We start from the raw sequence: 55888 nt of genomic DNA on the forward strand, positions 1-55888 counted from the left end.
CGCCTCAGGCGTGAGGATCTCCTCGTAGCGGTCGCGGATGGGGCCGGTGACCTCGATCGCCGGACCCTGCTGGGTCGTCTGGATCGGTGCCGTGGTGGTCGTGGGAGTGGTCATGATGAGTCCTTGTACGTCGGTGTCCTCATCCGCCGAGACCCACGGTGGTCGCCGAGACCCAACGCTGCAGACGATCGCGGCGGTGGGTCTCGACGGCGGGGATGGGTGTCGGCGAGACGGGAACGAAGTGGGGATCAGTGGAACTGCGCGGCTTCGGTGGAGCCGGCGAGGGCGAGGGTTGCGCTGTCGGGGTTGAGCGCGGTGGAGATGACGTCGAAGTAGCCGGTGCCCGCCTCGCGCTGGTGCTTGGTGGCGGTGTAGCCGTCCGCCTCTGCGGCGAACTCGGCCTCCTGCAGCTCGACGTAGGCGCTCATGGCGCGATCCGCGTAGCCGCGGGCGAGGTCGAACATCGAGTAGTTCAGGGCGTGGAATCCGGCCAGCGTGATGAACTGGAACTTGTAGCCCAGGTCAGCCAGCTCCTGCTGGAACGTCGCGATCTCGGCGTCCGACAGGTGCTTCTTCCAGTTGAAGCTCGGCGAGCAGTTGTAAGCCAGGAGCTTGCCGGGGAACTGTGCATGGATCGCCGCGGCGAACGAGCGGGCGAGCTCGATGTCGGGCTCTCCCGTCTCGACCCACAACAGGTCGGCGTAGGGGGCGAAGGCGAGGCCGCGGCTGATGACAGACTCCAGACCGGGGCGGATCCGGTAGAACCCCTCGGTGGTGCGCTCGCCGGTGGTGAACTGCTGGTCGCGCTCGTCGACGTCGCTGGTGAGCAGGTCGGCGGCGAGGGCATCGGTGCGGGCGATGATGACGGTCGGGACGCCGGCGACGTCAGCGGCGAGACGGGCCGCGTTCAGGGTGCGGATGTGCTGCTGGGTGGGCACGAGCACCTTGCCACCGAGGTGGCCGCATTTCTTCTCGCTCGCCAGCTGATCCTCCCAGTGGATGCCGGCGGCACCGGACTGGATGAGCGACTGCGCGAGTTCGTAAGCGTTCAGCGGTCCGCCGAAGCCGGCCTCGGCGTCGGCGACGATCGGCGCCAGCCAATCCTGCGTGGTCTCACCCTCGGCGTGCTCCAGCTGATCCTGGCGGATGAGCGCGTTGTTGATGCGACGCACGACCGCCGGCACCGAGTTCGCGGGGTACAGCGACTGGTCGGGGTAGGTCTGACCGGCGAGGTTGCCGTCGGCGGCGACCTGCCAGCCGGAGAGGTAGATGGCCTTGAGACCGGCCCGCACCTGCTGCACGGCCTGGCCTCCGGTGTAGGCGCCGAGCGCCCGGACGTAGTCCTCGGTGTGCAAGAGGTTCCAGAGGTTGTCGGCCCCGCGGTGAGCGAGCGTGGCCTCTTCGCGAACCGATCCACGGATGCGGATCACATCCTCGGCCGTGTAGGTGCGCTCGACACCGTCCCACCGGGGATCGGTATCCCAGATCTCCTGGAGCTCGGCTGCCGTCTGAACCTGGTCGCCGGCTCGCAGACCGGCGGGGCGGGGCGTCGGGGTGTTGGCGGTGTTCGTCATGGTGTCTCCTCGGTGGATCCGGCTGCGGTGCCGGAGTGGCGTGGTTCCACTGTGAGTGAAGTTCCGCACCCCAGCTGACCGATTTCAAAGAGAAGATCGGTCGAAATTCTGTTTCTGTGACAGAATCGCCCGCATGAGCACCATCGACGCTGCAGAAGAGACCGACGCCCTCACGATCGGCCGCCGCATCCGCCAGCTCCGTACGGCGAAGGGGATGACCCTCGACGACCTCGCCTCCGCCGTCGATCGGGCGCCGAGCCAGATGTCGATGATCGAGACCGGCAGGCGCGAACCCAAGCTCACGCAGCTGCAGGCGATCGCCCGGGCTCTCGGGGTCACGATCGACGCGCTGCTGGAAGGCGAGCCGCTCGACGAACGCAGCGCGGTCGAGATCGCCCTGGAGCGGGCGATGAAGGGCCAGACGTTCCAGGCCCTGGGCATCGAGCCGTTCCGCATCGCGAAGAGCCTGCCGACGGATGCGCTGAAGGCGCTGCTCGCTCTGCACGGCGAGATCGACAGGCTCAAGGACGAGCGGGCCGCGACGCCCGAAGAAGCTCGCCGGGCGAACGTCGAGCTGCGGCACCTGATGCGGCGGCAGGACAACCACTTCGCCGACCTCGAGACGAAGGCCGCCGAGATCCTCGCCGCGGTCAGTCACCCCGGCGGCCCGCTGACGCAGCGCACCGCATCCGAGATCGCCGCCTACCTGGGCTTCACCCTGCACTACGCCCCCGACCTGCCGCAGACCACTCGCAGCGTCGCCGACCTCGCCAACGGCAGGCTCTACCTCTCCAGCAGTGTGCCGGCGAAGGGCGATGCCCGCACCGCGGTGCTGCAGGCGCTGTCGAGTCGCATCCTCGGGCACTCCGAACCACGCAGCTACGCCGAGTTCCTGCGTCAGCGCGTCGAGACGAACTACCTCACCGGCGCCCTGCTCATCCCGGAGGCGCACGTCGTCCCCGCCTTGAAGGACGCCAAGCAGCGGAGGGCGATCTCGATAGAAGACCTGCGCGACGGATACTCGGTGTCGTACGAGACGGCGGCGCACCGCTTCACGAACCTCGCGACCCGGCACCTCGACATCCCGGTGCACTTCCTCAAGGTGCACGAGTCGGGCACCATCACCAAGGCGTACGAGAACGACGACGTGAACTTCCCGACCGACCGTCTCGGGGCCATCGAGGGACAGATGTGCTGCCGCCGGTGGACCTCGCGCGTGGTGTTCGACGAGGACGACCGCTTCAACCCCTACTACCAGTACACCGATACCGGCAACGGCACTTACTGGTGCACCGCGCGGGTGGAGTCGTCGAGCGAAGGGCTGCACTCGGTGAGCGTGGGCGTGCGCTTCGACGACACGAAGTGGTTCGTGGGTCGCGACACCTCGCACCGCGGCGTGTCGAAGCACTCGGTCGAGGTGTGCTGTCGTCGGGCTCCCGCGGACCTGGAGGACCGCTGGCGCGAGAACTCCTGGCCCAACGTGAAGACCCCGCGCACGCTGTTGGCGACCCTGCCCACCGGAGCCTTCCCCGGCGTCGACACCACCGACGTGTACGAGTTCCTGGAGGCCCACGCACCGCGGTGAGACCCCGGTCGATACGCTCAGTCGATGAGCAGCGACGTCTTCCCCGGTCCGTTCGGCCCGATGCCCGAGGTAGGGTCCGCCGCGATCATGTGGATGCCGTCGCCGTCGGATGCGCGGAGATCGGTGCGGTTCGTCGACGGCTTCGAGCTGTTCGCCGGGTTCGCCCGGAGTCAGGGCGCGGACCCGAATCTCCTGGCCGACGACCTCGCGGCGACGTGGGATTTCGTGGCCGCGCATCATGCGATCCTCGACAGCGCCGACCTGGCCGCTGCGGCGGCGCGTTTCGTGGGCAACGTCATCGCCATGGTGCATCCGGCAGCGACATGGCGGATGGCGGCCGAGCCCGAGATAGGGACGAACACCCTCTCCATCCCGGTCGAGGCGCTCGTGCAGGGGATGGTGCGGCAGCCCGACCAGCGCGAAGCCTTCCTGCGGATGATCGAGTCGTGGGATCAGGACGACCTCGACGACCAGGAGGTGAGGGCGCTGTCCGCCGAGGCGCCCGAGCGCACCGCCGTGCTCCCTGCGAGCGCCTACGTCCGTCCCGCTCTCCCGCTCCTGCTCTTCCGCGACGACAGGGGCGAGGTCATCCGCTACGGACGCCGCTGGTCCGAGGGTGCCCCGCCGGAGGAGGCCTACTCCCGGGAATCGCACCCGGAGCGCTTCGAACCGTTGCTTCTCGTGGTCGAAGCCCTCGTCGAACACCTTCGTGCCGGGTACGAAGTCGAGGTGCGGCGTGAGCGCGATGAGGGAGGTGCCGAATGCATCGTGCTCGACCCCGCGGTCGGAGCGGCGATCAGCATCGCTCCGATGCCTCCCGTCGTCCGCGTCGAAGCCGGGGCACTCTTCCATGCGATCGTCCCGTTGTGCGTGTGCGACGCCTGCGACGAGACTGCCGAAAGCGCGGCGGACGAGATGGAGCGGATCGTGCTGTCCGTCGCCTCAGGCGGGTTCCGGGAGAAGTACCCCGTCGGGCGACGCGCCTGGCTGTACACGGAGGTGCGGTCCCCCGACGGGGAGCGTCGGGAGACCGCCGCGGGTCCGGCCCCGGAGCTGACCGCGGGCGAGCGGGAGCGCGTGACGTCGCTGTTGAGCGGACTCGATGGCGGCTGGTGGCCGGCCTGGCCCCTCCGCTCGACCTCGGTCTGACCTCCGGTCTCCGCTGTCCTCATGGGCGGAGGCATGGTGCGCCCGTCATGCCGTTCGTCAAAACTTAGTTTGATCTTGCTTAGTCAAGATTGACTATGTTACTTTCATCGAGCCATCAACGACGAACGGCCGAGAAGGGACCCTCATGGCTACTTCCCCTGCGGAAACCCGATTCCGCATCACTGCCACCCTGACGTGCGTTCTCGCCGCCACGCTGACGCTCGGAGCATGCTCCGCGCAGACGCCAGGCGGCGATACCGCCCCCACGAGTGCGAACGACAGCGACGCCTGCAAGCGGAATCAGGATGCCGGCACCATCACCTACATCTCCGGTTACGGCTACTCCGCCAGCGCCGGTCAGCTCGATGTGTTCCTCGCCGAGGAGCTGGGCTACTTCGACGATCTGTGCCTCGATGTCGAGATCAACGCCTCAGGGGCGAACGGGCAGCAGCTCGTGGCTTCGGGGCAGGCGCAGTTCACCGCGCTCGGCTCCGCGTCCGATGTGATGCTGGCGGCCGCCAACAGCAAGAACCTCACGGCGGTCGCCACCTACGGCACCACCCCGCCGTTCTCCATCTTCGGCAACGAGAAGCTCGAGAGCCTCAAGGACCTCGAGGGCGGATCGCTCGGGTACTTCATCAACCTGACACCGATCGCCTCGGCCATGCTCGACGAAGCCGGGGTCGACGTCTCGAAGGTCGAGATGGTGAAGATGACCAACTACGACCCGACCGTCGTGGTGCGCGAGCAGGTCGACGCGATCGTCGGCTACGCCTCGAACCAGCCCCAGTCGCTCAAGGCACAGGGACTGCCGTTCAGCGAGTTCCTCCCCTCCGACCTCGGCGTCGAGGGCACGTACAACGTGATGGAGGTCAACTCCCGGTTCCTCGATGAGCACCGCGAGGTCGCCGCCGACTTCATGCGCGCGAGCCTCAAGGCGCTCCAGTACTGCCTCGACGAATCCGATGCGTGCATCGACAAGCTGGCGAAGCTGGCCGAGGACAACGGGCAGGGAGCCGCGTTCCCGCGCGAGCAGCTCGCCCGCACGTGGGAGGTGGAGTCCGCCTGGGTGCGCGAGAGTGCCGGCGGCAACCCTGGCGTGCAGAACGAGTCCATGTGGGAGCCCGAGTACGCCCTCGTGAAGAAGTACGGCGACGTCAAGGAGCTGCCCGCGATCGCCGACATGATGGACGCCGACCTGGTCGCCGACCTCTACGACGGTGACACCCTGATCTGGAAGGCGAAGTGATGACGGTCGCACACGGCGCCGGCGTCGAGGTCAGGAACGTCTCGAAGTCCTTCGGCGTCGACGGCGCGAAGGTCACCGTGCTCGATGACGTGAGTCTCACGATCGGGATGGGCGAGTTCGTCTCGGTGATCGGGCCCAGCGGTTGCGGGAAGTCCACGCTGCTCAAGGTGGTCGCCGGACTCCTCGACGCCGACTCCGGCACCGTCACGATCGACGGCGAGAGCGTCAGGGCGGCCTCGCGTGACAAGAAGATCGGACTCGTGCCGCAGTCTCCGGCGCTGCTGCCGTGGAAGACGGTGCGCGAGAACGTCGAGCTCCCCGTGCGGATCAACCGCGGGGCCAACGGCGACCGTGCGCTCCGCGACCCGGCCGAGCTGCTGTCGACCTTCGGCCTCGGCCATGCGCTGAAGAAGTACCCGGGGCAGCTCTCCGGGGGTATGCAGCAGCGCGCCGCGATCGCCAGGGCGTTCGTGTTCGACCCGGCGATCATGCTGATGGACGAGCCGTTCTCCGCCCTCGACGAGATGAACCGGGACCTGCAGCGGATCGCTCTGCTGGACTTCTGGCAGTCGAACCGCAAGGCCGTGATGTTCGTCACGCACTCCGTGCCGGAGGCGATCATGCTCTCCGACCGCATCGTGGTCATGGCCGCGCACCCGGGACGCATCGCCCAGGTGATCGACGTGAACCTGCCGCGACCGCGTACCGAGGAGGCCTACGCGACGGACGAGTTCCGCGAACTGGAAGCAGTCGTGCGCGGTGCGCTGCGCGCGCAGACGGAGAAGGCCCATGTCTGAGCTGACGATGAGAGACACCACCGCGACGATCGCGACCGCCCGTCTGAAGGGCCAGCCCCGCCGCGGCGCTCCCTCCTGGCTGCGGTGGGGATCGTGGGGCCCCACTCTGATCACCTTCGTGATCGCCGCGCTGCTGTGGCAGCTGGTGGCCTGGACCAATCCGTATGTTCTCCCGACGCTGGAGGCGATCGGTACCAGCCTCGTCGACGACGCCGGCATGTACTGGTCGAACTTCCTCGTCACGCTGCTCGAGGTCGTGGTCGGTGCCTCCGCCGGCATCCTCGCTGGGTTCCTCCTGGCTGTGGTGATGGCGGAGTTCCAGATCATCGAGCGGGCGGTCATGCCGCTCGTGATCATCGTGATGGTGACCCCCATCGTCGCGATCGCCCCGGCGCTGGTCGTGGCGTTCGGCTTCGGCATGGTGCCGAAGTTCATCGTGACCGGCCTCGTGGTGTTCTTCCCGATGCTCGTGAACTCCCTCGCAGGGCTCCGCGACGTCGACCAGAAGGCCATGGACGTGTTCAAGACGCTGCATGCGTCGCGGTGGGAGATCTTCCGCGAACTGCGCTTCCCCGGCAGCATGCCGTACGTGTTCGCCGGCCTCCGCATCGCCCTGCCGCTCGCCGTGGTCGGCGCCGCGGTCGCCGAGTTCGTCGCGGCGGGGCAGCAGGCCGGCCTCGGCTCGCTCGTCACCACCTCGGCCGCCCAGGCGAACCTCCCCGTCACCTGGGCCAGCATCGCCCTGCTGTGCCTGCTCGGCGTGCTCCTCATCATCGTCCTCGCCCTGGTGCGCAAGCGCGTGCTCTGGTGGAGCGACGGCGAGGTCACGGCCAAGGGCTGACGCGGCGCCCGCCTCCCGGGACGGGATCCCCCACCCGTCCCGGGGTTCCTCCGGCGTGCCCGGAGAACAGCCCAGATCCACCCGAACCACCCACAAGGAAGGCACCCGCACATGACCGATCAGAACACCGTCAAACCGCTGCGTCTCGGCCTCTTCGAGAACGCGCAGGCGAACGACTCCGGTACCGCGACCTGGCGGCACCCCGACAACGGGCGCTACCTGTTCGACAAGCTCGAGTACTGGCGCGACACCGCGCGCATGGTCGAGGACGCCGGGTTCGACTTCCTTTTCCTCGCGGATGCCTGGGGATGGGCCGACGTCGCGGGTGAACGCCCCGACATCTGCTCCGTCGAAGGCCTCGATCTGCCCCGGCTCGACCCGGCGATCATCCTTGCCGCACTCATCCCCGAGACCACGCGACTGGGGCTCGTCGCCACCGGATCCACGCTGCTCGAGCCGCCCTACTCCTTCGCCCGCCGCATGGCGACGCTCGACATCCTCTCGGGCGGACGCATCGGCTGGAACGTGGTCACCACCGGTACCGCCGACACCGCGGTGCAGGGCTTCGGCGTGCCGATGGTCGGTCACGACGAGCGCTACCTCATGGCCGACGACTTCATGCAGGTCGTCTACAAGCTGTGGGAGCAGGCCTGGGAGGAAGGCGCCCTGGAGCGCGACAAGGCCGGTCGCTTCGCCGACCCGTCCAAGGTGCACCGCATCGCGCACGACGGTCCCTATTTCCGCTCGCACGGCTACGGCAACACCTCGCGCTCGCCGCAGGGGACGCCGGTGCTGTTCCAGGCCGGGGCATCGCCCGCCGGTCGCGAGTTCGGCGGCAAGCACGGCGAGGCGATCTTCGTCGGCAGCGGTTCGGTCGAACAGCTCAGTGCGCACTCGAGTGCGATCCGCGAGGAGGCCGTCAAGAACGGTCGCGGGGCCGACGAGGTCAAGATCATGTCGGCGTTCGCCGCGGTCGTCGGCAGCACCGAGGAGGAGGCCCGGCGCAAGTACGCCGAGGTCGCCGACGCGCAGAACCCCGATGTCACGGTCGCCTCCTACGCATGGTTCACCGGCCTCGACCTCTCGGCGTACGCGCCGAACACGCCGATGTCGGAGCTCAGCACCGAACTCTCGCAGACGCAGGTCGCGCGCTTCGCGGACAAGACCGTCGGCGATGTGCTGGGGGATTGGCACGCGCACGGCGTCGGAGCCCGCCCCATCGTCGGCACCCCGGAGCAGGTCGCTAACCGGATGATCGAGCTCGCCGACGGCGCCGACCTCGACGGGTTCCTGTTCGCCCCCGTCATCCCGCCGGCCTCGACCGTCGACTTCATCGAGCACGTGCTGCCGATCCTCAAGGAGCGCGGCGCGATCGCGGAGCCCTCGTCCGAGCCGCAGTCGCTGCGCGAGCGCCTGATCGGCACGCCCACGCCGGCGCTCGCCGAGTCGCACACGGGCTCGCAGTACCGGCGGACGATGTCGCGTGTCTGACACCCTCGCCGGCGTCGCCGTGGTGGGGAGCGCGAACCTCGATCTCGTGGTCGAGGTCTCGCGCCCTCCGCTCGTCGGTGAGACGCTCCTTGGCCGTGCCGGTGGTCGCTTCTCGGGCGGCAAGGGCCTGAACCAGGCCGTCGCCTCCGCCCGCAGCGGGGCGTCCACGCGGTTCTGCGGGGTCGTTGGAACGGACGAGGCCGGCGACGTGCTGCAGCGGACGCTGGCGGATGCCGGAGTAGAGGCGGCCCTGCGCCGAAGCGCCGTCGCCCCGACCGGTGTCGCCCATGTGCTGGCCTTCGACGACGGGGACAACAGCATCATCGTGGCGGCCGGCGCGAACGGGGAGCTCGGCGCCGATGACGCGGTCGCCGGGGTCGAGGGCGCCGCGGTCGTCCTCGCTCAGCTAGAGATTCCTCTCGCGAGCGTGGCGGCGGCGCTGCGGGCCGGCCGCGCAGCGGGAGCGCTCACGATCCTGAACGCCGCGCCCGCACACGCGGCGACGATCGGGATGCTCGCCGACGTCGATGTGCTGGTCGTGAACGAGACCGAGTGCGCCGAGCTCGGCGGCATCGACCGGCTGTACGCCGCCGGTGCCGGGCTGGTGGTCCTCACCCGAGGTGCCGGGGGAGTGACGCTGCACCGGGCCGGAGACGACCCGCTGCACGTCGATGCCTTCCGGATCGATCCGGTGGACACGACCGGCGCCGGTGACGCGTTCTGCGGGGCACTGGCAGCTGCGCTCGCTCAGGGGGCTGCCATCGAAGCGGCGCTGATCCGCGCCTGCGCTGCCGGCGCTGTCGTCGCCCAGCACCGCGGCGCGACGACGACTGCTCTCTCGCCCACCTCGATCGCGGCGCTCGTGGCGTCGCGCTGAGGTCAGTCCGAGGCGGCAGCGTCAGCCGTCGCCGCGCTCTCGGCCGTCTCGCCGGCGAAGGTGTACTCGCCGGCGCGCAGACGATCCAGCAGGTCGAGCAGCCACTGCTTCTCCGCAGTGAGACGCGCGGTGGAGAGGTCGAAGATCTCCCGCACGTACTTCGGGGTGGTCTCGGAGCGCAGGGTGTCCTGCACATCGAAGCCGTTCTGCGTGATGATCGCGTCGCTCTTGATGAGGCGGTGCTCGAGGCCGGCGATCACCTCCTGCCGACTCAGCACGAACATGAACGAGGCCACGGTCATGATGGCCTGGGTGTCGAACGCCGCGACGTTCCAGAGGTTCTCGCGCAGCATCCGCTGCAGCTCCACCTCGCCGGCCGGAGTGATGCGGTACGTCGTGCGGGCGGGGCGCTTGCCCTCGGCCTCGGTGCCGCTCTCGGCAATGTACCCGTCGACCTCGAGGGCACGCAGGGCGTTGTAGATCGATCCGGGCTGGATGTGCGCCCATTCGTCGACATGCCACGTCATGAGCTCGCGGCGGAGGAAGTATCCGTGCACGGGCTGGAACTGCTTCACGGCGCCGAGGACGACGAGGCGGGTGGTCGACATGACCCTCATGCTAACGGCTGGCCTCGCAGATTCCTGTTGTTTGCATGATCAAAGTTGCCTATTATCAATACTAGTCAAAGTTGACTAACGAAAGGAAGCCGAAATGACGACTGCCGTGACCGACGCCCTGCCGCGCGACCTCGCCCTCCGCCGGGCCTTCTCGGTGTATCCGACCGGTGTCGTGGCCCTCGCCGCGCACATCGACGATCGAGCCGTCGGGATGGCGGTCAACTCCTTCACCTCGATCTCGCTCGAACCTGCACTCGTCGCGATCAGCGCAGCCCGCACGTCGAAGACCTGGCCGGTGCTGCGCACGGTGCCCGAGCTCGGCATGAGCGTGCTCGCCGCGCACCATGAGCCACTCAGCCGCTCGCTCTCGGCGCGTGAGGGCGACCGGTTCGGCGGACACGAGTGGCAGCGCACCGACGGGGGAGCCGTGCTGATCGCGGATGCGGCGCTCTGGCTCACCTGCCGCCTGCACAGCACGTTCGACGGCGGGGATCACGAGATCGCCCTGTACGAGATCGCCGACGTCACGCTCTTCGACGATGTCGAGCCCCTGGTCTTCCACCAGAGCCGCTACCGGTCCATCGCCGCGCCCGAGAGCGCGTGAGCGCTCCGCCGCTCGGGGCGATCGTCGGAATGGTCGTCCCGGGTGACGGTCGGGGGCGTGAGCTCGGCTTCCCGACGGCGAACCTGGAAATGGACGAGGGAGACCTCCCTGAGGACGGGATCTACGCGGCCTGGGCGCGGATCGACGACGATCAGCCGCTCTGGGCGGCGAGCGTGAGCGTCGGTGCGAATCCGACGTTCGACGGCGACCGTGCGCGACGTGTCGAGGTGCACCTCCACGATGCGGATCTCGACCTGTACGGCCGGCGCTTGTTCGTGACCCTCGTTGCACTCGTGCGCCCGACCCTGCGCTTCGACGGCGTCGACGCGCTGATCGCGCAGACCGCCGAAGACGTCATCCGCTGCCGAGCGCTGCTGGCTGATCGCGCTCGGGTCCGCTCCTGACCCCCTGCTCCGGTCGCAGTTGCTGCCGTTCAGAAGCCGCGCGGGCGGTACGAAGCGCGACCGGAGGCGTCGGAGCCGGGGAGGCTAGACCGCGTTCCAGCGCAGGCGCGGATCCGCGAGGAACTCCGTGAGGGGGATGGTCGCATCGGCGACCGGGAACATCGTGACCAGCAGCGGGGTGGTGCCTGCGGTCGGCGCGACCGCGTAGGCGAGAGCGGTCGGGCCCTGCACTGCACCGAGGGCCAGCCTGGCCTCGCGGGCGTCGATCACCTGGGTCGCGCCGGCAGCGGGGGTGGCGAGGAGTGCGGATGCGGCGGCGGTCGCTCGCGCGAGCAGCGTCGGCCCCTCGCCCCAGGGGCGGAACGCGTCCGGAGGCAGGTGGCATGCCCGAGCCAGCGCGCCCTCGGTCCAGCGTTCGCGCTTGAGGCCGTAGGGCGTGGGCTCCAGCGACAGCAGGTAGCCGTAGCAGTGCAGCACTCCCGCGTTGCCGAGCGGCCAGTCTGCGGCGATGTCCGCGTGCCCGTGCAGTTCCTCGAACAGCGCGCGGGGGATGACCGCCGCACCCGTGTTCTCGTCGATCACCGACGACCGCCCCCACACGGCGAAGCGGCCGGCCGCGCGGTCGTCGCGGATCGCGGATGCCAGCCAGGGGAGCGCATGGAGGGCGGAGCGTGCACCGGCGTCGGATCCGTCGGCGGCGAGGTGCGCCGCATGCGTGAGCTGTTCGAGTTCGGACACGGCGCTCACCATACGCGAGTGGAGTGGACGGATTGTTCACACGGCGTTCACACGTTCGGGACTTTCTGTCCACAATCGTTCCTCATCATGGACGGAGCGTCCCCACAGAAAGAACTCCGTGAACTCCATCCTCCTCTTCGATTTCGACGGCACGATCGCCCTCGGCGACGGTCCGGTCCTCGCCTACGCCCAGCAGGTCGCTGCCGGCCTCGGTGACGATGACACCTTCCTCGACGACGTCCGCGCGGTCCTCGCCGCAGCCGACGGGGATGCGCTCGACGGCTACGACGCGGTGCGCCGGGTCGCCGAAGCCAGGGGAGCGGATGCCCGTCTCCTGAGCAACGCCTATCTCGCCAGTCGTGCGCAGCTCGGCACTGCCGATGCCCCGATCACCGCACCGGACGGGCTCGCCGAGTTCCTCTCCTCGGTCGACGCCGAGCGGATCCTCGTCACGAACGCTCCGGCCATCCGCATCGTCGACGCGCTGGAGACCCTCGGGCTTCGCGGACTGTTCGACCGGATCGTCACCGGTGCCGGCAAGCCCCGGGGGCTCGAGGCCGTGCTCGCCGAGCTCCCCGCGGACGCCCGGGTGCTGAGCATCGGCGACATCTGGCACAACGACCTCGCCCCCGCGCACGCCCGCGGCCATGCGACCGCGCTGATCGGCGGATTCTCCGACCCTGACGCCACCCCGACCTTCCGCGCCGCCGAGTTCTCGACGCTGGTTCCCCAGCTCGAGGCCTGGCTGCGCGGCTGAGACCTCTCCCTCCCCGCTCATACCCCTCCCTCACACACCCACCCCCATCGAAGGATGAACATGCGTACCTCTCTCCTCCGCTCCTCCGCAGCGGGCGTCGTCGCGGTCGGCGCCCTGCTGACCGTGGTGCTCGCCGGCTGCTCCAGCAGCACCGCCGCGCCCGAGGATTCCGCAGCCCCCGCTGCCGACCCCGACTCGATCGTGCTCGCCCTCGTGCCCTCGCAGGACCAGGACGGACTCGTCGACACCGCCGCGCCCCTCACCGACTACCTCACCGAGGAGCTCGGCATCGAGGTCACAGGCGTCGTGTCGAAGGACTACCAGGCCGCCGTCGAGGCGATGGGCGCAGGCCAGGCGCAGATCGGCTTCCTGCCGTCGCTGCAGCTGTGGCAGGCGAACGACATGTACGACGCGAAGGTCGTGCTGCAGACCGAGCGCAACGGCAACATCACCTACCCCGCGCAGTTCATGACGAACAACCCCGACAAGTACTGCGACGACGAGCCGGTCGAGCGTGACGGGATGCTGTTCTGCAACGGCGCCGACGCCATGAAGGGCCCGGCCGGCCTCGACAGCATCGACAAGGTGAAGGGCGCGAAGGTCGCCGTGCTCGGCCCCGGTTCGCCCGCCGGCTACATCTACCCGATCGTCGCGCTGCAGGAGGCAGGTCTCGACACGGACACCGACATCCAGCAGATCCCGGTCACCGCGAACGACGCCTCGGTGCTCGCGGTCTACAACGGCGACGCCGAGGTGGGATTCAGCTTCTGGGACGCCCGCACGATCGTCGCGAAGGACACCCCCGACGTCGGCCAGAAGGTCGTTGTGTTCGCGATGACCGAGGAGATCCCGAACGACGGCGTCGCCCTCTCGTCCGACCTGTCACCCGAGCTGCAGGATCGCATCACGAAGGCGCTCGAGGACTTCTCGAACACTCCGGAGGGTTCCGAGATCCTCACCAGCATCTACTCGATCACCAAGCTCGCGCCGGCCGACCCCGACTCGCTCGACGTCGTGGCCCGTGCCGCACAGGCTCTGGGGCTCCAGTAAATTGTCCGATCAGATCCAGCACGTGGACGGCGCAGCTTCGGTTGCGGCGTCCACGCCGTGGTCCATCCGCCTCGACGAGGTCACGGTGCGCTATCCCAACGGGACGGTCGGTCTGAACCGGGTGTCGCTCGACATCGAGGCCGGCGAGATGGTCGCCGTCGTCGGGCTCTCCGGCTCGGGCAAGTCCACCCTCATCCGCACGATCAACGGCCTCGTGCCGGTGACGAGCGGCGCCCTCGACGTGGGGGAGCACCGGGTGAGCGGCGCCTCGTCGCGCACCCTCCGCCGCCTCCGCGGCGACATCGGCATGGTCTTCCAGGGCTTCAACCTCGCGGGCCGCGCGAGCGTGCTGCAGAACGTGCTCGTCGGGCGCCTCGCCCACACGCCGCTCTGGCGCACGCTCCTGGGCGTCTACCGCGAGGCGGACAAGCAGCTTGCGTATCACGCGCTCGATCGTGTCGGCATCCTGCCAAAGCTGCACTCCCGCGCTTCCGAGCTCTCGGGCGGCCAGCAGCAGCGGGTCGCGATCGCCCGTGCCCTCGCCCAGGAGCCGCGCATCGTCCTCGCCGACGAGCCGGTCGCGAGCCTCGATCCGCCCACCGCGCACGGGGTGATGAACGACCTGCGCCGCATCAACCGGGATCTCGGGATCACGGTGCTCGTCAACCTGCACCTCCTCGACCTCGCCCGCGAGTACGGGGCGCGGATGATCGGCATGCGCGCCGGGGAGATCGTCTACGACGGGCCCGCCACCAGTGCGACGGACGCCGATTTCGAGAGCATCTACGGCCGCTCGCTCACGCCCGACGACCGGCTGGACGCATGAGCGGCGCCCAGAACGCGACCGTCCTCGACATTCCCGCCCGCCCGCGAGGAGCGTGGAAGGGGCCTGTGATCCTGGCCGCCGTCGTGACCGTCACAGTGGTGATGTGCCTGCCGGTGATCGGCATCGGCGTCGACTTCTCGGCCATCGCGCGCAACTGGCAGAACGGCGCCGACAAGATCGTGAAGCTGCTCCTGCCCGACTGGAGCTTCTTCCCCCGCACCGTCGCGCCCCTCATCGAGACCCTGCAGATGGCGGTGATCGCGACCGCCATCGGAGCCGCCGTGTCGCTGCCGCTCAGCTTCTGGGCCGCGCGTGCCACCAACCCGAACACCACGGCGCGCGTCATCGTGCGCGGCATCCTCAACGTCATCCGCAGCGTGCCCGACCTGCTGTATGCGGCGATCCTGGTCGCGATGGTCGGGGTCGGTGCGCTCCCCGGAATCCTGGCGCTGCTGCTGTTCAACGTCGGCATCATCGTCAAACTCGTCTCGGAGGCCATCGACACCAACGACCGCGGTCCCCTCGAGGCCGGACGCGCGGTGGGGGCGACGCAGGCGAAGATCAACCGCACGCTCGCGCTGCCCGACGCCTGGCCCGCCTTCGCGAATCAGACCCTGTACGTGTTCGAGCTGAACGTGCGCGCCTCGACCGTGCTCGGTCTCGTCGGCGCCGGAGGCATGGGGCTGCTGATCGACGCGGTGCGCACGTTCTACCGCTACGACCAGCTCTCGCTCATCATCCTGGAGATCCTCATCGTCGTCATCGTGATCGACCTCGTCTCGGACGCCATCCGACGGAGGCTCGTATGAGTGCGGCGCTCACCGTCATCCCCGCCAAGCCTCGCCGGCCCTGGCTGATCGCCGGATGGGCGCTCGTCACCGGCATCGTGGTCCTGGCGTTCTGGTCGATCGACATCGACTGGTCCCGCCTCTCCGATCTGCCGTCCGAGATCATCCGGTACACGTTCCTGATGTTCGCCGATCCGAACTGGGAGAAGCTGCCGGAGGCGCTGTGGCAGACGTGGCGGAGCATCGAGATGGCCTGGGTCGGCACGATCCTCGGCATCCTGCTCGCCACCCCGCTGAGCCTGGTCGCCGCGCGCGGATTCGGGCCCGCGTGGCTGCGGGCGCTCCTGCGCGGACTCTTCTCGCTGATCAGGGCGGTCCCGGAGATCATCATCGCGATCGTGATCCTCTCGGTCACCGGCCTCACCCCGTTCACCGGCGCGCTCGCCCTCGCCATCAACGGCGTCGGCACGCTCGGCAAATGGGGGTATGAGGCGGTCGAGGCCGTGCCCCGAGGTCCGATCGAGGCGGCGCGCGCGGCCGGTGGCGGCATGCTGCAGGTGCTGCGCTGGGGTGTGTGGCCGCAGGCCGAACCGGCGTTCTGGTCGTTCTGGCTGTACCGCTTCGAGATCAACGTGCGCTCCTCCGCGGTGCTGGGGCTCATCGGCGTCGGCGGAATCGGCGACATGCTCACCTCCTACACCCAGTACCGTGAGTGGTCGACGGTGGGTGTCCTGCTCATCGTGGTGGTCGTGGTGACGATGCTGATCGATGCGGCGTCCGGTGCGATCCGTCGCCGCATCATGGAGGGAGCCCGAGCCCGTGTTCTCGCCTAGCGCCCCGCCCACCGCACGCATCGCGGCCGTGCTCAACACCCTGCAGCCGGCCGAGCGCCGCGTCGCCGAGCTGATCGTCGAATCGGCCGACGAGGTCGTGGAGTGGACGGCGCAGGAGCTCGCCGATCGGGCCGGCGTCGGCCGCGCCACCGTGGTCCGCACCTGCCAGGGCATCGGCTATCGCGGTTATCCGCAGCTGCGGGTCGCGCTCGCCGCCGAACTCGGCAGCACGCCCGGGGAGGCGGCCGTCGACCACGGTCCCGGCGTGCTCGGACGCATGCGGGGGGAGATCGATCGTCTGGCGGGCTCCCTGCCGGCGCTCGCCAGCCTGCTCGACCCGGATGCTGTCGCCGAGGCCGTGCGCCTCTCGGCATCCGCCCGTCGTCTGCTCGTGCTCGCCAACGGACTGTCGTCGCCGATCGCCAACGACCTCGCCATGCGGCTGACTGCCGCCGGGCGGTCGGCGGAATTCATCGCCGACGCCATCGCCCAGCAGATCGCGGCCCGCCACCTCACGGCCGAAGACGTCTGCCTCGTGGTGAGCGGTTCCGGTGCGAACGAGGCGAGTCTGCGCGTCGCGACGGCGGCCGCGCGGGGCGGTGCGACCGTGATCGCCCTGACGTCGTTCGCCTCGTCGGCCTTGACCGAGGCGGCGTCGCTGTCGCTCGTGATCGCGCCGACCGGGGTGAGCTTCCGCGACGAGCTCGAGCACACCTCCCGCGTGGCCTACCTCGTGTTCGCCGAGGTGTTCGCCGCCGCGGTCGCGACCGAGCGTGGCGTGGATGCGGTCCAGGCGCGCGCCCACGCCCTCGAGGTCGTCTCCGCGAACCTCGGCGAGGGATCCACCGACTGACCAGGCATCAATCCCGAGCGGTCTGCAGGATCGTCCAGAGCTCGGCGCGAGCCGGGAAGGTCGACAGGTCGACGTCGAGCAGCGCGCCGGCTTGGGCGATGCGGGAGCGCAGGGTGTGCCGATGCACCCCGAGCGCGATCGCGGCGGATTCCGCCTTCGCGTCGTGCTCCAGCCACGTGCGCAGCGAGCGTTCGAGATCGGCTCCGGTGCGGGCGTCGTGCTCGCGCACCGGTGCGAGGCGCGACTCGGCGACCAGGCGGGCCTCGTCCGTCGCGAGAGCGGTGAGGATGCTCGACCCCACGGTGTCGGCGTAGCGGGCGACCCCGTGCGTGCCCTGCTGGCGCAGCGCGGTGAGTGCCTGCGCATGGGCACGGGCGAACGAATCGTAGCCCTCCGAATCGGAGACGCCGATGCGGATGCCGAACCGCGCGGCGACCTCATCGAGCAGCCCTTCGTCGGCGACCGACACGCACATCGTGACGCCGTCCTCGGACTCGGCCAGGAAGAAGGAGGTGCCGTGTTCGGACCGGTGTCGCTCCCACCAGTCGGCCAGGGGTCCCGCAGGGGCGTCGGCCGCGACCGCGACCAGCACGGGCGCGGGTGGCAGGCTTCCCAGCACCCGTCTGGCGAGAGAGGGGTCGTCGGCGAGGAGCGAGCCGAGGAGCTGGGTGTGCAGGCGGCGTCGGCTGCGCGCCAGCTGCTCGCTCTGCTCCATCGCGAGTCCCGCCATGGCGATGACCGATGTCACGACCGAACGTGCTTCGGGGTCGAGCGTCTCGATGGCCAGGGCGATGACGCCGCGCAGGTGTCCGCCGCGGCCCACCGTGAACAGCATGAACGAGTGACCCTCGATGCTGAGCGACTGCCCGGCCTCGAGCCCCCGCGTGAGGATCTCGACCACGCGGGAGCCGAGTTCGTGGAGCACACGCGCCTCGATGGCGTCACGCGGGTGAGCGAACGTGAGGGCTCCGGCGGCGTCGAACATGCCAGACCAGACGTCGAGCCGACGCCCGAGCTCCGCGATCGTCGCGTCGAGGCCGTGCGGACGGAGGGCGGCGAGGGCCAGAGCGCGCTGCGTGTCGAGTGCCCATGACCGTCGTGCATAGGCCTGAGCCGCGATGGCCTCGGAGTGTGCACGTGCGACGGCGATGAACGGGGTGCGGTACGGTACGGCGAACAGGGGCATCCCGTGCACAGCGCAGGCCTCGACGAGCTCGTCGGGGATCCCTGAGCGATGCACCTCGGTACCGAACCCCAGGCCGATCACGCCGCGGTCTGCGAGTCGCCCGACATACGTGTCGATGCTCACGGCCTCGTCGAACTGCGTCCCCGTGGTCAGCAGTGCCAGGTCTTCCGAGAGGAACGGGGTCGGGTCGGCGAGGTCGGAGCTGTGCACCCAGCGCAGGGGGCGGTCGAGAGCGCCTTCCGGGATGTCGGCTTCGCGAGGCACCAGCGAGAGCCCGAGGTCACGACGCTGCAGCAGCGCACGCAGGGTCGGCTGAGCGGTGACGGCCATGACATCCTCCGGAACTTATACACGCAGGCGAACTGACGCTACAGATTGTACAGACCGGTGAATGCAGCAGTCTCGGTCACCGCCGTACGCTCGCGAACATGGCACTCCTCGACACCGCAGCCCCCGCAGTCCCTCTCGGTGGACCCGACCTCCCGCAGGAGCGTCGCCTGGTCACGGACCTCCCCGGCCCCCGTTCGGCCGAGATCCTCGCGCGCAAGGCGGACGCCGTCGCCGCGGGTGTCGGACACACGGTTCCGATCGCGGCCGTCGCCGCGGGCGGCGGAGTGGTCGTCGACGCCGACGGCAACTCGCTCATCGACCTCGGTTCCGGCATCGCCGTGACCACGGTGGGCAACGCGCACCCCAAGGTCGCTGCGGCCGTCGCCGCTCAGGCCGCGCAGTTCACGCACACCTGCTTCATGATCTCGCCGTACGAGTCCTACGTGGGCGTGGCCGAAGCACTCAACCGCGTCACCCCCGGCGACTTCGCCAAGAAGAGCGCCCTGTTCAACTCGGGCGCCGAAGCGGTCGAGAACGCGATCAAGATCGCCCGCAAGCACACCGGTCGCCAGGCCGTCGTCGCATTCGACCACGGCTACCACGGCCGCACGAACCTGACCATGGCGCTCACCGCCAAGTCGATGCCCTACAAGAGCGGCTTCGGCCCGTTCGCCCCCGAGGTGTACCGCGCGCCGATGTCGTACCCCTTCCGCGACGGACTCGACGGGCGCGAGGCCGCGGCCCGCGTGATCCTCCAGCTCGAGAAGCAGATCGGTGCCGACAACCTGGCCGCGGTCATCATCGAGCCCATTCAGGGCGAGGGTGGCTTCATCGTCCCGGCCGACGGCTTCCTCCCCGCGATCGTCGACTGGTGCCGCGCGAACGGCGTCGTCTTCATCGCCGACGAGGTGCAGACCGGCTTCGCCCGTACCGGTCATATGTTCGCGAGCGAGATCTTCGGCATCGAGCCCGACCTGATCACCACGGCCAAGGGCATCGCCGGCGGCCTCCCGCTCGCCGCCGTCACCGGTCGTTCCGAGATCATGGACGCCTCGCACTCCGGCGGTCTCGGCGGCACCTACGGCGGCAATCCGATCGCCTGTGCCGCGGCCCTCGCCTCGATCGACGTGTTCGAGAACGACGGCGTCATCGAGCGGGCACGCGAGATCGGCACCATCCTCATCGACCGTCTCACCGCGATCCAGCAGAACGACCCGCGCGTCGGAGACATCCGCGGCCACGGAGCCATGATCGCCGCCGAGTTCGTGGATCCCGAGACCAAGGCACCGAACGCCGCTCTCACGGCGGCCGTCGCGAAGGCGTGCATCGCGCAGGGCGTCATCGTCCTCACCTGCGGCACCTACGGCAACGTCATCCGCTTCCTTCCTCCGCTCTCGATCGGCGACGACCTGCTGAACGAAGGACTCGACATCGTGGCCGCAGCCCTGGCTGCAGCCGCCGAATAACATGCAGGCCGCGCTCCCGCGCGGCCTGACCCCCTGTCCGGTCGCGGCCCCAATCGGGGGATTTCGGGTCGCGACCGGCACTACTTCCCCCAACGAAGGAGTTGCAGATGTCTGAGATCACCCGCGACGTACTCATCATCGGTGCCGGAGCCGCAGGGCTCACGGCCGCGAACGACCTGCGCAAGGCCGGCCTGTCGGTCGCCGTGCTGGAGGCCCGCGACCGGGTGGGCGGCCGCCTGTGGACCGACGTCATCGACGGTGCCATGCTCGAGATCGGCGGCCAGTGGGTCTCGCCCGACCAGGACGCGCTCAAGGACACGATCGAGGAGCTGGGCCTCGAGACCTACAGCCGTTACCGCGAGGGTGACAGCGTCTACGTCGGACCCGACGGGAAGACCCACCGCTTCACGGGGGAGATGTTCCCCGTCTCGCCGGAGACCGAGGCCGTGATCGCCCGCATCACCGGCATCCTCGACGCGCTGGTCGCGGAGATCGACCCCGATCAGCCGTGGGCGCACCCCAAGGCCGAGGAGTGGGACTCCATCACCTGGGATGCCTGGCTGCGTTCGCAGACCGACGACGACGAGGCCGTGCGCAACCTCGCCTTCGCCACGGGCTCCGCGATGCTCACCAAACCCACGCACTCGTTCTCGCTCCTGCAGTCGCTCCTGATGGCCGCGTCCGCCGGTTCCTACTCGAACCTGGTCGACGCCGACTTCATCCTCGACAAGCGCGTCGTGGGCGGTCTCCAGCAGGTGCCGCTGCGCCTCGCCGAGCGTCTGGGCGACGACGTGCTGTTGAACCAGCCCGTCCGCCGCCTCGAGTGGTCGGATGCCGGTGTGGTCGCCGTCACCGACGAGCTCACCGTGCGCGCCCGCCACGCGATCCTCGCGCACGCACCGGTTCTCTACAGCCGCATCTCGTTCGACCCGCCGCTTCCGCGCCGCCAGCACCAGCTGCACCAGCACCTCTCGATGGGCTTCGTCATCAAGGTGCACGCCGTGTACGACCGGCCGTTCTGGCGCGAGCAGGGTCTCAGCGGCACCGCGTTCAGCCCGTACGAACTGTCGCACGAGGCCTACGACAACACCAACCACGGCGATGAGCGTGGCACCCTGGTCGGCTTCGTCTCCGACGCCAACGCCGACGGTGTCTTCGAGCTCTCGGCCGAGGAGCGCAAGGAGCGCATCCTCGAGTCGCTGTCGCACTACTACGGCCCCGAGGCCAAGAACCCGGTCGTCTACTACGAGAGCGACTGGGGCAGCGAGGAGTGGACGCGCGGCGCCTATGCCGCCAGCTTCGACATGGGCGGCCTGCACCGCTACGGCGCCGACCTGCGCAGCGCGGTCGGACCGATCCACTTCGCGTGCAGCGACATGGCAGGCGCCGGGTATCAGCACGTGGACGGTGCGATCCGGATGGGACACCTGGTCGCCTCCAACATCGTCGATGCGAGTCGTGAGGCCGGCGCTGTCGAGAGCAGCAGCTGATGACCGGGTCGGTCGTCGTCGGATACACGGCGACGGACGCGGGAGCGGATGCCGCAGCGCTGGGTGCGCGCATCGCCCGCAGCCTGGGAGCGACCCTGCACCTGGTGATCGTGCTGCCCAACGAGGGCACGCGCAGTGCTGCGGTGCCGCCGGAGCGCGCCTACGAGGAGCACATCCGCTCGCAGGCCAAGAAGTGGCTCGGCGACGCCGTCGTCCGGTTGCCGCAGGAGCTGATCCGCAGCGGACACGTCCGCTTCTCCGAGTCGTTCGCCGAGGGGCTCATCGCCGCCGGTGAGGAGTTCGGCGCACGTCTGATCGTGATCGGCGCGGCGGGCGGCGGCATCTTCGGGCGCCACCGTCTCGGCAGCGTGGCCTCCGAGCTGCTGCACTCGTCGACCATCCCGGTCGCCCTGGCGCCTGCCGGCACCGCGCAGCAGGACGACCACGTCATCCCGCGTGTCACGGTCGCGGTCGGCTCACGGCCGGGCGCGGACGCGCTGCTCGACGAAGCGGTGTCGCTCGCCGGAGACAGCGGTGTCGATCTGCGACTCGTCTCCCTCGTGCCGTTCGACGTGCCACCCGGCCTCGACACGGGAGCCATCCGCACCGTAGGGGACACGCACGGTCGAGAGGTTCTCGCGATGGCGACCGAGCTCCTTCCGGACGGGCGCACCGCCGCGGTCGAGAAGGCCCCAGGCGACACGGTCGAGGATGCGGTCGCGAACCTCTCCTGGCTTCCCGGTGAGGTCATCCTGGTCGGATCGAGCCGGCTGGCACAGCCGCGCCGACTGTTCCTGGGCTCCACGGCGGCGAAGATGCTGCACGTTCTGCCCGTCCCCATGATCGTCGTCCCGCGCACCCGCAACGAAGCAGGAGAACGCTGATGAGCAGCACCCACCGGGCGACGGAGCCCGAATCCGGCGTCACCACCGGGATCTCCACCAAGGGCCTGAGCGCCGGAACGGTCGGCCTGATCGGCGCGGTCGTGATCGGCATCTCGTGCATCGCGCCCGCCTACACGTTCACGGCGGCCGTCGGACCCGTGGCCTCCACCGTCGGGTCCCAGATCCCGGCGATCATCCTCGTCGGGTTCATCCCGATGCTCCTGGTCGCCTTCGGCTACCGCGAGCTCAACAACCGGATGCCCGACTCCGGCACGTCGTTCACCTGGGCGGCCCGTGCTTTCGGTCCCTGGGTGGGCTGGATGGCCGGCTGGGGCCTCGTCGTCGCCACGATCCTCGTGCTGTCCAACCTCGCGGGCATCGCCGTGGACTTCCTCTTCCTGCTGATCTCGCAGATCACGGGCAACCCCGACATCGCCTCCCTCGCGAGCGTCACCTGGATCAACATCGGCGTGTGCCTGCTGTTCATGCTCGGCGCGACGTGGATCTCGTACCGCGACATGCAGACGACGCAGAAGCTGCAGTACTGGCTCGTCAGCTTCCAGATCCTCGTGCTGCTGTTCTTCGCCGGGGCCGCGATCGTGCAGGCGGTGAACGGCAACGGCTTCGACTACCAGCCGTTCGACCTCGGCTGGTTCAACCCGTTCGCGATCTCGTCGTTCAGCGCCGTCGCCGCCGGCCTCTCCCTGTCGATCTTCATCTTCTGGGGCTGGGACGTCACCCTCACCATGAACGAGGAGACCAAGGATCCGGAGAAGACCCCGGGGCGTGCCGCCACCGTCACGGTGCTCATGATCGTCTCCCTGTACCTGCTGCTGGCGGTCGCGATGATCATGTTCGCCGGCGTCGGCACCGGAGCGTTGGGCCTCGGCAACGAGGACATCCAGGAGAACGTGTTCTTCCACCTCTCCGGCCCGATCCTCGGCCCGCTCGCGTTCCTCGTGTCGCTCGCGGTGCTGACCAGTTCGGCATCGTCGCTGCAGTCCACGTTCGTGGGTCCCGCGCGCACCCTGCTGGCGATGGGGCACTACGGCGCACTGCCCAAGTCGTTCGCGAAGGTCAGCCCGCGGTTCTTCACCCCGGGGTACGCGACCATCGCCTCCGCCATCGTGGCATCGGCCTTCTACGCCGTGATGCGCATCGTCAGCGAGGACACGCTGTGGGACACCATCCTGACACTCGGCATGATGATCTGCTTCTACTACGGGATCACCGCATTCGCCTGCGTCTGGTACTTCCGCAAGCAGTGGTTCGACTCGACGCGGAACTTCTTCTTCACGTTCCTGTTCCCGCTGGTCGGCGGCGCGATCCTCGCGGTGCTGTTCTTCACCACGCTGATCGACTCGATGGACCCGGCCTACGGCTCCGGCTCGCAGATCGGCGGGGTCGGCATCGTGTTCATCCTCGGCATGCTGATCATCGTCGTCGGCATCGTCGTCATGATCTGGAACGCGATCAGACGGCCCGCCTTCTTCCGCGGACAGACCCTGGGCATCGACGCACCGCCCAGTCGACGCAAGCGCTCCTAGCCCTCCTCACAGAAAGAGAATCATGAGCACTCAGACCGAACAGGCGCTCCTGGACAGCATCCCCACCGGACTCTTCATCGGGGGCCAGTGGATCGACGGCGAGACCGGAGGCACCTTCGATGTGAAGGACCCCGCGACCGGTTCCGTGATCCGCACCATCGCCGACGCGACGCCCGGCGACGGCATCCGCGCCCTCGACGCCGCGGTCGCCGCGCAGGACGCCTGGGCCGCGACGGCTCCGCGCGTGCGCAGCGAGATCCTCCGCAAGTCCTTCGACCTCGTGCAGGAGCACAAGGAGGATCTGGCCCTTCTCATGACGCTCGAGATGGGCAAGCCTCTCGCCGAAGCACGCGGCGAGGTCGGCTACGGCGGGGAGTTCCTGCGCTGGTTCAGCGAGGAGGCCGTGCGCATCAGCGGTCGCTACGGCATCAACCCCGAGGGCACCGGCCACATGGTCGTATCGCAGCGCCCGGTCGGACCGTCGTTCTTCGTGACGCCGTGGAACTTCCCGTTCGCCATGGCCACCCGCAAGATCGCCCCCGCACTCGCAGCGGGCTGCACCGTCGTGATCAAGCCCCCGGCACTCACGCCCCTGACGACCATGTACTTCGTCTCGCTGCTCGAGCAGGCAGGCCTTCCCGCCGGTGTCGTGAACGTCGTGCAGACGTCGAAGTCGAGTGCGCTGTCGGCGCCCATCATCGCCGACCCGCGCCTGCGCAAGCTCTCCTTCACCGGGTCGACCGAGGTGGGCCGCAAGCTCATCGCCCAGGCGGCCGAAGGCGTGCTGCGCGTGTCGATGGAACTGGGCGGCAACGCTCCGTTCGTGGTGTTCGACGACGCCGACCTCGACAAGGCCGTGGACGGTGCGCTGGCCGCGAAGTTCCGCAACATCGGCCAGGCCTGCACGGCCGCGAACCGCTTCATCGTGCACAAGGACGTCGCCGGGGAATTCGCCAAGCGCGTGACCGAGCGCGTCAACGGCATGAAGATCGGCCGCGGCACGGAAGAGGGCGTGGCGATCGGACCGCTCATCGACGAGGACGCCGTGGCCAAGGCCGGCGAGCTCGTGGACGATGCGGTCGAACGCGGTGCGACCCTGCTCGCCGGCGGCAAGGCCGTCGAGGGCACCGGCACGTTCTACGAGCCCACCGTGCTCACCGACGTGGTCGCCGGAAGCGCGATCCTCCGCGAGGAGATCTTCGGACCGGTGCTCGCGATCGCGACCTTCGAGACCGAGGAAGAGGCCGTGCGCCTGGCGAACGACACCGAGTACGGGCTCGTGTCGTACGTGTTCACCGAGAACCTGCAGCGCGGGCAGCGGATGATCGACGGGCTCGAGACCGGCATGATGGGTCTCAACGTGGGAGTGGTCTCGAATGCGGCCGCACCCTTCGGAGGCGTCAAGCAGTCCGGCGTCGGACGCGAGGGCGGCTTCGAGGGCATCCACGAGTACCTGTCCACCAAGTACACGCTGATCCCGGTCTCCTGACCTTCCGGGTGGGTCCCTGAGCTTGTCGAAGGGCCCACCCCACCCGAACGGCCTGGGTCCCTGAGCCTGTCGAAGGGACCCGCACACGAGAGGACAACCCATGACCGACTACGCCGTCATCAACCCCGCCACCGGAGAGACGCTGGCGTCCTTCGACACCTTCACCGACGCTCAGATCGAAGAGGCCGTGGCCGCGGCCGACGAAGCCCACCGCGGGTGGTCGCGTTCGTCGACGGTCGCAGAGCGCGCTGCCCTCGTCCGCCGTGCGGCCGAGCTGCACCGCGAGCGCCGCGAGGAGCTCGCGGACATCTTCGTGCGCGAGATGGGCAAGCCCCGCGAGGCCGCGCTCGGTGAGGTCGACTTCGCCGCGGACATCGCCGAGTACTACGCCGACCAGGCGGAGTCGATCATGGCCGACCAGCCGATCGCGATCCTGGGGGAGGGGTCGGCCATCATCCGCCGCTCCTCGCTCGGTCCGCTCGTCGGCATCATGCCGTGGAACTTCCCGGCGTACCAGATCGTGCGCTTCGCCGCGCCCAACCTCATCGTGGGCAACACGATCCTGCTCAAGCCCGCACCGCAGTGCCCGGAGTCGTCGACCGCGATCGAGAAGATCTACCACGACGCCGGCTTCCCGAAGGGCGCCTACCAGAACGTGCTCGCCACGAACGAGCAGATCGCGACCATGATCGCCGATCCGCGCGTGCAGGGCGTCTCGCTCACCGGTTCCGAGCGCGCAGGCGCCGCGGTCGCCGAGATCGCGGGCCGCAACCTCAAGAAGGTCGCGCTCGAGCTGGGCGGCTCCGACCCCTTCATCGTGCTGTCGACCGACGACCTCGACGCCACCGTCCAGGCCGGCGTCGATGCGCGTCTGGACAACAACGGCCAGGCCTGCAACGGCGCCAAGCGCTTCATCGTCGTCGACGGTCTCTACGACGCGTTCGTGGAGAAGTTCACGGCGGCGATGGCCGCGGTCGAGGCGACCGACCCCATGCGCGACGACACGGTGCTCGGTCCGGTGTCGTCCGAGACCGCGGCGGAGAACCTGCAGAAGCAGATCGATCAGGCCGTCGAGCAGGGCGCCACCCTGCTCACGGGCGGCACCCGCGACGGTGCGTTCTTCGCTCCGACCGTGCTGGCCGACGTGACGCCGGAGATGAACGTCTACCGTGAGGAGCTCTTCGGACCGGCAGCCGTCGTCTACCGCGTGGCGGATGAGGACGCAGCGGTCGAGCTCGCGAACGACACCACGTTCGGGCTCGGCTCGTACGTCTTCACGACGGATGCGGAGCAGGCCGAGCGCGTCGCCGACAAGATCGAGGCGGGCATGGTCTACGTCAACCTCGTGCTGGCGGACAGCCCCGAACTGCCCTTCGGCGGCGTCAAGCGCAGCGGCACCGCCCGTGAGCTGGGACACCTCGCCGCAGACGAGTTCGTCAACAAGAAGCTCATCCGCATCGGCTGAGCGTGCGACGGACGGCCCCTCGCAGAGCGCGAGGGGCCGCCCGCATGCCCGCCTCGTGTTGCGGGACGGGACGCCCTGTCGGCGGGGACACCGGGTGAGGGACAATGGCCGCATGAGCGCGCACACCGACCCCATCGAGACGCTGACCACCGAACAGAGCTGGGAGCGGCTCCGCACGCAGGAGCTCGGCCGGCTCGTCACCCACGTGGGGGAGACGATCGACATCTTCCCCGTGAACTTCGTGGTCGACGGGGACGGCATCCTGTTCCGCACCGCACCCGGCAGCAAGCTGTTCGAGCTCACGGTGAACACCGATGTGCTGTTCGAGGTCGATGACCACACCGACACGGACGCCTGGAGCGTGATCGTGCGGGGCCACGCGAGTGCGTTGGAGTCGGACGCCGACGTGCACAGGGCGGATGCGGCCGGCCTCCGCCCATGGATCCCCACCCTCAAACGGGTCTATGTGCGCATCGCCCCGACGTCGGTTTCGGGGCGGGCCTTCCGTCGCAGTGCCGAGCCGGAGCTCGACGGGCCCCAGGAGTACTGACTGACCGTCAGGCCGATAACCGTCAGGCCGAGAACCGTCAGGCCGAGAACCGTCAGGCCGAGAACCGTCAGGCCGAGAAGAGCTTCAGGTCGGTCGGGGTGAAGTAGTTCTGGGTCACATCGGTGATCCGCACGAGGAACTTCCCCCGCTTCTCGTCGATCGAGACGACCGTCCCGACATTGCCTGTCATCGTCGGTCCAGTGATCTGCACGGTGTCCCCGATGGCGAATTCGTTCATGGGAGTTCCTCTCCTTGCCGTACTGCTCCGGATCGGTACAGCACTCCGGTTCTTCTGATGGTCCGAGGCTAGATCGAGTGCGGTTGTGGAGACAGTGCCAGACGTCGCCATTTCGGGTGACATCTGTCACGGGTCCGGACGAGCCTCGCGCCCGCCCCCGGGCGTAGGGTCGAAGCATGGCAAACGTCGCTGAGAACATCGTCAAGACTCTGCACGCCAACGGGATCGACCGTGTCTACGGCATTCCCGGGGACTCGTTGAACGGCTTCACGGACGCGCTCCGCAAGGACGGCACGATCCGCTGGGTGCATGTGCGGCACGAGGAGTCCGCCGCCTTCGCCGCCGCCGCCGATGCCGCCACCACGGGCGAGCTCGCCGTGGTCGCGGGCTCCTGCGGGCCGGGCAACCTGCATCTCATCAACGGCCTGTACGACGCGAACCGCTCCCGCGTCCCCGTGCTCGCGATCGCCGCGCACATCCCCACGACCGAGATCGGCACCGGGTACTTCCAGGAGACGCACCCGCAGGAGCTCTTCCGCGAGTGCAGCGTGTACGTGGAGTATGTCGCCGACCCGAAGCAGATGCCGCGCCTGATGGAGATCGCCATGCGCGCAGCGATCGAGGAGCGCGGTGTCGCCGTCCTCGTGATCCCCGGTGACGTAGCCCTCGCCGACATCGCCGACGACCGCGCCGTCGTGATCGAGCGCGCCCGCCCCGTGGTGGTCCCCAACGGCGCAGAGCTCGAGAAGGCGGCGACGCTGCTGAACGCGGCGAAGAACGTCACGATCCTCGCCGGCGCCGGGGTCGAAGGCGCCCACGACGAGGTGATCGCGCTCGCCGACAAGCTGGGTGCTCCCATCGTCCACGCCCTTCGCGGCAAGGAGTTCATCGAGTACGACAACCCCTTCGACGTCGGGATGACGGGACTGCTCGGTTTCGCGTCCGGCTACCGCGCGATGGAGGCCGCCGACGCGCTGCTGGTGCTCGGCAGCGACTTCCCGTACGAGCAGTTCTACCCTGACGGTGCGAAGACGATCCAGGTCGACATTCGCGGCGCACAGCTCGGCAAACGGCATCCGCTCGATCTGGGACTGGTCGGCGACGTCCGGGCCACGGCCGAGGCGCTGCTGCCGAGGATCGCGCGCAAGGACGATCGCGGTCACCTCGACGACGCGATCGCGCACTACCGCAAGACCCGCAAGAAGCTCGACGAGCTGGCGGTGCCGGCGAAGGGGAAGCGCCCCATCCATCCGCAGTACCTCGCCAGGCTCCTGGACGAGTACGCGACCGATGATGCGATCTTCACCGCCGATGTCGGGTCACCGACCGTGTGGGCGGCGCGCTATCTCTCGATGACCGAGAACCGGCGCCTGATCGGCTCCTTCACCCACGGCTCGATGGCGAACGCGCTGATGCACGGCATCGGTGCGCAGGTCGCCCACCCCGACCGTCAGGTCGTCGCACTCGCGGGCGATGGCGGATTGGCGATGATGCTCGGCGAGCTGCTCACGCTGACGCAGAACAAGCTCCCGGTGAAGACGATCGTGGTCAACAACTCGTCGCTGAACTTCGTCGAGCTCGAGATGAAGGCCGCCGGCTTCGTCACCTACGGCACAGGACTGGACAACCCCAGCTTCGCCGCGATCGCCGAAGCCATGGGCATCTTCGCCCGTCGCGTGGAGCGCAGCGAAGACCTCCCTGATGCCGTGCGCGAGGTGCTGGCTCACGACGGTCCGGCCCTGCTCGACGTGGTCACAGAGCGGCAGGAGTTGTCCATGCCGCCGGCGATCGAGGCCGCGCAGGTCAAGGGCTTCGCGCTCTATGCGATCCGCACCGTGATGTCCGGACGCGGGGACGAGCTTCTCGACCTCGCGAAGGCGAACTGGCGCCAGCTCTTCTGAGCCGGCGCCACGCCGGGATCCGACGCTCAGCTCTCCAGGTGGGCGCGGATCTCGGCGGCCTCGCCGTGCCGCCCGAGCGCCTCGAACACGTTGCCGAGTTCGAGGGCCGCGACCTGCAGCAGCGGCGGGTGGCCGGCCGCGTGATCGATCGCGCTGCGGTACACCGGCACGGCGTCGGCTGAGCGGTCGTTGCCGGCGAGCACCCGCGCGGCGAACAGCTCGGAGCTTCCGGCCGCCCCCAGGTCTCCCAGTGCAGCGAAGCCGTCGGCCGCGGTGAGCGCGGCCGACACGGCCTCGTCGATGCGTCCGAGCTCAGCCAGAGCGCGTGCCCGTGAATCGGTGACATCGGCGAGCAGCCACCCGGCGTCGTGCTGCTGTGCGAGGGCGGCGACCTCGTCGAAGAGAGCGAACGCCCGCTCGTCGCCGCGCCCACCGTAGGCCTGCCCGAGGCTGTGCAGCACCTCGGTGAGCGCTCCGACGGCGTCCGGCGCGCGTCGGACGGTCTCGGCCGCGGATTCGAGCAGGGCGATCGCATCGTCGTGCTCGTCGAAACGCGCGAGGATCTTCGCCTGCTCGGTCATCGCCATCGCCTGGTCGGCGTGCTCCTCGGCCTGCCCGAACAGCTCGGAGGCGTAGCCGTGGGCGCCCACCGACTGGCCGAATTCCCCGGCCGCACTCAATGCGCGGGCGAGCATCGAAGCGGTCATCGCTCGAGAACCGGCGGGGACGTCGGCCTCCTCCTCGCGCTGCAGCACATCTCCGAAGAGCTCGGCGGCCTCCTCCGCATCACCGACCCGCAGCATTGCGCGGGCGAGTCGGAAGTCGAGTCCGGTCGTGTCGCCTCCCGCGTCGCCGCCGAGGCGAGCGGCGAGGCGATAGCGCGAGACGGCCTTCTCCGGCTCGTCGGCGTCCTCCCAGAGCGCGCCGGCGAGCAGATGGGCGTCGCCGAGTGCACGGGTCGCTCCCAGCTCGGCGAGCAGGCGGCAGGACTCGTCGGCGTCGACCGCCCCCTCGGCGTACGAGCTGGTGCCACCGCGCACGCGTGCGCGGGTCTGCAGGGCCTGCGCCCGGTGCCCCGTGCTGACGTCGTCCTGGGCGAGGAAGCGGTCCAGCAACGCGCTGCCGGCTTCGAGATCGCCCTTGCTCAGCACGGCCGAGATGGCCACCAGCGTCGTGGTGTTCGTCAGGCGGGTGTCGTCCGCTTCGGCGAATGACCGGGCGGCCACCTCCGCGTGGTCCAGCGCGGCGTCCGGCTCGCCGGACTGCAGGTGCAGGGCCGCGCGGCTGATCGCGAGGTCACCGCGCGTCCACGCGGGAAGCTCGTCCGATGCGCCGATCTCCTCTTCCAGAGCGGCGGTCGTCTCCGGCGTGTTCAGGCCGAATGTCGCGAGTCCGATGCGCTCCTCGAGGTCGGCCTGCACCTCGCGCCCAGCGGCGCGGAGTGCGGCGATGCGCTCCGGCAGCAGCTGCAGGGCCTCGTCCGCGCGCTCCAGTGCGACCAGGATCCCCAGCCGCATGGACAGCAGCTGGGCGCGCTTGGCGGGATCTTCGACTTCGAGGGCGCGGGGCAGGGCTTCGAGCGTCTCGTGCTCGGCGCCGAACTGCGCGAGCTGCATGGCGCGCTCGAACCAGCCCTCTGCGTCGACCGGGGCGGTGGTGGAAGCAGGGGTGATGAAGGCGTCGGACCGGATCGGCACGTCGTAGCTCTCCTTCGCGAGTCCACGCATCCGCTGCAGGCTGCGGGCGTGGCCCTCGGTACCGTCGCGTTCGTCGAAGCCTCGGCCGATCCGCTCGGCGGCGGCCCACGAGGCGGCAGCCAGGTCGGCCGCGCCCCAGGCGCCGTCGTGCTCGCCGAAGAACGGCACGAGCGCGGGGGAGTCGGCTCCGCGGACAGGGGTGTCGCCGTGCCCGGCTGCCGTGACCCGGTCGAGCGCCACGGCGAGGGCGGCGAGGGCGGCGAAGTGCGCGTCGACGTTCAGGCCGTCGTGCGCGAGCCAGGAGATGTGCTTCTCGACCAGGGCGAGAGCACGTGCCTCGTTCCCGGTGACGGCTGCGAACACGATGTTGTTGGCGACGATGCGCAGGTTGTCCGGGTTGTCCTTGGCGAGGCGGTAGCTGCGCAGGTGGGCTGTCTTCGCCTCCTCGAGACGTCCGGCGCGCAGATAGGGGAGCAGCACGCGGGACAGGGCGTGCTCCGGCTCTTCGCCGCAGGAGAAGCCGCCTTCGATCATCTCCTCTACCAACACGATCGCCTCGGCGTCGCGATCGGTGTCGGCGAAGAATCCGGCGAACTGGCTGCGTCCGCACGCGTCGCAGTGGCTGTGGTCGTCGCGCGGCGTGGCCTCGAGCTGCACGCGGAGCGCCTCGGCCTCGTCCATGCGTCCGGCATCCCAGGCGTCTTCGAAACGAGCCGTGAGCACCCCGCTGACGCCGAGGCCTGCGGCACGGTAGTGAGACTCCATGTCGTCGAGGACGGCGGCGATCTGCTCCTGGGAGAAGGCCGGAGAGGACCTCAGCGACGAGGCCATCCACTTGAACTGCCACATCAGATCGGCGCCGCCGTTGTCGAGGTCGGCGGGGAAGCGCTGCGGGTCCGCGTCGTGATGAGCGAGGCACCACGCGAACGAGTTCAGCATGACGTCGGTCGCACCGTTCATGTTCGCCGAGGCCGTCTGGCGCATCCTGGCCTCGTACTCGAGCCGCTCGTCGCCGATCTCCACCGCGAGGGCCACTGCCTCGGAGACCAGGGCCTGCTCTGCGGGACCCCAGGGAGTGCGATCGATCTCCTCGATCAGCTGCTGGAAGCGCTTCTTCGGACGTGCCATGGACAGAACCTTTCGGGAGGGTCAGCGGGCGTCGCCGAAGGGAAGGGTGTCTCCCTCCAGACCGGCCGAGAGCGAGACGAGGTCGGAGAGGGCGCTGGTCATCAGCGCCCGGTCGGCGTCGGCGAGCGGGTGATGCCCGGCCAGGAGAGCCTGGATGTAGAGCAGCTGCACGGTGCGAGCGAAGACCGCCTCATCCTGCACCCTCACCAGGGCGCGCACCACCCTGTTCGACCAGTTCAGGCACAGTCGGGCGCGCAGATCCTCCTCCCGGGCGGAGGACAGGGTCTGGTCGATGCGGTCGAGCACGCCACCCCAGAGCGATCCGGTGATGCCCTTGGTGCGGCCGCGGTCGATCGCCCTGAGCACCTCGGGGTCGGCCACGTAGAGGGCGGCGAGGTCGGGGCGATCGATGGATCGCACGACAACGGAGCAGTCGGACGCCGCGAGCACCGCACCGGCACGGGCTTCCAGCGCCACCGCGGAGTCGCGGTCGTCGAGGGGCGGCGGGTCGAGCCGGTCGAGTTCGCCCGTGACGTCCACCTGCTCGACGGTGACGTGGGGGTACAGGTCCGGCAGCATCCGGATGAGGTCGGAATCGTAGAGGTAGCCGCCGTTGACGAGCACCTCGTCTGCGGGAGAGATGCCTGCCACCTGCCGGAACTCGTCCACTGTCTGCGCGTACCTGATGTGCGGGTATCGCTCGACGAGGTCGCCGATGCGCATGGCGCCGTGCGTGGTCTCGACGGTCAGCCAGCGCGAGATGAAGTGGGAGAGCTCTTCGTCGTGGCGCACCAGCGACTTGAGCCCGACCTCGTGCACGGCGACGAACTGGGCGAGACGATGCGGTTCGCGCAGCCCCAGCTCCAGCACCCAGCGGCGGATCCCGGCGCCCAGCTGCTCGCGCACGCGCTCGAGGGCGGCGTCCTCGACGAGCGATTCCCTGCTCGCGGTCGGGGCGAGTCCGGTGGAGTCGACCACGGCCCGCACGAAGAAGGCCCAGTCGGGGAGCACGTCGTCGACGCGTTCGGAGAGCAGCATCCGGCCGAGGTACATGCGGGTCGCCTGGCGTGCGCCGGGCGGCGGGGCGAACGGCAGCACGTAGGCGAGGCCCCGGGTGCCCGTCGCCGGCTCGCTGAGCTCGATGACGTCGAGCGGACTCGCACCGAGAAGGTCGCGACCGAAGTCGACGGCGGCCTCGGGGTGCTGTGCGGCGTGCAGGAACGGGGCGTCCCTGGTGATGTCGACATCGCCGGCCGCGGTGTCGATCGTGACGCGCACGGGGAGGAACTCGCCGAACGTCGTGGCCAGCTCGCGCACGGCTGCGGGACGCAGCAGCTCGTCGGCGTCGAACCGCGGGACGAGATGCACGCTGGTCCCGATCGGCAGCTCCTCGTCGATCTCCGTCACCTGGAACGTGCCGTCCGCGCTCCCCGTCCACTCGACCGAAGCGCCGCCGCGGGCGCTGCGGGAGCGGATGACGATCGTGTCGGCGACCATGAAGCAGCTCAGCAGACCGATGCCGAATTGGCCGAGATAGTCGCTGCGCGGGAGGTCGAAGATGTCGCGCTTGGAGCTGCGTCCGACGGTCGCCAGCAGGTCGGCGACCTCGGCGGACGTCAACCCCACCCCGTCGTCGCGCAGCACGAACTCGCCGTTCTCCGCGGTCAGCGGAGTGATCCGGATGCGCCCGCCGCCGCCGTCGACCTCCCGGCGGGCGGTGATCGCATCGCGGGCGTTCTGCAACAGCTCCCGCAGGTACACGCGAGGACTGGAGTAGATGTGCCGGCTGAGCAGATCGACGACTCCGCGCAGATCCACCTGGAACTGCTGCACTTCAGCGCTCACCGGCGCTCCCTCCTCCTGCATACGCTCGCCGAGCCTAACAAGAACACGCCATCGTCATCCCGGTTCGGCGCCGCCGCATCGATGCCGTATGCTTGTGGGGCAGTTGTTCTCTGCATTCTTTCGCCGTGCCTGGGGTCTCCGGGTCGCAGTCGCGGTGGCAGGGTGGGGAGAGCACCCCGAGACCTCCCGGTCTCTAGGGCGGTAGCTCAATTGGCAGAGCAGCGGTCTCCAAAACCGCAGGTTGCAGGTTCGATTCCTGTCCGCCCTGCGCGTCAGCGCAACGCTGACACACGAAAGGTACATTCAGGATGGATCAGGACGAACCGCGCGGCGAGGTCGTCGCGGCCGGCGCCACCCGCGAGAAGAAGGGCAACCCCTTCTCCCGGTTCTTCGGGAGCATCGCCCTGTTCATCCGCCAGGTCATCGCCGAGCTCCGCAAGGTCGTCACCCCGACTCGCAAGGAGCTGTTCAAGTTCACCGGGGTGGTGCTCGTCTTCGTGATCATCGTCATGGGCATCGTCTACGGCTTGGACACGCTGTTCGCGTTCGTGACGCACTGGGTGTTCGGAATCCCTGGCTGATGACCCCCGCGGCTCGCGCCGCAGCTATGGAGAAGAAGCAAAGTGTCTGAACGATATTCCGACGACGCCGACTGGGCGACCGCCGCTGAGCAGTCCAGCGAGGAAGACGAGGCCCAGGAGGGCAACGTCCTCGCTGAGGAAGAGCTCTCGGTCACCTCGGCTGAGCACGTCGCCGTCCACGTCGAAGACGAGGACGGCGAAGAGGATGACGTGGTTGACACCGACATCGACATCGACGACCCGGAGGCGGACGCCATCGTGAACGACGCTCTCAACCTGGACGAAGCGGCTGAGTCCGAGGCCGCCGCCGAGGTTCTCAACGAATCCGTGGCCGAAGAGGTCGCCGAGCAGGAGGCGGAGGCGGCCGACGAGGTCACCCCGTACGACGGCCCCGACGTGAACGGTGAAGACGACCGTCCAGCGGGCGAGGACGCCGAGTCCGAGGACGACGCGGAGGAGGACCCGTACGAGGCCTTCCGCATGGACCTCCGCATGCTCCCGGGCAAGTGGTACGTCATCCACTCCTACGCCGGTTTCGAGCGCAAGGTCAAGGCCAACATCGAGCAGCGCAAGTCGACGCTCGAGGTCGAGGACGAGATCTACCAGGTCGAGGTCCCGATGGAAGACGTGGTCGAGATCAAGAACGGCCAGCGCAAGATGGTCACCCGCGTGCGCATCCCCGGCTACGTGCTGGTGCGCATGGAGCTCACGGAGGACACCTGGTCCGTCGTCCGCCACACGCCCGGTGTGACCGGCTTCGTGGGCAACGCCCACAACCCGACGCCGCTGCGCTTCGAGGAGGCCTTCAACATGCTGAAGTCGCTCGTCGAGGTCAAGGACGTGCCGACCGCCAAGAACATCGCGTCGAAGGGCGGCGTCGCCGTCGCTCGTCCGCTGCCCGCAGAGGTCGACTTCGAGGTCGGCGAGACCATCACGATCAAGGAGGGCTCGTTCGCGGGTCTTCCCGGTTCGATCAGCGAGATCAAGCCCGAGAGCGGCAAGCTCACGGTGCTCGTCTCCCTCTTCGAGCGCGAGACCCCGGTCGAGCTGTCGTTCGACCAGGTCACCAAGATGATCTGACACCCGTCAGCGAGAACGGCCGTCCCATTCGGGGCGGCCGTTCTGCGTTGGTACATCCGACCGGGGCAGGGGGATCCGGAGACGTCCGTCGCTGCGCTCCGGATCAGGTAGACTTGTGTGGTTTGTGCGACAGCCCGCATGGGTCCCTGAGCTTGTCGAAGGGCGCGCAGACGACCACGTTCCGGAAACGCCGGATCCGTGGGAGAAGCGGATGCTCCGGTATCCGATTCGATGAAAGGAAAGAGAATGGCACCGAAGAAGAAGGTGACCGGCCTGATCAAGCTTCAGATCAACGCCGGTGCAGCCAACCCGGCGCCGCCGATCGGCCCCGCGCTCGGTCAGCATGGCGTCAACATCATGGAGTTCTGCAAGGCGTACAACGCCGCGACCGAGTCGCAGCGCGGCAACGTCATCCCCGTCGAGATCACCGTCTACGAGGACCGCAGCTTCACCTTCGTCCTGAAGACCCCGCCCGCGGCGGAGCTCATCAAGAAGGCCGCAGGCGTCCCCAAGGGCTCTGCAACCCCGCACACCGTCAAGGTCGCGAAGATCACCAAGGACCAGGTCCGTCAGATCGCCGAGCAGAAGCAGGCCGACCTGAACGCGAACGACATCGAGGCCGCCTCGAAGATCATCGCCGGCACCGCCCGTTCCATGGGCATCACGGTCGAGGGCTGAGGAGAATAATCATGGCTACCAAGTCCAAGGCTTACAAGGCTGCCGCCGAGAAGATCGAGGCAGACCGTTTCTACACCCCGACCGAGGCCGTCGCCCTCGCGAAGGAGACCGGCTCGTCGAAGTTCGACTCGACCGTCGAGGTCGCGCTGAAGCTCGCCGTCGACCCCCGCAAGGCGGACCAGATGGTGCGCGGCACCGTCATCCTGCCCCACGGCACCGGTAAGACCGCCCGCGTCATCGTGTTCGCCACCGGCCCCGCAGCCGAGGCAGCGATCGCCGCAGGTGCAGATGAGGTCGGCGGCGCCGAGCTCATCCAGAAGGTCGCCGACGGTTGGACCAACTTCGACGCCGCCGTCTCCACCCCGGAGCTCATGGGCCAGGTCGGTCGTCTCGGAAAGGTGCTCGGACCCCGTGGTCTGATGCCGAACCCGAAGACCGGCACCGTGACCCCGAACCCGGCCAAGGCCGTCGAGGAGATCAAGGGCGGAAAGATCGAGTTCCGCGTCGACAAGCACGCCAACGTGCACTTCGTCGTCGGCAAGGCCTCCTTCACCGCCGAGCAGCTCGACGAGAACATCGGCGCAGCGCTCGAGGAGATCGTCCGCCTCAAGCCGTCGAGCTCGAAGGGCCGTTACATCCAGAAGGGTGCGGTGTCGACCACGTTCGGCCCCGGCATCCCGCTGGACGTCAACGCCATCTGAGTCTGACTCTCTGAAACGCCCCCGGGTCCGCCCGGGGGCGTTTCTGCGTCCCGTCGGAACCGCGAAACGCAACGTCATCGGATGCGGGGAACCGACATGCGCCACGTACTGTGGGGGAGTTCCCGTGACGGTCGCGTAAACTCGCACCGCGCTTCACACCCCAGGAGGGTTCATGTCCCGTCGTCTCATCGCCGTCACCGCACTCGTCGCCGCCGCCGCGGTCCTGACCGCCTGCAGCGGGTCCAGCACTCCCGCGAGCACCTCGGGCTCCGGTGAGAGCTCCGCGAGCTCGGAGTACGGCCTCGCGAAGGACGGCGTCCTCACCGTCGGTACGGAGGGCACGTATCGTCCCTTCAGTTTCCACGGCGACAACGGAGCGGGCGACCTGACCGGCTACGACGTGGAGATCATCGAGGCCGTCGCAGACAAGCTCGGCCTCGACGTGAAGTTCGAGGAGACCCAGTGGGATGCGATCTTCGCGGGGCTCGACGCCGGTCGGTTCGACGTGATCGCCAACCAGGTCACGATCAACGACGAGCGTGAGGCCAAGTACCTCTTCAGCACCCCGTACACCGTCTCTCCGGGCGTGATCGTCGTGGCCGAGGACGACGACTCGATCTCGTCCTTCGCCGATCTCAAGGGCAAGACCACCGCGCAGTCCCTCACCAGCAACTGGAACGACCTCGCCACCGAGTCCGGCGCCAAGGTCGAGGGTGTCGAGGGGTGGGCCCAGGCGGTCGAGTTGCTCCGCCAGGGCCGCGTCGACGCGACCATCAACGACAAGCTCACCTTCCTCGACTACGAGACCACCAACAGCCCGACCGGACTGAAGATCGCGGCCGAGACCGATGAGGCGGGCAAGTCGGCGTTCGCGTTCACCAAGGACAAGGAAGCTCTCGTCACGGCCGTCGACGGAGCGCTCGACGAGCTCCGCGCTGACGGCACCCTGGCGGAGATCAGCAAGAAGTACTTCGGCGAAGACGTCTCCCAGTAATCGATGGAGAGTCCCTGGCAGCTGTTCCTCGACTCGCTCGGGCCGATCGCCTGGGCGGGTCTGACAGCGACGGTGCCGCTCGCGCTGGCGTCGTTCTCCCTGGGGCTGATCATCGCCATCGGCATCGCGCTGATGAGGATCTCGGTGAACCCGATCCTCTCGGGCATCGCGCGGTTCTACATCTCGGTGATCCGCGGGACGCCGCTGCTGGTGCAGCTTTTCGTGATCTTCTACGGCATGCCGTCGATCGGGATCACGATCGACCCGTGGCCGAGCGCGATCATCGCGCTGTCGCTCAACGTCGGCGGCTACGGCGCCGAGGTGGTGCGTGCGGCCATCCTCTCGGTCCCGCAGGGGCAGTGGGAGGCGGCGTACACGGTGGGCATGAACCGCACCCGCACGCTCACCCGCATCATCCTGCCGCAGGCCGCGCGCGTGTCCGTCCCGCCGCTGTCGAACACCTTCATCTCGCTGGTCAAGGACACCTCGCTCGCGTCGCTGATCCTCGTCACCGAGCTGTTCAAGGTGGCGCAGCAGATCGCCTCGACGACGTACGAGTTCATGGTGCTGTACCTCGCTGCGGCGCTCGTCTACTGGGTGCTCTGCCTGGTGCTGTCGTTCGGCCAGAGCGCCCTCGAGAGGAGGCTCGACAGCCGTGTCGCGCACTGACAACACCGCAGAGGCTTTGCTCACCGCCCGCGGCCTGCGCAAGAGCTTCGGCGACAACGAGGTGCTCCGGGGGATCGACCTGACCCTGCACCGCGGAGAGGTCGTCGTGCTCATCGGGCCCAGCGGTTCCGGCAAGACCACGGTGCTGCGCGCCCTCAACGGTCTCGAGACGCCTGACGCCGGCACGATCGTGGTCGACGGCGGGCCCGAGATCGACTTCGCCCCCGCGGTGAAGCCCTCGCCCCGGGTGCAGAAGCAGAAGCGGCTCGCCCTGCGCGACCGGTCGGCGATGGTGTTCCAGCACCACAACCTGTTCCCGCACCTCACTGTCCTCGAGAACGTCATCGAGGGTCCGTGGCGCGTGCAGGGTCGACCGAGAGCCGAGGTCGTCGCCGAGGCGCTCATCCTCCTCGATCGCGTGGGTCTGGCCGACAAGTCTGACGCCCGGCCGCATCAGCTCTCCGGAGGACAGCAGCAGCGCGTCGGGATCGTGCGGGCGCTCGCGCTCAAGCCCGACCTGCTGCTGTTCGACGAGCCGACGAGCGCGCTGGATCCCGAGCTGGTGGGGGAGGTGCTGCTCGTCATCAAGGAGCTGGCGGACGAGAACTGGACCATGGCCGTGGTCACGCACGAGCTCAGCTTCGCGCGGGAAGCCGCGGATCACGTGCTGTTCATGGACGGCGGCGTCGTCGTCGAACAGGGCCCACCTGCCCAGCTCTTCAGTGCACCCACGCACGAGCGCACGCAGCGGTTCCTCACCCGCATCATGCGTCCTCTCGACGGTGCCTGAACTCCACGGTGCCTGAACTCCACGGTGCCTGAACTCCACGGTGCCTGAACTCCACCGTGCCTGAGCAGAGGCGCTGAGCCCGCGCGACCCTCGCCTCTGAGGTGGATCGGTGAGAGGATGCCCTCGTGGGCACCATCGACGACTATCTCGCGGACCTCGAACCGGCCGATCGGGCCGCGATCGATCGTGTCTACGCGGTCGCGCGTACGGAGGTGCCGGATGCGGAGCAGGGCAAGGGCTACGGGATGCCGGCGCTCGTGCACCACGGCAAGCCGCTGCTCTCGGTGATGCGGGCCAAGAAGCACATCGGCGTCTACCCGTTCAGTCCCGATGCTGTGGCGGCCGTCGCCGACGCGCTCGGGAACCACCCCGGAGCCAGCGTCGACAAGGGCACCATCCGGTTCCAGCCAGAGCATCCGATCCCGACCGAAGTGCTGGAGACTCTCGTCCGCGCGCGTCTCGCTCAGATCGACGCCTCCTGATCCGTCACGCTCCCAGCACGGGGAGGACGAGACTGATCGCGATCGAGATCATGACGGCGGCGATCAGGGCGTCGAGGATGCGCCACGACCGTGGGGTGCGCAGCCATCGTCCGAGATAGCGTGCCCCGAAGCCCAACGCGGTGAACCACAGCACGCTCGCGGCCATCGCCCCGACGGCGAAGAGCCAGCGCTGATCACCGTGGGTGGCCGCGATCGAACCGAGCATCAGCACCGTGTCGAGGTACACGTGCGGATTGAGCCAGGTGAGCGCGAGGGTGGTCAGGATGACCGGTGCCAGCCGTGTGCGGGTCATCGTGGGCGTCGTGCCTCCCGCGGTCGGGGCGCGGAGTGACGCGGAGTCCGCCGCGTCGACGTCGAGCTCCTCGCCGCCCCGCCAGGCCCTCCGCGCGGCGAGTACTCCGTAGGTGAGCAGGAACAGCGCGCCCGCCCATCGGGCGACCACGACCAGCCAGGGTGCGGCGGAGATCACGAAGCCGAGGCCGGCGACACCCGCGGCGATCAGCGCTGCATCGGAGAGCGCGCAGATGATCACCACGGCCAGGACGTGCTCGCGACGGATTCCCTGACGCAGCACGAACACGTTCTGCGCGCCGATGGCGACGATGAGGGAGAGGCCGAGTCCGAGGCCGGCGAGATTCGTGAGCATGTGTCCAGCGTAGAAACGGACACACATGAAGAGAAGCGAAGATTCCTACGGAACCATTAGCCTGGCTTATGTGCGTATCGACCCGGAACTCGCGAACACCCTCGCCGCGATCGTCGATGAGGGAACGCTGGACGCGGCTTCGAGGCGTCTGCAGATCACGCCGTCCGCGGTGAGCCAGCGTTTGAAGACCCTCGAGCAGCAGCTCGGCCGCATCCTGGTGGTGCGCACCAAACCCGCACGCCTGACCGAGGCGGGGGAGGCCGTCGTCCGTCTGGCCAGACAGATCTCCCTGCTGGAGCATGACGCGCTCGCGGGGGTGGGCATCGACGACCCGGACGGCTCTCCACGCATCACGGTGCCTCTCGCGGTGAACGCCGACTCGATGGCGACGTGGTTCCTGGCCCCGCTCGCGCGACTCTCCGCACGGCACGACATCGACTTCGACCTGCATCGCGACGATCAGAACTTCACGGCCCGCCTGCTCGAATCGGGCGCGGTGATGGCGGCCGTCACGAGCGAGGAGACCCCCGTCACCGGCTGCTCCGTGTCACCGCTCGGGGTGCTCGAGTATCGCGCGATGGCCGAGCGGGAGTTCGCCGCACGCTGGTTCCCCGACGGGGCGACCTCGTCGGCGCTGGCCGGAGCGCCGTTCGTCGACTTCGACCGCAGGGACACCCTGCAACATGAATGGCTCAGGGCGATGTCGGTCGAGCAGGCGGGCGTCCCGCGTCATTACGTTCCGGCGTCACACGACTACGCGCTGGCGGTCGCTCTGGGGCTCGGGTGGGGCATGGTGCCGGTGCTGCAGGATTCGGGTGGACTCGTGCCCCTGGGCGGCCCCGTGCTTCGGGTGCAGCTCTACTGGCAGCAGTGGAACCTGCGATCGGAGCTGCTCGACACGATCGCCGCTGAGGTCGCGGACGAGGCTCGACGGGTGCTCGGGGCTCCTTCGCTCAGTCGGCCGCGCTCGTCCGCGGCGTCACCCCGGCCCCGAGGGCGTGCAGCAGCCGGGTGAGGTTCCCGATGTCCGCGAGGCTCCACTCCTGGAGCGTGCGCAGCAGCATGCCCTCCTGCGGAAGTCGGGCTGCGGACAGCCTCTCCGTGCCGAGCGGCGTGAGCTCGAGCAGGGAGGAGCGTCCGTCGGCGGGGTCGGCCGTGCGTTCGATGAGACCGAGGTCCTCCAGCTCACGCACCGTCCGACTCACCTGTCCCTTGTCCATGAGCATCCGCTCGGACAGTGCGGACACGGTCACCTGTTCGCACCGTGCGATCGTGGTGAAGATCTTGTAGGCGCCTGGCAGCAGCCCAGGGCTCACACGGTTCGCGTTCTCGGTGATCACGCGGCGGAAGTGCGTGATCAGCTCACCGAACTCCGCCTCGAGGGCGCGGACCGCTTCGGCCCGCGCCTCCGGGGTGTCGGCGTCGTCCGCGGTGTGGGCGGTGCCGGGGGTGTAGTCAGCGTCGGACATCGGACGAGGCGTCTCCATGGTCGTCGGCGCGATGGATGACGCCCACCGCGCCGGTCGTCGGAGCGCCGGAGAGTGCCTCCGCGTCGGCGATCGCGACGTCGGATGCCTCTGCCGCACGGCCGTCGTCCTCCTTCGCGGCATCCGCGTGGGCGCGCTCGGTCGTCGTCATCGTGGTCAGCGGGCGGTTCGGCAGGAACAGGATCGCCACAAGGCTGATCACGGCGAGCGGAATGCCGATCAGGAACGCGTGCGAGATCGCCTGCGCGTAGAAATCCTCGATGATCGAGCGCACCGGTTCGGGGAGCAGGCGCACCTCCGGCAGTGTTCCGCTGGACAGCTGGGCTGCGACCTCCGCACCCTTGTCACCCAGTTGAGCGATCGCTGCTCCGATGCGCTCCTTGCCGTCGCTGAACAGACCGGTGAGGCTGTTCGCGAGCACGGCACCCATCACCGAGACGCCGATCGTGCCGCCGAGGCTGCGGAAGAAGGTCACACCGGAGCTCGCGACGCCCATCTCGCTGGGCTTGGCGACGTTCTGCACGATGAGCACGAGGTTCTGCATCGTCATGCCGACGCCGGCGCCCATCACGAACATGTAGATCGAGACGAGGGCGAAGTTCGTGTCGTAGTGCAGGGTCGACAGCATCACCGATCCGGCGATCAGCAGCACGGAGCCCAGGATCAGGTAGCCCTTCCACCTGCCGAACCGCGTGACGAGCTGGCCGATGACCATCGAGGCGATCAGGAGCCCTGCCATCATCGGGAGGGTCATGAGCCCGGCCTCGGTCGGTGTGGCGCCACGGGACAGCTGCATGTACTGCGCGAGGTACACCGAGGTGCCGAACATCGCGACGCCGATCGAGATCGACGCGAGCACCGAGAGGGTGAAGGTGCGACCGCGGAAGAGCGTGAGCGGGATCAGCGGTTCGCGCACCCGGAGTTCCACGATGATGAAGGCGATGGCCGAGACGATCGCTCCGCCGACCATGAGCACGGTCTCCGTGCTCCACCAGTCGAAGGTCGATCCCGCGTTGGTGATCCAGATGAGGATCAGTGAGACGGCCGCGGAGAGCAGCACGATGCCGACGTAGTCGATCGAGACCTTGCGGGTGCGTTCGGTGCTGATATGGAGCGTCTTCTGCAGGATGATGAGGGCGGCGACCGCGAAAGGCAGGGCGACGAAGAAGTTCCATCGCCAGTTCGCGACATCGGTGATCCATCCGCCGAGCAGCGGGCCGCCCACCGTCGCGACGGCCATCACGGCGCCGAACAGGCCCATGTACCGGCCGCGCTCGCGGGGGCTGATGATGTCGGCCATGATCACCTGGCTGAGGGCCGCGAGTCCGCCGCCGCCGATGCCCTGGATGGCACGGAACGCGATGAGCGTGTTGGTGTCCTGCGCGAAGCCGGCGGCAGCCGTCGCGCCGACGAAGACGACGATGGCGATCTGGATCAGCAGCTTGCGGTTGAAGAGATCCGCGAGCTTGCCCCAGATGGGCGTCGAGATGGCGGTGGTGAGCAGAGTCGCGGTGATGACCCATGTGTAGGCGGCCTGGTCGCCGCCGAGGTCGTGCACGATGACCGGCATGGAGGTGGAGACCACCGTGGTGGCGATCATCGAGACGAACATGCCGAGCAGGAGGCCGGTGAGGGCTTCGAGCACCTGGCGATGCGTCATCTTGACAGGAGAATCCGGGGTCATGCCTGACCTTTCGCAGAGAGAAGGAGGGGATGCTGCGACCGCTCTGGCGCGCGCGAGATGGTTGAACTGCGTCAACTATACGCTGGTCGTTGATATAGATCAACGATTACCGGAGGTCTCTCCACTCTGCGCGGGATGAGCGAATCTCCTGCGCGAAATCGCCTTGTTCTGCGGATGGGGCGGGGAGAGGATGGCGCAAACGCGCGGATGCGGGGTCGTTGAGGGGGACCGGAACAGAGGCATTCACGCGGTTCTCGAAGTTCCTGAGGGGGAAACGACATGGCAACCAAGGCAACCCAGCGCAAGGTCCTCGCGGTACTGGCGGGAGGGCTCGTGCTCGGCATCGGCACAGCGGTGACGCTCGCGGTGTGGAACGACTCCGAGTTCGCGAACGGCACGTTCACCGCCGGCGCCTTCAACCTCCAAGGATCGACGGACGGCACCACGTATGCCGACCACAACTCCGCAGGCAGTGCAGCCACGCTCGCGTTCACGCTCCCCGCCGGGCTGGTGGGGAACATGTCTCCGACGAGCTCGGTGTACGCCGGATTCTGGGTGCGTCTGGCCGGCGGGACGACGACGGCAGCCAATCTCGTCGCCGACGGCACGACCGCCGACCCCGCAGCGAGCTCCAACACCGGACACCTGTCCTATTCGATCTATCAGCTCGCACCCGGCGCGACCTGCAACGCGGCGAGTGCCACCGGAACGCCGATCGCGACCGGAGCGACGCTCGACGCGCAGACCGGTGCGACGCAGGTGCCGCTCGCCGTCGGCAGCCCCACGACAGCTCCCGGTACGGCCGTGCAACTCTGCTTCAAAGTGACGGCGGATGCGTCGCTGACGCCGAGCCTGGTGACCAACGCCACCTGGAAGTTCACGGCCACGTCGACGAGCTGAGTACGTGATGGTCACCCGCAGAGATGTGCGGGAGGGGCGGAGACTTCGATCGCGTCGACTGCGAGCCGTTCTCGCGGGAGGGCTCGTGCTCGGCATCGGCGCCGCCGCCACACTCGCCGCCTGGAACGACTCCGAGTACGGAACAGCGAACTTCACCGCGGGCCGGTTCGACATCGTCGGAGCCGTCGATGGAGCCACGTTCTCGAGCCACGCGACCACCGGCGCGGCCGCGACCCTGAACTTCCAGCTCGCTCCGACCGCCATGGCGCCGGGCAATTCCACCTATGCGTTGTTCAGCGTCAAGACAGCGAACCCGTCCGTTGCAGGAACCCTGCAGCTGTCGGCGGGGACTCCGGGGGGAACGGGACTCGCCGCCTATCTCACCTACGGAGTGCGAACGATCGCCGGTACCACCTGCAACGCGACCACGTACGCGGCCGGGACCGCGGTCGTGGCTGACGGATCGGCGCTCACCGCTGGCGGATCCGCGACGCAGGTCGTCACCGCGAACGGTTCCGCACAAGTGAACTACTGCTTCGCCGTCACGCTCCCGCTCACCGCTGCAAACGCGGCGCAGGGCCTGACGATGACGCAGACCTGGCAGTTCCTCGGGACGTCGTCGTAGCAGCGATGCCAGGGAGAGGACGAGCACATGACGACCCCCACACGGCGGAGCCTGAGGGAGGACAAGACGTCCCTCGCCGCGGTCGAACCCCACGCGACCGCGGCGAGGGTACATTCCCGGATACGACCGGGGCGCGTGATCGGCGACGTGCTGCTCTGGGCGGCGGCGATCGCCGGCGCCGTCTGCATCCTGCTCGTCGTGCTCGCCTTCACGGCGCAGATCACGCTCATCATGTTCCGCACCGGCTCCATGTCGCCCACGATCCCCGCCGGTTCCGTCGCGGTGGTGCAGCGCGTGCCCGCGAGCGAGGTGGTCATCGGTGATGTGGTCACGGTCGACCGCGAGGGGGAGCTTCCCGTCACCCACCGCGTCACCTCCGTCGTCGCGGGTGCGAGTGCGCCGGAGCGGGTGATCACGATGCGAGGGGATGCGAACGAGGCGGAGGATCCCTTCCCGTACACGGTCTCCTCGGTCAGGAAGGTGGTCTTCGCGGTTCCGGGGGTCGCGTCGATCATCGCCGGGATGGGCAATCCGATGGTGCTGGGAGTCCTGACCGTCGCGGCGACGTCGCTCGTCGTATGGGCCTTCTGGCCGCGCGAGCAGCGCCGAGCCGCTCGCGATCCCGACGGGAACGGCCCATGAGGCGCGCGCTCGCCGCGGTCCTGCTCGTTGTCGCCGTGATCGTGACGCCGGGTGCGGCCTGGGCGGCGCCCACGACACAGGTCATCCAGGGATCCGTTCTCCGTCTGGTCTCCGTCGCGGACTGGGCAGCGGCAGGCAGCCTGTTGCCGGGGCAGCCGGTGCAGTGGGACATCGAGGTGAGTGCTGACGCGCCGGATCCGGGAGTCATCGGGATCGCGGTGAGCGCGACAGGCGAAGCACACCTGCTCCTGGACATCTCGACGTGCGCGGAGGCATGGACGGAGAGCGGATGTCCGGTGGACGCGACGGTCCTGCGCACACGGTGGGACATCCCGCGCGACGGCGTCGAGGTTCCGCTTCTGCAGGTCGCCGATACCGAGACGACACACCTCCGCCTCGCCATCGTCCTCGATCCCGCGGGCGGTTCGGGCGCCGGCAGCACCGATGTCCGCGTGCATGCGCAGGGCGCGGGGGAGACGGTGGTCGCGGGGTCCGACGGTGCCCTGGCGACGACGGGACTTCCCTCCGCGGCGCCGTGGATCGTCGGAGCCGGTGCCGGCCTCATCGGGTCCGGTGCCGTGCTGGTGCTCCGCCGTCGACGCGCTGCTTCGGGGCAGGGGGTGCGAGATGAGGTCTCGTGAGCGTGCACGGATCCTCGCCGGAGTCGTCGGCCTCGCGGTGCTCCTCGGCGTCGCCTCGTCTCCGTCGGTGCAGATGACCGATGCCGCCTTCACCGGCAGCGAGTACGCGACGCGATCGTTCACGGCGTCGACGTTGGCGACTCCGGTGGTGACCTCGTGCACGGTCACGAGTTTTCTCGGCACGTTCACCGGCTTCACGATCACCTGGACCTCGCCGTACCTGACGGTGCAGCAGCGGCTGTCGATCAACAACGTCGTCGTCGACAACAGCAACGTCACGCAGAGCGGCTCCGGCCCGTACACCTACTCGTCGACGATCAGCTCCGGGCTTCTGAACACGCTCCTCGGAAGCCTGCTGGGGTCGACGAACACCGTCAAGGTCGAGAGCATCTACGCGGGAACGTCGTGGGTGTCACCGGCGGCGACGCGCACACTGGCGGTCGGCGGTCTGCTGGGCCTCGGTGGCAACAACACCTGCACCTGAGGACGGCGGACGCAGGGCGGGAGTCAGTCGTGCCGGGTGAGTCGTGCCGGTCGGTGAACTCGTCGGTCGGCGAACTCGTCAGTCGGTGAACTCGTCAGTCGGCGAGGGCCAGAGCACGGAAGGCGTCGCGCTCTCGAAGCTGCTCTCGGCGGCTGGCGGCGGCGTCCACGATCCGGTTCGGAACCTGCTGGCCTGTGGTGCGGCGGTAGAGCTCATCGATGAGGTCGGTGGCGAGTCCGACGAGCTTGGCGATCTCGCGGTCGTCGCGGTCGATCCACACACAGCGCGGCTCGTCGTGGATCGGCGCGAAGTCGACGTGCTCCTCCCACACGAACAGCGTGCGCTCGGCGCCGAGGACGTGCTGCTGCCACCAGATCTGACGGAGGTAGGTGCGCGGGATGCCGCGGAAAGGCTTGTTCGTGGTCTTGATCTCGGCGAGCTTCACGCGCCCGTCCGCGTCGACCGCGATGCCGTCGGGTGTGGCGAGATGACGATGCTCGACTTCGGCGCGGAACAGCGCGGACGAGGGGAGGATGCCGTGGGTGGCCGCCACCCAGGCCGCGATCTCGGGTTCGCGTCGGCGGCCGTGATCCGTGTACGCGTTGCCGCCGAAGCGGGGTCCGCCACCGAGTTTCGAGTCCGCCGCCCTGGCGATCGACTTCTCGGAGGTGAGTCCGGCCACGTCGGTCGCCGTGATGCCCCGGGATCGAGCTCTCAACCAGGCCACGCGGTCACGGGAATCCGCGACGATGCGTGCAGAGAGTTCCGGGGTCACCCTTCGACCCTAACCCCGCCCGCCGACCCTCTCCGCCCTCACACGCCGCCCCCGCCCCCTCCCTCCCTCCCCACCCCCGCCCCGCCCGCGTCGAGACCCAAGGCTGTCGCCGACACCCACGCCCGCAGTCGCTCGGGGGCATGGGTCTCGACGATAGGCATGGGTCCGGGGACTGCCAGGTAGGCAGGTGCACCGCCGACTGTTGTTCTGCACAGCGTGGATATGAAGCGAGTTGTCCGCACTTCCGGCAAGCGCTGGTCATCGCAGTGTGGATGGGCTGCGGGAAGGGTGAGGATCGAGTGCATGCGCAGGACCATCACCATCGAGGAAGCGCGCCGGCTCCTTCTCGCCAGAAGCGATGTGCTCGCTCGAGGGGTGACGGAGCGCGAGCTCCGGGCCATGGTCGACGACGGCTCGATCGTGCGAGTGCGTCGCGGCTGGTACGCGGATTCAGTGGAGTGGGAGCAGCTCTGGGACGAGAGTCGTCATCTGTTGAAGGTGCTCGCCGTGCACCGGGAATCCGCCGGTGGCCGTGCCACATTCTGCTTCGCTTCGGCGGCCGTCATCCACGGGCTTCCGCTCTATCGGACCTCGCCGACCCACGTTCACGCTGTTCTCGGTCCGACGAGTCGCAGCAGAGTGCAGTGGGGTGTCGCGAGGCACGATCTCACTCTCCGCGATAGCGACCTCGTGGAAGTCGAAGGCATCAGATGCACCTCGCTCGAGAGGACCGTGCTCGATCTGGCATGCCGGCTCACGCCCGAAGCGGCGATCGCCGTCGCCGACGCGGCGCTACGGCGAATGGCGGTCCGGCGACACGACCAGGACCATACGGCCGCCGCAGAGTGGCGGAGTGAACTCGGGAGGCGGGCGCAAACCCTCTCGAACCGTGGCATCCGTCAGGCCCGAGAGGTGATCGCGTTCTCAGATGGCCGCGCTCAGCTGCCCGGAGAGAGCGTGAGTCGTCTGCACCTTCACCGTCTCGGGTTCACCGAGGTCGATCTGCAGTCGCGCGTCACCGGACCGCACGGCGAGGAGTACTCGCTCGACTTCGCCTTTCGGGGAGCGCGGACGTTCGGCGAGTTCGACGGGCGAGGAAAGTACCTCGATCCGACGTTGCGCACAGGGATGTCGGCGGAGGCCGTGGTGCTCGCGGAGAAGCGTCGGGAGGATGCGATCCGCGGGGTCACAGGGTGGCGGATCGTCCGCTGGGGATCCGAGGACATCGTCACGTCGGATGCTCTCGGTGCGCGGCTCCGTGCGTTCGGCCTCCGCCCCTGACGCACGCTGCACTCGTGCTCGCCGAGCCCCCGTGTGTCACCGAGACCCACGCTCATCGCCCAGACCCATGTTCGGACGCGCATCCAGGTGTGGGTCTCGGTGGGGTGCGTGGGTCTCGGTGGGAGTGCGCCCGTCCTCACGCCATCTCATCGCCCAGACCCACGCTCATCGCCCAGACCCACGCTCTAACGCGCATCCGAGGGTGGGTCTCGATACGGAACGTGGGTCTCGGCGGAGACGAGGGGGTGAGGGGGGGGGAGGAGGACGGGGGAGGGGAGATTTGGGGGGATTTGGGGGGAGAGGCGGGGGTGGGGTAGAGTCGTGGGGAACCGAAGACCGCTGGTCATCGTGTGCGCGTGAGTGCACAGGATCGAAGCTCTGCATCGCAGGGGCCCGCGCAGGACACGAACTTTCCAAAGCTCCGTGCGCTTGCGCCGGAGCTTTTCTCTTTGCAGGTGGTCCAGGTCGGCGCCTCACCACCGTGCGGCGCCTCGTACACACCAAGGAGTGACCATGGCGCAGAAGGATGCATCGGTCGCCGAGCTCACGAAGTCATTCGAGAACTCGACTGCCGTTCTGCTGACCGAGTACCGCGGTCTGACGGTTGCCCAGCTCAAGGAGCTGCGCAACAGCATCCGTCAGGACGCTGAGTACGCCGTGGTGAAGAACACGCTGACCAAGATCGCCGCCAACAAGGCTGGCATCTCCGCGCTGGACGACGACCTCAAGGGTCCGTCGGCCGTCGCGTTCGTGCACGGTGACTTCGTCGCCACCGCCAAGGCTCTGCGTGACTTCGCCAAGGCCAACCCGCTTCTCGTGATCAAGTCCGGCATCTTCGAGGGCAACGCCCTCACCGCGGACGAGGTCAACAAGTACGCCGCGCTGGAGAGCCGTGAGGTTCTGCTGGCGAAGGCTGCGGGCATGATGAAGGCGACGATGGGCAAGGCTGCCGCCACCATCGATGCTCTTCGCGAAAAGCTGGAGACCGCAGAGGCCGCGTAAGCGACCGGCGATCTCGTCTACAAACCCCATCTATCTAGGAGATACATCATGGCGAAGCTTTCCACCGAGGAACTGCTCGAGCAGTTCGCCGGCCTGACCCTCATCGAGCTCAACGAGTTCGTGAAGGCGTTCGAGGAGAAGTTCGAGGTCACCGCTGCTGCTCCCGTCGCCGTCGCCGGTGCTGCGGGTGGCGCAGGCGCTGCTGAGGCTGAGGAAGAGAAGGACTCCTTCGACGTCATCCTCGAGGCCGCTGGCGACAAGAAGATCCAGGTCATCAAGACCGTCCGCGAGCTCACCTCGCTGGGTCTCGGCGAGGCCAAGGCTGTCGTCGACGGTGCCCCGAAGGCCGTCCTTGAGGGCGCCAACAAGGAGACCGCCGACAAGGCCAAGGCTGCTCTCGAAGAGGCAGGCGCAACGGTTACCCTCAAGTAATCGCGACGCTCACGCGTTTCTGATCGAAGGCCCCGGGTTCGCCCGGGGCCTTCGTGCATTCCATGGCCGTGCATTCCATGGCCGTGCATTCCATGGCCGTGCATTCCATGGCCGTGCATTCCATGGCCGTGCATTCCATGGCTGCGCGTTCCCGGCGTTCCACACGTTCCCGGTCGCCCGCACCGATGTCCGTCGAGGAGTCCCACCGGCCTCGACGCCGCGATGTCGTCGCCCTGCGAGCTCAGCGCGGGGGAGCGGTCGAACTGCGCACGACCAGGGCGGATGGCGCGTCGACGCGTTCGAGCGGAGCGTCGGGATCCTCCATCTGTCTGGTCAACAGACGCACTGCCTCGTTCCCCTGATCACGCGGCGACTGGCCGATCGTGGTCAGCGCGAACATGTCCGCGTGTTCGTGATCGTCGACTCCGACGACGCTGAGCTCCGTCGGAACGGCGATCCCCAGACGTCTGGCCGCGATGATCGCGCCGATCGCGGCCTCGTCGCACACTCCGACGATCGCGGTCGGGCGTCGGCGTCTGTCGCCGAGCAGTCCGGCCGCAGCCGTATAGCCGCCGGGCATGGTCGGGGCCGCGCCGGCGATGCGGGCGTGCGCCGAGAGACCAGCGGCCCGCAGGGCGCCACGATAGCCGTCGAGTCGCTGTGCATCGCCGAAGCTCAGCTCCGCGGCATCCGTCGATCCGCCGACGAAGGCGATGTCGGTGTGCCCGAGCTCGATGAGATGCTCGGTGGCGATACGCGCGGCGGCGGTGTCGTCGATGGACACGGCGCTCGACCCCTCGCTGTAGGGCCCCACGCTGACGAGGGGGCGCCCCGCCTGCTGCAGTCGCTCGAGTTCACGGGCGCTCGGTTGGATGCCGACCGCGATGATGCCGTCGAAGCGGCGCCCGGGGAGGATGCTCTCGAACAGCCGCTCCCTGGTCTTCGAGCCCTCGGGCACGCCGTACAGCGACAGGTCGTAGTCCAGAGCGAAGAGCGACTCCTGCACTCCGGCGAGCAGTTCGGCGAAGAACCATCGGTCCACCGGGGGCATGACCACTCCCACGGTGCGGGTGCGCCCCGTCGCCAGGCTTGTCGCGGACGAATGGGCGACGTAGGAGAGTTCGCGCGCAGCGTCCGCGACGCGCTGCCTGGTTGCTGTCGACACGTATCCGCGGCCGCTCAGGGCGCGGCTCGCGGTGGCCTTCGACACGCCAGCACGTGACGCGACGTCCGCGATCGTGCTCATCGGTCCTCCTCGACCTGATCACGCGGCTGCGTGGACCCGGCGCAGGGTGCGCGCCGCGTCACAGCGTAGCCGCCGGCACGCGAAAAAGGAACCGGTTCCAGGCGTTCGGCGAGGGAGCGCTCCCATGTGTGTGATGCGAGCACCGCGAATGGTTGCGAGCTTGTGACCCTAGCGTGTTGTGCGGTGATGCTGATCGCCAGTAGGTTGGCCTGGAATCGGTTCCCTAACGATGCCCCGGGGTGGCGTCGCACCAGCCGGGAACCTGTACTCGAAGAGGAGAATTCACATGACTCTGTCACAGCGTTCCCGGCGTTACGCGCCGCTCGCCCTGCTGGGGGTCGCGGGCATCGCGCTCGCCGGATGCGGGGCTCCCGGTGGAGCACCGAGCACCGGCGGAGGAGACGGAGGCGACGCCACCGTCACGATCTACGGCACGATCGTCGACGATGAGGCGAAGCTCCTCCAGGAGTCCTGGAAGGACTGGGCCGACGAGAACGGCATCACGATCAAGTACGAGGGCAGCCAGGACTTCGAGACGCAGCTCGGCACCCGCGCACAGGGCGGCAACCCGCCGGACATCGCGATCTTCCCGCAGCCGGGCCTGTTCGCCGACTTCGCCGACCGCGACTACCTGAAGCCCGCTCCGGAAGCGGTCGAGAAGAACGCCAACGAGTACTGGACCGAGGACTGGGTCAACTACGGCACGGTCGACGGCACCTTCTACGGCGCTCCGCTCATGGCCAACGTCAAGGGGTGGATCTGGTACTCGCCCGCGAAGTTCAAGGAATGGGGCGTCGAGGTTCCGACCACGCTCGATGAGATGAGCGCCCTCACCGACAAGATCCAGGCTGCGACGGGCACGCCCGCCTGGTGCGCCGGCTTCGAGTCGGGCACCGCGACCGGATGGCCGGGAACGGACTGGGTCGAGGACTACGTGCTGCGTCAGTCCGGTCCGGAGGTCTACGACCAGTGGGTCACCAACGAGGTCAAGTTCACCGACCCGCAGATCAAGCAGGCGTTCGACTCGGTCGGCGAGGTCCTGCTGAACCCGGCCAACGTCAACGCCGGCTTCGGTGACGTCCGCTCGATCAACTCCACCGCGTTCGGTGACGTCGCTCCCAAGCTCGCCGCCGGCGAGTGCGCGCTGACGCACCAGGCCTCGTTCCTCTCGGGCTTCTTCCCCGACGGCACGACGGTCGCAGAGGACGGCGACGTCTGGGCGTTCATGCTCCCGGGTGAGAGCGCCGACGACAAGGCCGTGACCGGTGCCGGTGAGATCGTCGGAGCGTTCACCGACTCCGAGGCCACCCAGAAGGTGCTCGAGTACCTCTCGAGCCCTGAGTGGGCGAACAGCCGCGTCAGCCTCGGCGGCGTGACCTCGGCCAACAACGGCCTCGACCCGGCGAACGCGAAGGACCCGATCCTGCAGGAGACCATCAAGATCCTTCAGGACCCGGACACCACCTTCCGCTTCGACGCGTCCGACCTGATGCCGGGTGCCGTCGGCGCCGGCACGTTCTGGAAGGGCATCGTGGCCTGGGTCAACGGCACGCCGACGGACGACGTCCTCACGCAGATCCAGACGGGCTGGCCCGCCAGCTGATAGACGAGGAGGGCTGCCCTCTGGGAGGCAGCCCTCCTCATCTCTCGACGCCGCACGCCGATGCGCGGTCGTCGTTACGCTCCGCGTGATGAAGGGGAATCCGTGAACGCGACTATTTTCTTCCAGTGGATCGGCTCGCTCCCGCCGATCCTGCAGGCGGTCGCCGTCGTCATCGCTTTCGCGGTGGTCGTGGCGCTCATCCTGTTCCTCGTGGACATCGCTCCACGCAGGGGAGCGCTCTACACCGGCATCCGGCTGGCGATGTGCCTGCTCATCCCGTTCGCCGTGATGTGGTTCTTCAACTCCTACTACTGGGCGATGGGAGTGGCGGTCGCGGTCGGGGCGCTGTTCTTCTGGCTCGACTATCGATCACGCGACGGCGCCGGCTATCTGATCCAGCTCGTCGCCTTCATGGCACCAGCCATCCTGCTGCTGCTGGTCGGCCTGATCCTGCCGTCCATCCAGACGATGTACTCGTCGTTCCTGAACTCGTCGGGGAAGGACTTCGTCGGGTTCGCCAACTACCTGTGGATCTTCACGCAGTCCGATGGCATCACCTCGGTCGTCAACACGATCATCTGGGTGCTGCTCGTTCCGACCGTGTCGACCATCGTCGGTCTCGCCTACGCGGTGTTCATCGACCGCACCCGCGGCGAGAAGATCTACAAGGTCCTCGTGTTCATGCCCATGGCGATCTCCTTCGTCGGGGCTGGCATCATCTGGCGGTTCATGTACGAGTACCGCGGCCCCCAGTTCGAGCAGATCGGTCTGCTCAACCAGATCATGGTGTGGTTCGGCGGTGAGCCGCAGCAGTGGCTGCTGAACGAGCCGTGGAACACGCTGTTCCTGATCGTGGTGCTCATCTGGGTGCAGACCGGTTTCGCCATGGTGCTGCTGTCCGCGTCGATCAAGGGCGTGCCGCAGGAACTGCTCGAAGCGGCGGAGCTCGACGGTGCGAATGCCTGGGAGCGCTTCATCTCGGTGACGATCCCCTCCATCCGCCCCGCACTGATCGTGGTGCTGACGACGATCTCGATCGCCTCGCTGAAGGTGTTCGACATCGTCAGGACGATGACCGCCGGCAACTACGGCACCTCGGTGCTCGCGAACGAGATGTACACCCAGTTCTCGAAGTTCGAGGCCGGACGCAGTGCCGCGCTCTCCGTGATCCTGTTCATCCTGGTGCTGCCGATCGTCATCTACAACGCACGCCAGATCAAGAAGCAGCGGGAGATCCGATGACCGACACCGTGAAGTCCGAAACCGCTGTCAGCACCCGCGCCATCACGACCGGAGGCGGCATCGAAGGCTCCGCGGGACGCGCTCGCAAGAAGCTGTCGCGCCCCTGGGCGTCCGTCGCCTCCATCGTGATCGCGGTGCTCTGGACGATCCCGACGCTCGGGCTGTTCATCTCCTCGTTCCGGCCGCGCGATCAGATCCAGTCGAGCGGATGGTGGACGTTCTTCGCCGATCCGCAGGTGACGGTCGAGAACTATGTCGACGTGCTGCAGTCCGGCACGACGCAGCTCACGATCCTCGAGTCGTTCGTCAACTCGATCGCGATCACGATCCCGGCCACGCTCGTACCGCTGATGATCGCCTCGATGGCGGCCTACGCCTTCGCGTGGATCGACTTCAAGGGCCGCAACGCGCTGTTCATCTTCGTGTTCGCCCTGCAGATCGTGCCGATCCAGATGGCCCTGGTGCCGCTGCTGAGTTCGTTCTCGCGAGGGATCAATCTCTTCGGCCTCCAGGTGACGCAGCCGCTCGGCGCGTCGGACGGCTACGCGCAGGTGTGGATCGCGCACACCATGTTCGCGCTGCCGCTGGCGATCTACCTGCTGCACAACTTCATGTCGGAGATCCCGGGGGAGATCATCGAGGCGGCCCGCGTCGACGGTGCGTCCCGCGGCCAGATCTTCTTCCGCGTGGTGCTGCCGCTGACGATGCCGGCGATCGCATCCGTCGCGATCTTCCAGTTCCTGTGGGTCTGGAACGACCTGCTCGTCGGACTGGTGTTCGCCGATGGAGCTGCCGCGCCGATCACGAAGCTGCTGGCCGAGATCACCGGAACCAGAGGAAACGACTGGTATCTGCTCACGGCGGGCGCCTTCGTGTCGATCATCGTGCCGCTGATCGTGTTCTTCGCTCTGCAGCGCTACTTCGTCCGCGGCCTGCTGGCCGGATCGACGAAG

Annotated in this window: 56 protein-coding genes and 1 tRNA gene (2 of these 57 cut by a window edge); 44 read left to right on the forward strand and 13 right to left on the reverse strand. The window is 68.4% G+C overall.

The window, feature by feature from the left end; genetic code table 11:
- Both aceB and aceA read right to left on the reverse strand, forming a co-directional pair.
- On the reverse strand, positions 1–114 hold the 5' end (the start) of the coding sequence (gene aceB / locus HDC31_RS03825) for a malate synthase A (RefSeq protein WP_113681101.1). 1551 nt of this gene lie to the left of the window's left edge; only the first 114 of its 1665 coding nucleotides appear in the window; it begins with the start codon at positions 112–114; its stop codon lies beyond the left edge, outside the window.
- A 134-nt stretch (positions 115–248) separates the two neighbouring features.
- Positions 249–1574: an isocitrate lyase gene (gene aceA / locus HDC31_RS03830; protein ID WP_046747843.1), complete on the reverse strand. Its 1326-nt coding sequence runs from the start codon at positions 1572–1574 to the stop codon at positions 249–251.
- A gap of 133 nt (positions 1575–1707) precedes the next feature.
- Here aceA and HDC31_RS03835 point away from each other — a divergent pair, with 133 nt between their 5' ends.
- The 7 genes from HDC31_RS03835 to HDC31_RS03865 all read left to right on the forward strand — a co-directional run bounded on the left by HDC31_RS03835 (position 1708) and on the right by HDC31_RS03865 (position 9563).
- Positions 1708–3159 carry a helix-turn-helix domain-containing protein gene (locus HDC31_RS03835; protein WP_113681102.1) on the forward strand — a complete coding sequence of 484 codons (1452 nt, stop codon included), beginning with the start codon at positions 1708–1710 and terminating at the stop codon, positions 3157–3159.
- Positions 3160–3183: 24 nt separating this feature from the next.
- On the forward strand, positions 3184–4308 hold the full coding sequence (locus HDC31_RS03840) for a DUF6226 family protein (RefSeq protein ID WP_113681103.1): 1125 nt from the start codon (positions 3184–3186) through the stop codon (positions 4306–4308).
- Between the two features lie 145 nt (positions 4309–4453).
- Positions 4454–5557, forward strand: coding sequence for an ABC transporter substrate-binding protein (locus tag HDC31_RS03845; RefSeq protein ID WP_179515829.1), 1104 nt, complete (start codon positions 4454–4456; stop codon positions 5555–5557).
- Positions 5557–6354 carry an ABC transporter ATP-binding protein gene (locus HDC31_RS03850; RefSeq protein WP_017201539.1) on the forward strand — a complete coding sequence of 266 codons (798 nt, stop codon included), beginning with the start codon at positions 5557–5559 and terminating at the stop codon, positions 6352–6354. The genes HDC31_RS03845 and HDC31_RS03850 overlap by 1 nt, the downstream gene beginning before the upstream one ends.
- Complete coding sequence (locus HDC31_RS03855; protein ID WP_179515830.1) at positions 6347–7195, forward strand: ABC transporter permease; 849 nt, start codon at positions 6347–6349, stop codon at positions 7193–7195. Before HDC31_RS03850 ends, HDC31_RS03855 begins: the two co-directional genes overlap by 8 nt.
- A 111-nt stretch (positions 7196–7306) precedes the next feature.
- Entirely contained in the window at positions 7307–8686 is a 1380-nt protein-coding gene (locus HDC31_RS03860) for an NtaA/DmoA family FMN-dependent monooxygenase (RefSeq protein WP_179515831.1), read from the forward strand.
- Positions 8679–9563, forward strand: coding sequence for a ribokinase (locus HDC31_RS03865; RefSeq protein ID WP_179515832.1), 885 nt, complete (start codon positions 8679–8681; stop codon positions 9561–9563). Before HDC31_RS03860 ends, HDC31_RS03865 begins: the two co-directional genes overlap by 8 nt.
- Before the next feature lie 2 nt (positions 9564–9565).
- On the opposite strand, the gene HDC31_RS03870 is transcribed toward HDC31_RS03865, so the two are convergent.
- Positions 9566–10171: a PadR family transcriptional regulator gene (locus HDC31_RS03870; RefSeq protein ID WP_061017351.1), complete on the reverse strand. Its 606-nt coding sequence runs from the start codon at positions 10169–10171 to the stop codon at positions 9566–9568.
- Between the two features lie 103 nt (positions 10172–10274).
- Here HDC31_RS03870 and HDC31_RS03875 point away from each other — a divergent pair, with 103 nt between their 5' ends.
- The gene (locus HDC31_RS03875) at positions 10275–10784 is read left to right on the forward strand and encodes a flavin reductase family protein (RefSeq protein ID WP_058633058.1); all 510 of its coding nucleotides are present in this window, start codon (positions 10275–10277) and stop codon (positions 10782–10784) included.
- On the forward strand, positions 10781–11188 hold the full coding sequence (locus HDC31_RS03880) for a riboflavin kinase (protein ID WP_113681307.1): 408 nt from the start codon (positions 10781–10783) through the stop codon (positions 11186–11188). The genes HDC31_RS03875 and HDC31_RS03880 overlap by 4 nt, the downstream gene beginning before the upstream one ends.
- Before the next feature lie 84 nt (positions 11189–11272).
- Here HDC31_RS03880 and HDC31_RS03885 read toward each other — a convergent pair whose 3' ends face one another.
- The gene (locus tag HDC31_RS03885) at positions 11273–11926 is read right to left on the reverse strand and encodes an amino acid deaminase (RefSeq protein WP_227750905.1); all 654 of its coding nucleotides are present in this window, start codon (positions 11924–11926) and stop codon (positions 11273–11275) included.
- Positions 11927–12044: 118 nt separating this feature from the next.
- Here HDC31_RS03885 and HDC31_RS03890 point away from each other — a divergent pair, with 118 nt between their 5' ends.
- Genes HDC31_RS03890 through HDC31_RS03915 form a run of 6 tightly spaced genes read left to right on the forward strand, consistent with a single transcriptional unit; the run spans position 12045 to position 17033 of the window.
- On the forward strand, positions 12045–12683 hold the full coding sequence (locus tag HDC31_RS03890) for an HAD family hydrolase (protein WP_058633061.1): 639 nt from the start codon (positions 12045–12047) through the stop codon (positions 12681–12683).
- A 60-nt stretch (positions 12684–12743) separates the two neighbouring features.
- Positions 12744–13733, forward strand: coding sequence for a phosphate/phosphite/phosphonate ABC transporter substrate-binding protein (phnD, locus tag HDC31_RS03895; RefSeq protein WP_058632141.1), 990 nt, complete (start codon positions 12744–12746; stop codon positions 13731–13733).
- 1 nt (position 13734) lies between these two features.
- Positions 13735–14559 carry a phosphonate ABC transporter ATP-binding protein gene (gene phnC / locus HDC31_RS03900; protein ID WP_218867301.1) on the forward strand — a complete coding sequence of 275 codons (825 nt, stop codon included), beginning with the start codon at positions 13735–13737 and terminating at the stop codon, positions 14557–14559.
- Positions 14556–15368: a phosphonate ABC transporter, permease protein PhnE gene (phnE, locus tag HDC31_RS03905; protein ID WP_061015307.1), complete on the forward strand. Its 813-nt coding sequence runs from the start codon at positions 14556–14558 to the stop codon at positions 15366–15368. Before phnC ends, phnE (HDC31_RS03905) begins: the two co-directional genes overlap by 4 nt.
- Complete coding sequence (gene phnE, locus HDC31_RS03910; protein WP_113681832.1) at positions 15365–16180, forward strand: phosphonate ABC transporter, permease protein PhnE; 816 nt, start codon at positions 15365–15367, stop codon at positions 16178–16180. The genes phnE (HDC31_RS03905) and phnE (HDC31_RS03910) overlap by 4 nt, the downstream gene beginning before the upstream one ends.
- Entirely contained in the window at positions 16167–17033 is an 867-nt protein-coding gene (locus HDC31_RS03915; protein ID WP_058632123.1) for a MurR/RpiR family transcriptional regulator, read from the forward strand. Before phnE (HDC31_RS03910) ends, HDC31_RS03915 begins: the two co-directional genes overlap by 14 nt.
- A gap of 7 nt (positions 17034–17040) precedes the next feature.
- On the opposite strand, the gene HDC31_RS03920 is transcribed toward HDC31_RS03915, so the two are convergent.
- Positions 17041–18549, reverse strand: a complete 1509-nt coding sequence (locus tag HDC31_RS03920) for a PucR family transcriptional regulator (RefSeq protein WP_179515834.1) — start codon at positions 18547–18549, stop codon at positions 17041–17043.
- Between the two features lie 98 nt (positions 18550–18647).
- On the opposite strand from HDC31_RS03920, the gene gabT reads away from it, so the two are divergent.
- The 7 genes from gabT (at position 18648) to HDC31_RS03955 (ending at position 27440) form a co-directional block, all read left to right on the forward strand.
- Positions 18648–20015 carry a 4-aminobutyrate--2-oxoglutarate transaminase gene (gene gabT, locus HDC31_RS03925; RefSeq protein ID WP_046747854.1) on the forward strand — a complete coding sequence of 456 codons (1368 nt, stop codon included), beginning with the start codon at positions 18648–18650 and terminating at the stop codon, positions 20013–20015.
- Positions 20016–20122: 107 nt separating this feature from the next.
- On the forward strand, positions 20123–21505 hold the full coding sequence (locus tag HDC31_RS03930) for an NAD(P)/FAD-dependent oxidoreductase (RefSeq protein ID WP_046747855.1): 1383 nt from the start codon (positions 20123–20125) through the stop codon (positions 21503–21505).
- A complete protein-coding gene (locus tag HDC31_RS03935) occupies positions 21505–22389 on the forward strand; it encodes a universal stress protein (protein ID WP_113680748.1) in 885 nt (294 codons plus the stop codon). The genes HDC31_RS03930 and HDC31_RS03935 overlap by 1 nt, the downstream gene beginning before the upstream one ends.
- Positions 22389–23936: an APC family permease gene (locus tag HDC31_RS03940; RefSeq protein WP_046747856.1), complete on the forward strand. Its 1548-nt coding sequence runs from the start codon at positions 22389–22391 to the stop codon at positions 23934–23936. Before HDC31_RS03935 ends, HDC31_RS03940 begins: the two co-directional genes overlap by 1 nt.
- A 22-nt stretch (positions 23937–23958) precedes the next feature.
- Positions 23959–25425 (forward strand): NAD-dependent succinate-semialdehyde dehydrogenase, encoded by a 1467-nt coding sequence (locus tag HDC31_RS03945; RefSeq protein WP_058632127.1) that lies wholly within the window; start codon positions 23959–23961, stop codon positions 25423–25425.
- Between the two features lie 100 nt (positions 25426–25525).
- A complete protein-coding gene (locus HDC31_RS03950) occupies positions 25526–26890 on the forward strand; it encodes an NAD-dependent succinate-semialdehyde dehydrogenase (protein WP_058632128.1) in 1365 nt (454 codons plus the stop codon).
- 112 nt (positions 26891–27002) lie between these two features.
- Complete coding sequence (locus HDC31_RS03955) at positions 27003–27440, forward strand: pyridoxamine 5'-phosphate oxidase family protein (protein WP_058632129.1); 438 nt, start codon at positions 27003–27005, stop codon at positions 27438–27440.
- A gap of 67 nt (positions 27441–27507) precedes the next feature.
- Here the strand turns inward: HDC31_RS03955 and HDC31_RS03960 are convergent, their stop codons facing one another.
- Positions 27508–27678: a hypothetical protein gene (locus tag HDC31_RS03960; RefSeq protein WP_164734110.1), complete on the reverse strand. Its 171-nt coding sequence runs from the start codon at positions 27676–27678 to the stop codon at positions 27508–27510.
- 176 nt (positions 27679–27854) lie between these two features.
- On the opposite strand from HDC31_RS03960, the gene poxB reads away from it, so the two are divergent.
- Positions 27855–29579, forward strand: coding sequence for a ubiquinone-dependent pyruvate dehydrogenase (gene poxB / locus HDC31_RS03965; protein ID WP_046747860.1), 1725 nt, complete (start codon positions 27855–27857; stop codon positions 29577–29579).
- 26 nt (positions 29580–29605) lie between these two features.
- Here the strand turns inward: poxB and HDC31_RS03970 are convergent, their stop codons facing one another.
- Positions 29606–32404, reverse strand: coding sequence for a hypothetical protein (locus HDC31_RS03970; protein WP_179515835.1), 2799 nt, complete (start codon positions 32402–32404; stop codon positions 29606–29608).
- Between the two features lie 21 nt (positions 32405–32425).
- Positions 32426–34270, reverse strand: a complete 1845-nt coding sequence (locus HDC31_RS03975; protein WP_113681340.1) for an HSP90 family protein — start codon at positions 34268–34270, stop codon at positions 32426–32428.
- 174 nt (positions 34271–34444) lie between these two features.
- On the opposite strand from HDC31_RS03975, the gene HDC31_RS03980 reads away from it, so the two are divergent.
- From HDC31_RS03980 to HDC31_RS04020, 9 genes are all read left to right on the forward strand, one after another.
- Positions 34445–34517: transfer RNA gene (locus HDC31_RS03980), tRNA-Trp, on the forward strand.
- A gap of 40 nt (positions 34518–34557) precedes the next feature.
- On the forward strand, positions 34558–34830 hold the full coding sequence (gene secE, locus HDC31_RS03985; protein WP_017201518.1) for a preprotein translocase subunit SecE: 273 nt from the start codon (positions 34558–34560) through the stop codon (positions 34828–34830).
- Between the two features lie 42 nt (positions 34831–34872).
- Entirely contained in the window at positions 34873–35910 is a 1038-nt protein-coding gene (nusG, locus tag HDC31_RS03990; RefSeq protein ID WP_113681341.1) for a transcription termination/antitermination protein NusG, read from the forward strand.
- Between the two features lie 246 nt (positions 35911–36156).
- Complete coding sequence (rplK, locus tag HDC31_RS03995) at positions 36157–36588, forward strand: 50S ribosomal protein L11 (protein ID WP_046747864.1); 432 nt, start codon at positions 36157–36159, stop codon at positions 36586–36588.
- 11 nt (positions 36589–36599) lie between these two features.
- Positions 36600–37289: a 50S ribosomal protein L1 gene (gene rplA, locus HDC31_RS04000; protein WP_046747865.1), complete on the forward strand. Its 690-nt coding sequence runs from the start codon at positions 36600–36602 to the stop codon at positions 37287–37289.
- Between the two features lie 172 nt (positions 37290–37461).
- The gene (locus HDC31_RS04005; RefSeq protein ID WP_061015299.1) at positions 37462–38283 is read left to right on the forward strand and encodes an amino acid ABC transporter substrate-binding protein; all 822 of its coding nucleotides are present in this window, start codon (positions 37462–37464) and stop codon (positions 38281–38283) included.
- A 3-nt stretch (positions 38284–38286) separates the two neighbouring features.
- On the forward strand, positions 38287–38952 hold the full coding sequence (locus HDC31_RS04010; protein WP_113681342.1) for an amino acid ABC transporter permease: 666 nt from the start codon (positions 38287–38289) through the stop codon (positions 38950–38952).
- The gene (locus HDC31_RS04015) at positions 38939–39742 is read left to right on the forward strand and encodes an amino acid ABC transporter ATP-binding protein (RefSeq protein ID WP_113681343.1); all 804 of its coding nucleotides are present in this window, start codon (positions 38939–38941) and stop codon (positions 39740–39742) included. The genes HDC31_RS04010 and HDC31_RS04015 overlap by 14 nt, the downstream gene beginning before the upstream one ends.
- Positions 39743–39867: 125 nt before the next feature.
- Positions 39868–40224, forward strand: coding sequence for an iron chaperone (locus HDC31_RS04020; RefSeq protein WP_113681344.1), 357 nt, complete (start codon positions 39868–39870; stop codon positions 40222–40224).
- A gap of 4 nt (positions 40225–40228) precedes the next feature.
- Here HDC31_RS04020 and HDC31_RS04025 read toward each other — a convergent pair whose 3' ends face one another.
- Positions 40229–40891 (reverse strand): LysE/ArgO family amino acid transporter, encoded by a 663-nt coding sequence (locus HDC31_RS04025; protein ID WP_113681345.1) that lies wholly within the window; start codon positions 40889–40891, stop codon positions 40229–40231.
- Between the two features lie 70 nt (positions 40892–40961).
- Here HDC31_RS04025 and HDC31_RS04030 point away from each other — a divergent pair, with 70 nt between their 5' ends.
- Positions 40962–41906, forward strand: a complete 945-nt coding sequence (locus tag HDC31_RS04030; protein WP_179515836.1) for a LysR family transcriptional regulator ArgP — start codon at positions 40962–40964, stop codon at positions 41904–41906.
- Here HDC31_RS04030 and HDC31_RS04035 read toward each other — a convergent pair.
- Positions 41845–42360, reverse strand: coding sequence for a MarR family winged helix-turn-helix transcriptional regulator (locus HDC31_RS04035; protein WP_113681347.1), 516 nt, complete (start codon positions 42358–42360; stop codon positions 41845–41847). The two genes, HDC31_RS04030 and HDC31_RS04035, sit on opposite strands and share 62 nt — an antisense overlap.
- A complete protein-coding gene (locus HDC31_RS04040; RefSeq protein ID WP_179515837.1) occupies positions 42347–44062 on the reverse strand; it encodes an MDR family MFS transporter in 1716 nt (571 codons plus the stop codon). The genes HDC31_RS04035 and HDC31_RS04040 overlap by 14 nt, the downstream gene beginning before the upstream one ends.
- A gap of 279 nt (positions 44063–44341) precedes the next feature.
- On the opposite strand from HDC31_RS04040, the gene HDC31_RS04045 reads away from it, so the two are divergent.
- The 5 genes from HDC31_RS04045 to HDC31_RS04065 are packed head-to-tail and all read left to right on the forward strand — an operon-like array spanning position 44342 to position 47354.
- Positions 44342–44962: a SipW-dependent-type signal peptide-containing protein gene (locus HDC31_RS04045; protein WP_179515838.1), complete on the forward strand. Its 621-nt coding sequence runs from the start codon at positions 44342–44344 to the stop codon at positions 44960–44962.
- Positions 44963–44969: 7 nt separating this feature from the next.
- Positions 44970–45587, forward strand: a complete 618-nt coding sequence (locus tag HDC31_RS04050; protein ID WP_061015381.1) for a SipW-dependent-type signal peptide-containing protein — start codon at positions 44970–44972, stop codon at positions 45585–45587.
- Between the two features lie 27 nt (positions 45588–45614).
- The gene (locus HDC31_RS04055) at positions 45615–46229 is read left to right on the forward strand and encodes a signal peptidase I (protein WP_179515839.1); all 615 of its coding nucleotides are present in this window, start codon (positions 45615–45617) and stop codon (positions 46227–46229) included.
- Positions 46226–46870 (forward strand): LPXTG cell wall anchor domain-containing protein, encoded by a 645-nt coding sequence (locus HDC31_RS04060; RefSeq protein WP_113681351.1) that lies wholly within the window; start codon positions 46226–46228, stop codon positions 46868–46870. Before HDC31_RS04055 ends, HDC31_RS04060 begins: the two co-directional genes overlap by 4 nt.
- The gene (locus HDC31_RS04065; protein ID WP_113681352.1) at positions 46857–47354 is read left to right on the forward strand and encodes a hypothetical protein; all 498 of its coding nucleotides are present in this window, start codon (positions 46857–46859) and stop codon (positions 47352–47354) included. The genes HDC31_RS04060 and HDC31_RS04065 overlap by 14 nt, the downstream gene beginning before the upstream one ends.
- 94 nt (positions 47355–47448) lie before the next feature.
- Here the strand turns inward: HDC31_RS04065 and HDC31_RS04070 are convergent, their stop codons facing one another.
- On the reverse strand, positions 47449–48129 hold the full coding sequence (locus HDC31_RS04070) for a YqaJ viral recombinase family protein (RefSeq protein ID WP_046747878.1): 681 nt from the start codon (positions 48127–48129) through the stop codon (positions 47449–47451).
- Positions 48130–48432: 303 nt separating this feature from the next.
- Here HDC31_RS04070 and HDC31_RS04075 point away from each other — a divergent pair, with 303 nt between their 5' ends.
- From HDC31_RS04075 to rplL, 3 genes are all read left to right on the forward strand, one after another.
- Positions 48433–49410, forward strand: coding sequence for a hypothetical protein (locus HDC31_RS04075; protein WP_179515840.1), 978 nt, complete (start codon positions 48433–48435; stop codon positions 49408–49410).
- A gap of 513 nt (positions 49411–49923) precedes the next feature.
- Positions 49924–50412, forward strand: a complete 489-nt coding sequence (gene rplJ / locus HDC31_RS04080) for a 50S ribosomal protein L10 (RefSeq protein ID WP_017829129.1) — start codon at positions 49924–49926, stop codon at positions 50410–50412.
- A gap of 48 nt (positions 50413–50460) precedes the next feature.
- Positions 50461–50844: a 50S ribosomal protein L7/L12 gene (gene rplL / locus HDC31_RS04085; protein ID WP_046747880.1), complete on the forward strand. Its 384-nt coding sequence runs from the start codon at positions 50461–50463 to the stop codon at positions 50842–50844.
- Positions 50845–51085: 241 nt separating this feature from the next.
- Here the strand turns inward: rplL and HDC31_RS04090 are convergent, their stop codons facing one another.
- Positions 51086–52090, reverse strand: a complete 1005-nt coding sequence (locus HDC31_RS04090; RefSeq protein ID WP_179515841.1) for a LacI family DNA-binding transcriptional regulator — start codon at positions 52088–52090, stop codon at positions 51086–51088.
- 286 nt (positions 52091–52376) lie between these two features.
- On the opposite strand from HDC31_RS04090, the gene HDC31_RS04095 reads away from it, so the two are divergent.
- From HDC31_RS04095 to HDC31_RS04105, 3 genes are all read left to right on the forward strand, one after another.
- Positions 52377–53693 carry an ABC transporter substrate-binding protein gene (locus tag HDC31_RS04095; protein ID WP_113681355.1) on the forward strand — a complete coding sequence of 439 codons (1317 nt, stop codon included), beginning with the start codon at positions 52377–52379 and terminating at the stop codon, positions 53691–53693.
- 102 nt (positions 53694–53795) lie between these two features.
- The gene (locus tag HDC31_RS04100; RefSeq protein WP_197073161.1) at positions 53796–54935 is read left to right on the forward strand and encodes a carbohydrate ABC transporter permease; all 1140 of its coding nucleotides are present in this window, start codon (positions 53796–53798) and stop codon (positions 54933–54935) included.
- On the forward strand, positions 54932–55888 hold the 5' portion of the coding sequence (locus tag HDC31_RS04105; protein WP_113681356.1) for a carbohydrate ABC transporter permease. 6 nt of this gene lie beyond the right edge of the window; only the first 957 of its 963 coding nucleotides appear in the window; it begins with the start codon at positions 54932–54934; the stop codon falls past the right edge of the window. Before HDC31_RS04100 ends, HDC31_RS04105 begins: the two co-directional genes overlap by 4 nt.

It is taken from the genome of Microbacterium sp. JAI119 (assembly GCF_013410135.1).
GTDB lineage: Bacteria > Actinomycetota > Actinomycetes > Actinomycetales > Microbacteriaceae > Microbacterium > Microbacterium oxydans.

What these genes read in the sequence shown, in the direction of transcription:
- aceA (WP_046747843.1), bottom strand. Translation starts at nt 1,574, where the DNA reads ATGACGAACACCGCCAACACCCCGACGCCCCGCCCCGCCGGTCTGCGA.
- HDC31_RS03835 (WP_113681102.1), top strand. Translation starts at nt 1,708, where the DNA reads ATGAGCACCATCGACGCTGCAGAAGAGACCGACGCCCTCACGATCGGC.
- HDC31_RS03840 (WP_113681103.1), top strand. Translation starts at nt 3,184, where the DNA reads ATGAGCAGCGACGTCTTCCCCGGTCCGTTCGGCCCGATGCCCGAGGTA.
- HDC31_RS03845 (WP_179515829.1), top strand. Translation starts at nt 4,454, where the DNA reads ATGGCTACTTCCCCTGCGGAAACCCGATTCCGCATCACTGCCACCCTG.
- HDC31_RS03850 (WP_017201539.1), top strand. Translation starts at nt 5,557, where the DNA reads ATGACGGTCGCACACGGCGCCGGCGTCGAGGTCAGGAACGTCTCGAAG.
- HDC31_RS03855 (WP_179515830.1), top strand. Translation starts at nt 6,347, where the DNA reads ATGTCTGAGCTGACGATGAGAGACACCACCGCGACGATCGCGACCGCC.
- HDC31_RS03860 (WP_179515831.1), top strand. Translation starts at nt 7,307, where the DNA reads ATGACCGATCAGAACACCGTCAAACCGCTGCGTCTCGGCCTCTTCGAG.
- HDC31_RS03870 (WP_061017351.1), bottom strand. Translation starts at nt 10,171, where the DNA reads ATGTCGACCACCCGCCTCGTCGTCCTCGGCGCCGTGAAGCAGTTCCAG.
- HDC31_RS03875 (WP_058633058.1), top strand. Translation starts at nt 10,275, where the DNA reads ATGACGACTGCCGTGACCGACGCCCTGCCGCGCGACCTCGCCCTCCGC.
- phnD (WP_058632141.1), top strand. Translation starts at nt 12,744, where the DNA reads ATGCGTACCTCTCTCCTCCGCTCCTCCGCAGCGGGCGTCGTCGCGGTC.
- phnE (WP_061015307.1), top strand. Translation starts at nt 14,556, where the DNA reads ATGAGCGGCGCCCAGAACGCGACCGTCCTCGACATTCCCGCCCGCCCG.
- phnE (WP_113681832.1), top strand. Translation starts at nt 15,365, where the DNA reads ATGAGTGCGGCGCTCACCGTCATCCCCGCCAAGCCTCGCCGGCCCTGG.
- HDC31_RS03920 (WP_179515834.1), bottom strand. Translation starts at nt 18,549, where the DNA reads ATGGCCGTCACCGCTCAGCCGACCCTGCGTGCGCTGCTGCAGCGTCGT.
- gabT (WP_046747854.1), top strand. Translation starts at nt 18,648, where the DNA reads ATGGCACTCCTCGACACCGCAGCCCCCGCAGTCCCTCTCGGTGGACCC.
- HDC31_RS03930 (WP_046747855.1), top strand. Translation starts at nt 20,123, where the DNA reads ATGTCTGAGATCACCCGCGACGTACTCATCATCGGTGCCGGAGCCGCA.
- HDC31_RS03935 (WP_113680748.1), top strand. Translation starts at nt 21,505, where the DNA reads ATGACCGGGTCGGTCGTCGTCGGATACACGGCGACGGACGCGGGAGCG.
- HDC31_RS03940 (WP_046747856.1), top strand. Translation starts at nt 22,389, where the DNA reads ATGAGCAGCACCCACCGGGCGACGGAGCCCGAATCCGGCGTCACCACC.
- HDC31_RS03945 (WP_058632127.1), top strand. Translation starts at nt 23,959, where the DNA reads ATGAGCACTCAGACCGAACAGGCGCTCCTGGACAGCATCCCCACCGGA.
- HDC31_RS03950 (WP_058632128.1), top strand. Translation starts at nt 25,526, where the DNA reads ATGACCGACTACGCCGTCATCAACCCCGCCACCGGAGAGACGCTGGCG.
- HDC31_RS03955 (WP_058632129.1), top strand. Translation starts at nt 27,003, where the DNA reads ATGAGCGCGCACACCGACCCCATCGAGACGCTGACCACCGAACAGAGC.
- HDC31_RS03960 (WP_164734110.1), bottom strand. Translation starts at nt 27,678, where the DNA reads ATGAACGAATTCGCCATCGGGGACACCGTGCAGATCACTGGACCGACG.
- poxB (WP_046747860.1), top strand. Translation starts at nt 27,855, where the DNA reads ATGGCAAACGTCGCTGAGAACATCGTCAAGACTCTGCACGCCAACGGG.
- HDC31_RS03970 (WP_179515835.1), bottom strand. Translation starts at nt 32,404, where the DNA reads ATGGCACGTCCGAAGAAGCGCTTCCAGCAGCTGATCGAGGAGATCGAT.
- HDC31_RS03975 (WP_113681340.1), bottom strand. Translation starts at nt 34,270, where the DNA reads ATGCAGGAGGAGGGAGCGCCGGTGAGCGCTGAAGTGCAGCAGTTCCAG.
- secE (WP_017201518.1), top strand. Translation starts at nt 34,558, where the DNA reads ATGGATCAGGACGAACCGCGCGGCGAGGTCGTCGCGGCCGGCGCCACC.
- rplK (WP_046747864.1), top strand. Translation starts at nt 36,157, where the DNA reads ATGGCACCGAAGAAGAAGGTGACCGGCCTGATCAAGCTTCAGATCAAC.
- rplA (WP_046747865.1), top strand. Translation starts at nt 36,600, where the DNA reads ATGGCTACCAAGTCCAAGGCTTACAAGGCTGCCGCCGAGAAGATCGAG.
- HDC31_RS04005 (WP_061015299.1), top strand. Translation starts at nt 37,462, where the DNA reads ATGTCCCGTCGTCTCATCGCCGTCACCGCACTCGTCGCCGCCGCCGCG.
- HDC31_RS04010 (WP_113681342.1), top strand. Translation starts at nt 38,287, where the DNA reads ATGGAGAGTCCCTGGCAGCTGTTCCTCGACTCGCTCGGGCCGATCGCC.
- HDC31_RS04025 (WP_113681345.1), bottom strand. Translation starts at nt 40,891, where the DNA reads ATGCTCACGAATCTCGCCGGCCTCGGACTCGGCCTCTCCCTCATCGTC.
- HDC31_RS04035 (WP_113681347.1), bottom strand. Translation starts at nt 42,360, where the DNA reads ATGTCCGACGCTGACTACACCCCCGGCACCGCCCACACCGCGGACGAC.
- HDC31_RS04040 (WP_179515837.1), bottom strand. Translation starts at nt 44,062, where the DNA reads ATGACCCCGGATTCTCCTGTCAAGATGACGCATCGCCAGGTGCTCGAA.
- HDC31_RS04045 (WP_179515838.1), top strand. Translation starts at nt 44,342, where the DNA reads ATGGCAACCAAGGCAACCCAGCGCAAGGTCCTCGCGGTACTGGCGGGA.
- HDC31_RS04050 (WP_061015381.1), top strand. Translation starts at nt 44,970, where the DNA reads ATGGTCACCCGCAGAGATGTGCGGGAGGGGCGGAGACTTCGATCGCGT.
- HDC31_RS04055 (WP_179515839.1), top strand. Translation starts at nt 45,615, where the DNA reads ATGACGACCCCCACACGGCGGAGCCTGAGGGAGGACAAGACGTCCCTC.
- HDC31_RS04060 (WP_113681351.1), top strand. Translation starts at nt 46,226, where the DNA reads ATGAGGCGCGCGCTCGCCGCGGTCCTGCTCGTTGTCGCCGTGATCGTG.
- HDC31_RS04065 (WP_113681352.1), top strand. Translation starts at nt 46,857, where the DNA reads ATGAGGTCTCGTGAGCGTGCACGGATCCTCGCCGGAGTCGTCGGCCTC.
- HDC31_RS04075 (WP_179515840.1), top strand. Translation starts at nt 48,433, where the DNA reads ATGCGCAGGACCATCACCATCGAGGAAGCGCGCCGGCTCCTTCTCGCC.
- rplJ (WP_017829129.1), top strand. Translation starts at nt 49,924, where the DNA reads ATGGCGCAGAAGGATGCATCGGTCGCCGAGCTCACGAAGTCATTCGAG.
- rplL (WP_046747880.1), top strand. Translation starts at nt 50,461, where the DNA reads ATGGCGAAGCTTTCCACCGAGGAACTGCTCGAGCAGTTCGCCGGCCTG.
- HDC31_RS04090 (WP_179515841.1), bottom strand. Translation starts at nt 52,090, where the DNA reads ATGAGCACGATCGCGGACGTCGCGTCACGTGCTGGCGTGTCGAAGGCC.
- HDC31_RS04095 (WP_113681355.1), top strand. Translation starts at nt 52,377, where the DNA reads ATGACTCTGTCACAGCGTTCCCGGCGTTACGCGCCGCTCGCCCTGCTG.